Origin of the sequence: Pseudoflavonifractor sp. An85, assembly GCF_002161235.1 — a bacterium.
Classification (GTDB): Bacteria; Bacillota; Clostridia; order Oscillospirales; family Oscillospiraceae; genus Enterenecus.
Genome location: NZ_NFHE01000002.1, coordinates 1 through 57133, shown reverse-complemented (window position 1 = coordinate 57133; position 57133 = coordinate 1). Strand labels below are relative to the sequence as shown.

The following is a 57133-nucleotide window of genomic DNA, read 5'->3' as shown; positions in this document are numbered from 1 at the left end:
AAGACCCCACCAAGGTAGACCGTTCCGCCGCCTACGCCGCCCGCTGGGTGGCCAAGAACGTGGTGGCCGCCGGTCTGGCCGACCGCTGCCAGGTGCAGCTGGCCTACGCCATCGGCGTGGCCCATCCCGTGTCCGTGCTGGTGGACACCTTCGGCACCGGCACCGTGTCCGACGAGGTGCTGGAGCAGGCCGTGACCCAGGTCTTTGACCTGCGCCCCACCGCCATCATCAACCGCCTGGATCTGCGCCGTCCCATCTACCGCCAGACCGCCGCCTACGGCCACTTCGGCCGTCCCGAGCTGGATCTGCCCTGGGAGAAAACCGACATGACCCAGGCTCTGCTGGACGCCTGCAAGGGTTAACGAGATAGGAAATGGCCGAGGGCCGGAAGTGTGAACTTCCGGCCCTCGGCTGTTTTTTCTTCCTCATGGAAGCATAAATACCCCCACCAAGATGAGTATCGCAAGGATAATCATAAACCACTTCCAAAATCCAAACCAAATGCGTTGCCCCAATGAGGGTTTGGGCTCCCACCGCTCATCCCGGGCGGGTCTGGATTCCCCCGGTATGTCATACTTTTTGATGTAGTAGGCTTTCAGCAGCCCGGTAATGCCCACCTCCATGAATTGTCCCATCATGAAGGTCATAAGTACCATGGTCATGGGGGCTCCGGCTCTCCCCAGTCTTGGATAGATGAGCTTGGCAAACGCCACCCAAAACAAGATGAACAGGACCACAATGGCCAACAAAAGCCAGGATCCCCATTTCCGCTGCTCATAGGTGAACTCTTTTATTAGAAATCCATATTTATCGAACTTACGAGGGGTTAATTTCCCCCGATGCACACGCCACAAGGCCGGGCAGAAGTGGAGAAACGTACAAATCCCCCAGGCCACCAACACCCCCACATAATACCCCGGGCCCAGCCTGGCTATTTCCACATACACCAGTCCCACACAGGTGGTATAAAGGGAGAGCAGCACCGAACCCAGACCGCCAAACAAAGCGCCCTGGAAATGGCTCACCTGGGTCATCCGACGCCGCATCACCGTGGTAGCCAGCCAGTACAAGGGGATGAAAGCCGTTAGAATGGAGGCCCAGACATAGCTGTGCCCAATCCGCCCCATAATTACCGAAATGTAGGCTAAAAATCCATACAAGTACAAGTGTCCCCGGAGATCATCCACGTTTCTAAACCAGAAGTTGTACTGCGTCACATAAAGTTCCACCTGTGTTCTCTCTGAATCCATGCCATATCCTCCTCACAGTATGGCCTCCATTGTACCCCATTTCTCCCTTCCGTGCAATCGCTCACCTTTAAGGGCCCGCCACACTGTGGCAGGCCCTTATTTCATACTCCCAACAGACTCCCCAAAGCATTGACCAGGATGCACAGCCCCACCCCCAGCAGGGTAGGCACCACCACCGCCACCAGGGTCCACTTGAGGCTCTTGCTCTCCCGGTAGATGGTCAAGCATGTGGTGGAACAGGGCCAGTGGAAGAGGGCGAAGAGAAGGGTACACACCGCCGTAGTCATGGTCCACCCCTGGGCCTCCAGCAGGGAGGCCACCCCGGTGAGCTGGTCCATATCCACCAGGCGCCCATGAGCCAGGTAGGCCATGAGCATCACCGGCATAACGATCTCATTGGCGGGCCAGCCCAGAAGGAAGGCGGTGAGAATCACCCCGTCCAGCCCCATGAGCTGCCCCAGGGGCTCCAGAAACCCGGTGATATGGGCCAGAATGGTAGCGTTCCCCACGGTAATGTTGGCCAGCAGCCAGATGACACCTCCGGCAGGAGCGGCCACCACCACCGCCCGGGCCAGCACAAACACCGTGCGGTCCAGCAGGGAGCGCACCACCACCTGCCCCACCCTGGGCCGCCGAAAGGGAGGCAGTTCCAGCGCAAAGGCGGAGGGTGTCCCTTTCAGCACCGTGGCGGTGAGCAGCCGGGTACAGCCCAAGGTAGCCGCCACACCCAGCAGCAGTACCCCCAGCAAAGCCGCCGCTCCCGTAAGGCTCCCCCCTTCTCCCACTAGAAACAGGGTGATGAGGGCCAACAGGGTGGGAAATTTTCCGTTGCAGGGCACCAGAGAGGCGGTGAGCATGGCAGCCAGCCGCTCCCGGGGGCTGTCGATGATGCGGCAGCCCGTCACCCCGCAGGCAGTGCAGCCTAAACTCATGCACATGGTCAGGGAAACTTAGGGTGTTGTTTCCTCTGTGTCTAAATTTCCAACAAATCTAAAGTATATTCTCACATTTTGCTCTTTATGTTTCTTTCCGTCTTCTCCAACAACAAATCTTCCCTGTTCCACTTCTATGCGCTCAATCAATTTCCTCAGCAGTGGCTTTGTCAACACCTTCACATCTGTTACCTCCTCCAAAAGCTGAAAGAACTTACGATATGATTCACTTTTTGTTGGAGCTTCCGCACTCTCTTCCAGACTGCTTTTGGACTTCTCCAGGCTCTCCAAGTCCATTGTGTATTCCTCAGACAACTTTGTATATACAGTCTTTGAAATTTCACCGCAGGAATACTGTTCATGTAGTTTCTTCAATGACTGAACAACCCTTGTCATGCGCTCTTCCAAACTTGCATAGGCCTGTTCTCTGCTGGCATACATGATTTGGCTGCGTTCGGCTTCTTCTCGTTCTAGCTCTTTGAGAATTTGGGCTTTTTCATCTTCGTTCAGCGCAACAAGTTTGCGTATCTCATGCAGCACCGCATTGTACAGCAGGTTGTAGTCGATGAAGTGATTACTACACTCTCTAGCTCCGTAGGATTTGTAGCCGTTGCAGCACAGATTGTAAATGCTTCCCTTCTTTTTGGACGGGGCCAAGGTCATGTTTTTCCCACAATCAGCGCATTTTGCAATGCCCGAAAACACACTTTCAAATCCTTTCGTTGGTGGATTACGTCTGGCAACGCTGCGACTGCGTACCATACGGAATGTTTCCTCCGTGATGATTGGCTCGTGCGTTCCCTCTACCACAATCCATTCACTCCGTGGAATCGGCTGTGATACCTTACTTTTGAACGAGAGTTTTCTTGTCTTTCCTTGCGCAGTTTTTCCTAAGTACACTTCATTTCTCAACATCTTGCAGATAATTTGGGATGTCCACTCTTTTCTCCGTGTGTAGTCCTCCACTCTCAGGTACGGCCTTTTCTTGCATCTGTACATAGCTGGTGTAGCTACTCCATTACTGTTTAAGTATTCTGCAATCTTTCCAGGACGTTGCCCCTCCGCAGCCATTTGGAATATGAGCTGAACTACGGGTGCAACCTCACGATCCACAACGAGTCGATTTTTATTCCCATGCTCCACATCTTTTTTGTACCCATATGGTGGAAAGCTGGCAATATACTCCCCTTGTTCCATCTTTGCTTGAAAGGAACTTTTGATCTTTGCACTCGTATCTCTTGCGTATAGTTCATGTACCACAGCCATCATGGTTGCGCTCATAGATACTCCGCTGGAAAGGTTGTAGGAATCATATCCATCAATGACAGATATATACCGCACCTTGCGTTCTGGAAAATACTCATCCAACAAACTAGTTATTACTGCACTGTTTCTTCCAAGTCTGGATAAGTCTTTTGTCATGACACAGTTGATTCTTCCTGCTTCAATGTCTGCTCTCATGCGCCGAAAGCCGGGACGATCAAAATTTGTTCCCGAATAGCCATCATCCACATATTCCTGTAAAACCACAAAACCATGTACTCTTGCGTACTCCTGCAATATGCTTCTCTGGTTTGTTATGCTGGAACTTTCTCCCGCTCCCTCATCATCCTTGGATAAGCGCAAATAAATAGCAGTACGAAATTCCCTGTTCTCTTGTTGTGTCCTCATCTTCACATCCCATTTCCCGAGGCCACAACAGTCGCTTTGCCAGTTTCATTGTACTGTGTAGGCGTGTCTTTCTCAACTTCAATTTCTGCGATATAGCGTTCCTGGACATACTGTTTGAGTATGTCTTTTATTGATTTATCTCCAAAATAACTACTCACCTGAATTATTTGGTCATCCATGCTGTATTGTGACGGGCTTACACTCTTGTCCATATCTGGATTCCCGTCCCCGTTATATGAGAATGAGCCAAAGTTTATGATTTCCACCACAGGCGACATGTTTCCTATAACAGTGCTTCTCATTGATACTCCTTTCAAAATAGCACTGTTACTCTCCCGCCTCCGACTAGGATTTGAAACACTGCACTACTTATCGGAACTTTTATGTCGTATGCAGTGTTTGATATGTCCAAAGTAACAATATGGGCTGTAATGTCCCGTTTTACAGCATTTCATCATAACAAGGTATATATTTCCGATATTTTGCCTCATTATGCTCTCTTTTTTTCAGCATTTTATCATAACAAGGCGTATATCTCTGGTCTTTTTGCATCACTTTGTTCTCTTTTTTTGTGCGTTTATTATTCATTTTGCACATATTCTATTATCACATTTTGTGCAATATGTCAATACGGTTACAAAAAAAGTTGTTACGTTTTCCCTTCACAGCTCATTTTGAATTGTGAACCTGTCAAACATATGTAGCGGCTCTTTTGCCAAACACTCTTGTGCCTGCATGGAAGTCAAAACATCATCCAGAAAGCAACTCTCACTTGTTTTTCTCCATCCTCTGCCTGTCCTCTGTCTCTGAACTACCTCTATTCCAGCATATCGTATGTTCCTATCAGCAATGTGGTTTAGCAATGCAAAGAAGTCGTATTCGTTATCGCAGTATAGATTTTGTACCAGTGTACTCTCTGGATTGCCTAATATGCACCCTTTCCCTTTTTGAAACAAAAAACGGTTTACCGCTGCAATCAGCACATCCATGTGTGTTGTCACCTGAAAACGCACACGATAGATTCCATCGACATAACACGGAACCACGATAAACGGCCTGCGAAACCTAGATACAATCCTCCCTTTTTGATTGTTTGCCTCTCTAGTCATCAGCGAAATATTATATTTGGTATTATTGCTCTCGTTTCCATCCGCATGATCTACAACAAGGTCTCTATCGATCTTGTGTTTTCGATATTCAAACATATCCTCCAAAAACGTATCTTCTTTGACAACTCCCATATAGCATGCCATTGCTACATCATACAACAGAAAATTTTCATCCCTCCCATTGTTATAAACTTTTACCCTAGACCTTCCATCTTTGCCACAGTATGGTTTCAAGATATTTGAACAAAGAACTCTATACAGGATTTCATCATAACTAAAATAGTCTTTCGTTCCACTCGCTTTAATCGTGTACTCTATCCTTCCCTCCCTTACATCAACAATTCTTGTTCTAGATTCATTTGGTTGTAATTCTGTCATTTTTGGCACTCCTTTCAGTTATACACATGAAAAATGAATGTTTTTGTTCATGCAAGCTATGTTACCACCTCCTGTCGACTGGTCTGGATAGACGTATAGGCTAGTCCCTCCTACCGACTGGATTGGGTAGACGCAGAAGACCAGTTCCTGTCACTGAGAAAGTCGGGTTTGTACCTTGAAAAGTTCATAATTTTAATCAAAAATTTTCCCGTGACACAGAGTGTGTACAGTATGTGTGAAGTAATAGCATGGAAAACCCATGACCCACAAGGGTTTTCTGGACATGGTCCTAAAAGAGAAAGAGAGATAAGAGATATATAACAATATAGTTATTAAACTAAGACAAGAGAGCTATGAAGACAACACGATAGTGCATATGAGCAATGGGGGACATGCCCCCGCGAAAATGTGTCCAAAATTCTTTTATAAACTAAAGATTCTCCTAAATAATGGTTATTACGGCCAGATATTGGACAATTTTCTTTATTGCAATCGTTAAAACTCACTTTCCAAGGGCGTAATATACGGATGTCCCCTCAGTTTCCCGTACAGATTATCAAAACACCTCCCACACAAGGGGATTTTCACCCGCTCCCCATCATAAATAGAGCCATAATTGACCTGGAGAGTTACGGTGGAGGCTATGGTATCCGGCCTGCCGCAACAAGCGCATATAAAATCTAAATTTGCTGTTATATCATCCTTCAAAAATCTTCACCTCCTTTCTCTTTTGGACAACTGCCCTTTCCTAACCGCTAACCTACCACCCCCCAATCTTTTGTCCTGGTATTTAATTTGGAGCCAACCTCCCAACATAACCGCAAGGGTGCAACCCCCTGGTCTGGGTGCTGGGGTCTGGTGTCCCAGATTATACCGCCAGGGAGTGACCCTCCACGTCCCTAACCGCAAAGTGGCTACCCCCGCCACCGCTTGGGGCTCCGCATACATAACCGCAAACCCACAGCCCCCATTACCCCCACCCGCAAACTGCGAACCCCACACCCATAACCACAAACCGGGGACCCTACTTTTAACCGTAAACTGACTACCCCCTCTATTACCGCAAACCTGCAACCCCCGTCCAAACCGTTGAGATATACCCCAACTTATTACCTGCCCTCCATGTCAAATAGGTTTCTATCACATACTCACATCGTACAAACTACGTCATGCCATCTATTTGGCTCTCAGAGCCTCTACACGGTCAATCTATGCACAGACGTACACAGGACACCAAAACACGTCAGAAACATCTCCAGCGGCCTCTCACAGGCCTTTACGGCCATTGTATATCTCCGTCACTGTCCATGCGCATCAAAACACCTTCTATTTCGCTCTCAGAGGCTCCACACGCATCACGAGCGTTATTCTGGTGAACTACACTCATAGTCCTCAAATCGTATTCTGTGGCCTCTCAGATGCTTTATAGTGTCCCCCAAAAAAGAAAAGCCACGATCACCGAGAAGGAATACCATCCCTCACCAGTGACCGCAGCTTATTTTTACAAGGCTGTAAATACGATGAACCGACAACCTCAATTTTTCTCTGGATTCTCAGCCGAAAAACCAAAACCACCCCCCACCTGTGCTTGCTCACGCTCCATCCGCTCTGCAATCGCTTTCTTTATATATGCATTGATTTTTTCCCCTGCCGCATTTGCCGCAGCTTGCAATTTTTCATAATCCGACTTTTGCATATCCAGCGGTACACGCTTAATCTTATTTTTTGCATATTCAATGTCATATTTGGCCTTTGCGCTTGTTTCTTTCATTGTATATCACCTCTGACCCAGTATACCACTTGCATCATACTGCGTACATAGTTATTTTCACCAATAACTACGTACGCATTTTGTTTTTTCTGTCAATTTACAAATCACTACGTACGTAGTATCATGTAATCACAGCAAGGGAACACCGGACGGGCCAAGGTAGTCACTCGAAAGCAATCGCAAGTAGATAAGAATGCAAGGCAAGAATGGTACAGGATGCACAGGAACCTGCAAATGGCAGTCACAGATGCAATGCCCACCATCGCCCGTTCACCCCAAGACAGAAAGGAAGATGTATATGTCAACAATGGAACTCACCTCTCGAATCACGGAACTGGAGGAGTTGGAGGAACTCATGGAAGAGCTGAAAGCAGAGATTGAAGGTATCAAAGATGAACTCAAACGCCACATGGACAGCATGGGCCTTGAAGAGTTGGCCGTAGGTACTCACATCATACGATACACAAGCGTACTAACCCCGCGTTTTGATACCACTGCCTTCAAAAAAGCTCTTCCCCAGGTCTACACGGCGTACATCAAGCAGACCCAGAGCAAACGCTTTTCCATCAGCAAATAAAAGAAGCCTGCTACCCCAACCGACCAAAGTTTAGATAGCAGACCTCTACACCACTCACCCAATCACGGGAGCGGGTGCCATTAGTATAACCGCCCGCTCCCATTGAATCAACTACAATTTTTTGAAAGGGAGCGTACACCATGCCGAAACAAGTAACTTCCATGTCCCGCCTCACCAACCAAATCGAGCGGATGTTCCGGGCAATCAACCACGACTTTTTTGATGATGAACTGGAGATGCCAACCATCACCGTTGTTCCCACTGCGAGGGCATATGCCCATGTCTCCGTGGAACCCATTTGGGAATGTGGAAAGGATGTAAAGCGCCGGGAGCTGAACATCTCTTCCAGCTATCTCAGCCGCCCTCTGGAGCTGATAGTATCCAGCCTCATCCATGAGAGCTGTCACCTTTTGAATCTGCAACATAACATCTTCGATACCTCCAGGGGTGGAACATATCATTCCAAGGTGTTCAGAGCAACCGCAGAGGCCCACGGCCTGATCTGTACCAGAACCGAAAAATATGGGTGGTCTGATACTTCCAGCGTCCTATCTGATAGGCTTCTGGACTGGGTTTTGCTCCACGATGAGTTTCGTGAAATCGAGCTGTGCCGCAACGTCCCCGGTTTATCCGCTATTCCAACCGGAAACCGTGCAGCAGAGGGTGGAACTCCTGTATCTGCTCCACGTCCCAACCACAACCACCGCTATGTTTGCCCCCGGTGCGGCAACATTGCAAGAAGCGGCAAGGCAATCAACCTGATCTGTGGTGATTGCATGGTAAAAATGGTGGAGGGGTAACACATGGGGCGTAGAACACTACGCCGCCTGTACATCCAGCAAAGAGCAATGGGGCTGTGTCTCCTAGCAATCAGCAGCCTCATGCTCTGGCTGGCCTCCAGCGGCACAACACCAGAACAAAGAGATGCTACAGCCCTCCTATTTACCATACCGCTAGGGTTGTACCTGCTGACCACAAAACATCATGTCATACTTTGAAAGGGTGTAACTTATGGGAAAATTGTTAAAAGCGTTACTTTTGGCTTGTCTTCTGGGAATTTCTCCTCTTCTGGCTCTCCTTGGGTTGATCTTTCTAAAGCTGGGCGACATATAAAGGCAAATGGTGGGGTGTAATGGCCCCACCATTGTTTTTTTGAAATTTATCCTTCAACTTTGTGTCAACTTGTAGAACGTGCTTTTCTTCATGCCTGTTTGCCGCATGGCCTCCACCGCTGTGATCTCTCCGGCCCTCCACCGCTCTATGACAGTATTCCAGTTGTCCGGTTTCTGTGCTGGGGGCCTACCGAACCGCTTCCCCTTCTCCCTCGCTGCCACAATTCCCTCCGCTTGTCTCTGGCGAATCGTCTCCCGCTCCTGCTGGGCAATGGAGGCAAGTACTTCCACCAAAATGTTGTTTATCATATCCAGCACCCATTCCTGCCCTGTTGGGTAGTCTATGAGCGTTGTGGGCAAATCCAGAACCTTTAACCGTATGCCGTTCTCTTTGAAATGCTGCAACTCCAGCTTAATATCATTCTTGTTTCGGCTCAGTCTATCCAATGACTTTACAACAAGGGTATCTCCACGGCGTAGCATGGCATTTTTCAACGCCTGGTAGCCCGACCTCTGCAAATCCTTCCCACTTTCCTTGTCGGTGATAATGTCCCGGTCTGATGCCCCCATGGCCTTAAACGCCGCAATCTGCCGATCTAGATTCTGCGACTGGCTTGAAACTCTGGCATAGTAGTATGTACGGCTCTCCATAAAAGAAACACGCCCCTTTCCTGTCTCTGATACCAGAATAACAGGTGGGGCGTATTTCGCACACTTCAATTCTCCGTAAATACCCTTCAATTTTCGGACATATCCAGAAAAACAAATAGGAACATTATAGCCACTTTACTAAACCATATTTCTGCCGTCCATAATTGTAGAGCATTATGCACCCTGTGTGTACTCAGCAATGGCTTCGTTAATCAAATCATAGTTATAATCTTCATTGCCCGGCATCTCTACATGGTTGAATATTGGCTCCTCAATTGTGCCATCCGGCTTCAAATCATAATCTTGTTCTGAATACCCACCCATTTGATTGTGCGCCCGCACTGTAATATTCCATGTTCCATTGGCAGACAGATATGCATACACAATAGAGACTGAACTTGGGTCATAAAATACATTGATATTTGCCAGCAATGCATCAACTAACTCTTGCTCCTTGTCGTCCAGTCGTTCATACGCAGATTTTTCCTTTACGGTCACAGCACATGTAGCAAAAACATCATCCCCACAAGAAGCAATGATATTTGTCTCTCCCACCGCTACACCTGTAACAACCCCAGAATCATCAACTATGGCAATCGTCTCATCTGTGGACTTCCATTCTACCGTCTGTTTCTCGCTGTTTTCCGGCATAAGTACATATGTAATTTCTACGGATTCCTCAACTGAAACTTCCACCGCATTGGTTGACAAAACAATGGAGAGATTGTTTTCATCCTTTTTCTCAGAACCAGTAGCACATCCACACGTTCCAACAATAAACAATACTGCCAGAATACCAGCTAATCCTTTTTGTCTCATTCTTACACCCCTATATATTCTATTTTCAATATCTAATTTTGAATATATTCCATATTATCAGAATAGACTACAATAATCAACATAAGGCGGTGAAATAATTGGAAAAATTTATAGCACGCAAACCAGAGAAAGAAGTTATCTCTCTTCGCATTCCCACAAATATCCTCCAGATTGTTGACGCTAAAGCCGCCGCCATTGAAATCAGTAGAAACGAGTTAATCAATCAAATGATCTCTTATGCACTGGCAAACATGGAAGATTCCCCAACGGATAAGTAAAGCCGCCCTGTCATAGTACAAGGCGGCTATTTTTGTATTGTTGCTCTACACGCCCATTCTAGCGATAGTTTTCCATATGCCATCCTCTGTGATAGCCATATCTCTCGACAACTTTGTAATGTCTCCATCAGCCTCTAGCATAGTCAACACGGCGGCTTGTCTGACGGTGGTATTCTCGTTATGCTCCAGGCACAACCGTGTCAGTCTCTGGCTGGTGTACTCAATTTCACGCCCCAGTGTACCATCGTCGTTGCGGTTATAAAGTTGAACTCTCTTTGTAGTGCTGGCCTCAAAGACAATATATCCCGGCTCTATTGGGTGTATCATGTCCCCTGTGAGCCTCTTTACATACTCCACACTCACCATGTGCATTCCTGTGTCCCTATCCAGATAGGGAAAGCAGATGATATGCGGATTGTCTTCACTGGCAATAACCGCCCTCTGGTCAAATGTGTGTTCCTCAACAGAACCATTGTTTTTAGTCAGCTTCAACGTATAGACCATATTCAACCCCTCTTTTTCAATCCTAGCGCAGAGTTAGGGCGGCTTTCGCCGCCCTTCTCTATGTTTTTTGGTTTTTGCCCATTCGTCCTTTCACTACTACTATATATACGCCTATGTAGTTTGTACACTTCAAAACCATAACGATTCAATTTTACGAGCTATGTTCACCATACCAATGTTTTGAATACAGTCAACACAACACGCACAAATGGCAAAGCGGCTGTTGTGGCCATGTAATTATGTACACCCTAAATATCCCCATGCACATAGTCAGGGCCTGTTTCCCACAGGCCCGAGCCTTTTGAAAGGCGTGGTCCAGCACAAAAGCCACCCGGGGCAGGTAGCCCAAATCCTCCAACAGGGTGAACAGGGGGAAGAAAATGGCCATGGGTGGCAGCATCACCGACACCACCCAGGTAGTGACCCCATACACCCCGTCCAGCAAGAAGGCCTTCAAGTGGGGATTCCAGTCCTGCATCCACACACGCAGCTGTTCCCCCAACCAGTCAAAGCCCTGGGAAAGCAGCGCCGAGGGCAGGTTTGCCCCCGCCACCGTCAGCCACATCACTCCAGCCAGCAGCACCAGCATCAGGGGGATGGCGGTACCCCGGCTGGTCAGCCACTTGTTCCACTTCTCCTGGCGGCGGGCCTGGGGGGTGGGCGCGGAGGCCACCGCCTGCTGAGCGTAGTTCTGGGCGGTGTGTACCCGCTCCATGGGCGGGATGGCGGGGCGGGCCTTTCCCGTCAGCTCACCCTGGACCAGAGCCGCCATGCGCTCTTTCAGTGTCTCCATGCCTACTCCCGGACCGGCGGAAACGCCCACCACCGGCACCCCCAGGTTTTGCTCCAGAGCATTCAAATCCACCCGCACCCCCAGCCGTGCCGCCTCGTCCATGAGGTTGACACACACCAGCACATGTCCTGTCACCTCCAGCACTTGGAGGGCTAAAATGAGGTTGCGCTCCAGACAGGTGGCGTCGCACACCACCACCACACCCTGGGCCTCACCGTGAAGCAGATAATCCAGGGCAATGTCCTCCTCCGGCGAGGAGGTTTGCAGGGAGTAGGTGCCGGGTAAATCTACCACTTCCACCGTCTCCCCCTGCCACGTAAAGGCCCCCTTGGCCACATCCACCGTCTTGCCCGCCCAGTTGCCGGTGTGCTGATGCAGGCCGGTGAGGGCGTTGAACACGGTGGACTTGCCCACATTGGGGTTGCCCACCAGGGCCACACACAGGCCCATGGTTTACCCCCTCCATTCCTGGGCTGGGCGCAGGGCAATCTCCCGGGCATCAGCCTGACGCAGGGCAATGAGGGCGCCTCGAATCAAATATGCACAGGGGTCCCCCGCCGGACTACGGGCCATACAGGTAACCCGTGTCCCTGGAATGAGCCCCAAATCTTCCAAGCGGTGCTTGAGGGCGGGGTGGGTGGATACGGATATCACATATCCGCTCTCCCCCTCCCCCAACGCCGCCAAATTCCATGGTTGAACCATAGGATGTCACTCCTTTCCCGGCCCCACGTGTGGGAATCCGGCACTTCATCCTATGGGTTGCCCCCTGCCCCGGTGCTCGAAGAAAGCCCCGGGACCAGAGGTTGTCTCTGATCCCGGGGCCTTGGTTTTTCATCTTTCTTTTGTCATGGCTGCAGCTTCTTACTGGAATGGCGGAGAATGGATTTTCTCACCAGCCAAACCACCAGCACCACCAGGAGGATGACCATCACCGCAACAATCATGGCCACATAGGTGGGCAGGCCCGCATGTTTGAGCAAGCTCACCGGGTTCCAACTGGAGTACACCTGTTTGCGTCCATCGGTCTGCCCGTACATGGGTGCCATCTCGCCACCCATGGACTGCAAGTAGCTGGCCACCGCATACCACTCTTTCACCTCTTTGCCCTGCTCATCCAAAAGGATGTGCTCTTCCAGCTGCTGGGTGGAGATGGGGTTCCCCTGAGCGTCTCGCGGTGTGACGGAGAGAATGCCAAAGGAGGAGTCCTCCACCGCCCCCAGCATCTGCCCCAAGTACAGCCCCGTCACCACATGATAAAGTTGGTCGTCCACAATGGGCTCGGTGACGCCGTCCGGGCGCACCAGCACCGCCTCGTCCACCTTGTCAAAGATCATGCGGTTGGTGTTGAAGGAGTACTGCACCCCGGAACAAAACAGCTGGGCTGCCGTCATCAGCGGGGTCACGGAGGCATCCACCTCCAGGGTATTTTTCAAATCTTTGCCCGTCAGGTATACAGAAATCAGCGGATATCCCGGCACACCATCGGCTCCAATGCCCAGAGATGCCACATTGAACACCTGGGCCACGGTGATCTCCCCTTTGGGAAAGGTATCTCGAATGACCCCCGAGGCGGTGAGAGCCACATCCACCGGGTCGCTGCTTTCCTTCATGCCCGCCCAGTAATAGGCATCCGCCAGGAGATTGCCCAGGGTGGACTCGTGCTGGGTGGCATACACCTCGTCCACCGAGTCAAAGTCGTAGGAGTTGTTCACCAGGACCTGGTCGAACTCCATGCCAAACTGGGCCAAATATTCCTGCTCCACCTGGTCCTTGGCCTGCTCCAGCCACTGGACCATCTCCGGGTCCTCTTGAATCCCCTCGGTGACGGGAATCAGCTGGCTGTCCTTCAGCTCCACCCCGTCCTGGGTGCGGGTCAAGGTGAGCACTCCCAGATTCTGTCCATTTTCTCCAGCGGAGACGATGTAGGTGTCGTTGACCTCAATGGGCTGGTTCAAAGTGGTGTGGGTGTGGCCGGAAACGATCACGTCGATGCCGTCCACCTCTTTGGCCAGCTCATAGTCCTCCCCTTTTCCATCCACCGTTCCCGAGTGGGACAGGCAGATCACCACCGGGTCCTGTCCATAGGCGTTCTGGCACTGCTCGGTGGCCTCCTTCACCACCTTCTTGGCCGTCTCCACCGGATCGGACAGCTTCATGCCAGACATGGGGGCACAGGCGTCCGAGTCCAGCCCTGTCAGGCCAAAAATCACATAGCACATACCACCCCGTTCCAGAATGGTATAGTCCTGCACGCCATAGGAATACAGCGCATCCCAGGTCTCCTCGTCCTCCTTGGGGGGCAGGTAGTTGGCATCCACAATGGCAGGCAGGGGGTCTCCGCTGTCCTTGGCAGCGTACAGCATGGAACTCAGGCCGGACGCCCGGTAGTCAAACTCATGGTTTCCAAAGGTGGTAGCGTCATACCCCATCCGCCCCAAGGCCCGCAACTCCAAGGCAGAGCTGGCATAGGCAGTCTGGAACAGGGTCCCCATGGAAAAGTCACCTCCGTCCACCACCAGCGCGTTGGGGTGTTCCTTGCGCTGCTGGTCCAGGAGGGTTTTCAGTCGGGCATATCCCCCCACCTGGTTTCCCTCCTCATCCAACCGGGGAAGGAAGGCGGAATGCATGTCGTGGGTGTACAGGATGGTGATCTCCTCCTGGGTCTGACTAGCCAACCCCGGGGATACCGTCAGCGACAACGCCAAGGCCATGAGTACGGCCAGGCATAGCAATCGTTTCACTGTGCATCTCTCCCATTTTTTACATTTTATTTACGCAAATTATACCATCTTTTTACCCATAAGGCAAGACAAAGCCCTCAGAGCATAGCTCTGAAGGCTTTGAAGTTCAATCTTTGTGAATGTGCACGTGGTTGTTGATATGATTGGCGCAATAGCAATAGTAGCCGTCGCACTTGGAGCAGTAACGAAACTCCATATCCGGGTCGTCGGCATCGGTGATTCCGCACACGGCGCACTTGTGGTGATACCCCTTGGTCTCCTGAGCCTTTTTCTGGGCCTGCTTGAAGTGAATCACCTTGGGATCGGTCTTGTGCCGCACAATCCCCAGCTTGGTCTGCCAGAAGGGCCAGGTAAAGATGAAGAAGTTGATAAAGCTGGCCAGAGGCACCAGGGCCAACATCCAACGTCCGTACTGGAACAGGCGGACCATATCCACCACCACCAGCACCACATCAATGAGGGCCATCCACTTCATCTTCACCGGTACCACAAAGAACAACAGCACTTCCAGCTCCCCGTACAACAGAGCCAACACCAGGAAGATGGACAGGTTCAGATAGTAGCCCAAGTCAATGGGACTGGCGGTAAAGGTGGTGTACATCTGCACCATGCCCATAGCCATTCCCAACAGCACCGACAGGACCATGCCGCTGAGGTAAAAGAGGCTGAACCGGGCCGTGCCCCACTCCCGCTCCAGCATGGCGGCAATCCAGTAATAGAAGTAGCAGCTCAAAAGCAGCATAAAGGGGCTGGATGCGTAGGGCACCACCACCCAAGTCACCAGACGCCACAGCTGGCCTTGGAGAATATAGGCGGGTATAAACTCCAAAAAACTCACAAAGCTATGGCGGAACATCAGGCTGGCCAACAAATTTACAACATACACAACAATTTGCCCAAACACGATGATTTTCATCAGATTGGGAATGCCAAAGTTGGGATGTTTGGCACAAAACCGGTCAATGGGACCGTAACCACGATTTCGATAAATCAACCAAAGGCCTCCTCCCCATGGGGGGTGTTTTCTGCGGGTTCACATGTGCCCGCTCTTCCTTTCATTTTACCGGGTGATAAGAAAAATACATCAACAATTTGTAAATGTTTTCCCGTGGATTTCTGCCAGGTGCACCAGGATATCGGTCACGGCGTCCATGTCCTCCACAGCAACACACTCCAGGGGACCGTGGAAGTTATAGCCACCGGTACCCAGGTTGGGACAGGGCAGGCCCATAAAGGACAGTCGGGCGCCGTCGGTGCCGCCCCGGATGGGCTCCACCTCTGCCTTCACCCCGGCAGCCTGGGCCGCCTTCTGGGCGTTTTCAATGAGGAACATGCAGTCCTCCAGCTTCTCTTTCATGTTGTAGTAGCTGTCCTGCATGGTCAATTCCACCCGAGCAGCGGGGTACTGGCCCTGGATGGTATCCACAGCCTGACGCATCTGAGCCTTGCGCTGCTCAAACTTGGCCCGGTCATGGTCACGGATGATGTACTCCATGCGGGCAGAGGCGGTGGTGCCCTCCAACCGATCCAAGTGGAAAAATCCCTCATACCCATCGGTGTGGGCGGGGGTCTCCTGGGCGGGGAGCAGAGTATTGAGCTGCTGAGCCAGCAAAATGGCGTTGACCATCACATCCTTGGCGTAGCCGGGGTGGACCGACACGCCGGTGATGTCCACCTTGGCGGATGCGGCGTTAAAGTTCTCATACTCAATGGAACCAGCAGCCCCGCCGTCCACGGTATAGGCGTACTGGGCTCCGAAGCCTTCCACGTCAAAGTGGTTGGGCCCCTCTCCGATCTCCTCGTCGGGGGTGAAGGCCACGCAAATGGGGCCGTGGGCCACCTCTCCAGCCAGCAGCCGCTCACACAGGGTCATGATCTCCGCAATGCCCGCCTTGTCGTCGGCTCCCAGCAGGGTGGTACCGTCGGCAGTGATGAGGGTCTTGCCCTTGAGGTCTGCCAGGAAGGGGAACTCTTTGGCCCGGATCACCCGGCCCTCCTGGGGCAACACCACGTCGCCGCCGTCATAGTTTTCGTGGAGCACGGGATTGACGTTCTCCCCGGAAAAAGCGGGCGCGGTGTCCATATGGGCCAAAAAGCCCAGAGCAGGGACATGCTCCATGCCAGTGGTCGCTGGAATGTGGCCGGTGACAATGCACCACTGCTCATCCAGCTTCACATTCTGTACCCCCAGGTCGCGAAGCTCCTGCTCCAGCACACGGGCCAAATCCCACTGCACAGGGGTGGAAGGGGTCACACCGGTGTCCTCGCTGGACTGAGTATGGATTTTGGCATAGGTTAAAAAGCGTTCGTATGCACGCATCTTTCATCTTCCTTTCTGATATGATCTTCATACAACTCCACTGCAAGTTCACACTTACGTGAGGAGAAGACGGAACGGCTTCCATTTTTTCAACTGTTTGCACACCAGGCAGATGCCCAAAAACACCAAGAAGGCTCCCACCGTGCGGCTAAAAAAGCTGTTCCAAGTCACATGAAACACCTTGGTGGTCATGTTCAGCACAAACATATGAATCAAGTAGACATTAAAGGTTTCCGAGCTGACGTACTCCAGCGCACGCTTCACCTTGTTGCCCACGCGATCAAAGTTGAAGTAGCGGAAAAACAGGAAAATGGCGGTGGAATACAGAGCACCGGGCAGGTTCGTATACCCCTTAAACAAGCTCACCACTTCTCCGGCCTGATAGGAGCAGTACCACGTCCCTATGATGTGTGCCGCCAATCCCAAAACACCCAGCCCGTAAATCACCAGGCGCACCTTCCGGGCAATGGGGAAATGGTAGATATAGTACCCCACAAACAGGTATATCAGTAGGCTGCTGGTGAGGGGGAAGCTCAACTTGCTGCTGACCGGAATCACTGGGCCAAAGAGCCGATTGATGAAGGGAATCAATTCATTGAGCAGATATCCCACCACAATCACATAGAGGAAAATGCTCTGACGATTCTCCTTGGGAATTAGACTGATAACGGGAATCAGCAAATACGCCCCAAACAACGGCATGAAAAACCAGTACACATTCCAATGCTTGGAGTTGATGATGGTATCCAGCACGCCATATACCGTAGCAGGCTCTACCGTGTACCCCATAATGATAATCTTAAAAATCAGGGCCAATACGCTCCACAGCACAAAGGGGATCACCGTTTTCTTGATGCGCTTCCACGCATAGGTCTTGGTGTCATAATAATCCCGGTAATCCAGCAAAGTCGTGCCAGAAATCATAAAAAAGACGGGCACGGCGAAATAAAACACCGACTCCAGCACATTGGCCGTCAGCCATACACGTTCATAGGAAAACCGCCAGAACACTCCATTGGCATGAAGGATCACCACGGAAAGGCAGGATAGGACCGTCAGAAATGTAATGGCAAACGATCTCTCCCTTTGTTTTGTCGCCTGCTTCATGTATTATCTCTCTCCTTTTTTTGCGCTCACTTCACAATATTATACATCATTGGCACGGTTTTGCAAGATGATCGGGCTGGTGCTCCACTCCGCCCCGCAGGGAGTGATGTGCTTCCGGCACAAAGCGTAGAAATCCGTACACGCCGCCTCAAGCTCCATGAGCGGGATGCTCTTCCCGTGGGTGGGCTTGGTGATGACAGGGATGGAGCCGTCCAGATTTCGCAGCACACCCAGTCCTCGCTCATTGGCCCCCAGCACCCGCAGATAGGGCATCTGGGCGGGGCGGTCTTGTTCCCGCAGTCCCAAAGCGGCCCACAGCACCGCTCGGCGGATGCGGGCGTGGGCATAGCGTTTGGTTTTTGCCAGCTCATAGATTTCCTCCAGGCTGGTACCCTGTCGCACTGCCCGGTACAGCCGCTGGGCCAACCCCTCCCCACAGTCGGGAATCTGCTCCCAGTCCTCCGGGCCCAGGCTGCGCAGTCGGGCCAGCATGCCCCGCAGGTTGTACTCCAAAAAGGCGGGGTTGTCCATGGGAATGGCACCAGAACGAATTTCCCCTCGCACATAGGAAGCCGAAGGATAGTGCTCATGGTGGCCCCCGTCGTGGCCAGCCCCCACCCGGCGCACCGGATAGACGTGGGGCGTCCACCCCAGGCGACAGGCCGCCCGCAGGTACTCCACCCCCAGGTTGTCGTTGGCGTTGCCCAGGCAAGCGGCCCCCGCCTGCCCCAGCAGCTCCTCCACAGCCCGGTGGCGGCACTGGGCAAAGGGCAGGCCCTGGGCCAAGAAAGGCTGGAGGGCCTGGGTAAACTCCGGGGTATCCAGAACCTGGGCCACTCGCTCCAGCGCCCCCCCATCTCCCGTCTCACTGCCAAAGGAGAGAGCGGTGGCACCGGCAGCGTGGAGCACCCCTACCCCGCCTCGGGCGAAGGTCTCCGCCGAGGACACCGCCCAAACCGTAGGAATCTCCAAAATGAGGTCTGCGCCCCCTTCCAGTGCCATGCGGGCCCGGGCCCACTTATCCGTAACGGCGCACTCCCCCCGCTGGACGAAGTTTCCACTCATGGCGCACACCACTGCGCACTCCCCCACCATGGCTCTGGCGGCGGTAATCTGATGGCGATGGCCGTTGTGGAAGGGGTTATACTCTGCCACGATGCCCACAATTTCCATGCTTCATCCCTCTCCCTGGGTGTATTTTTACACATATCTTACCAAACTGTCAGAAAAGCCCTTGCTTATTCCTTTTTCCAGCATTATAATAAATGCGGTTTTTATTGTATTATACTTCCCCTCTGGACGCAAATACAATTTTATCTTACACAAGAATAAGGAGTGTCAATCATGAAAGTTCTCGTGATCAACGCTGGCAGCTCTTCCCTGAAGTATCAGCTGCTGGACACCGACAACCAGGAAGTTCTGGCCAAGGGCCTGTGCGAGCGCATCGGCATCGACGGCAAGTTCACCTACAAGGCCCCCGGTAAGGAGACCATCGACGCCGCCGACGTGGCCATGCCCACCCACTCTGAGGCCATCCAGGCTGTGCTGGGCGCCCTGGTGGACGAGAAAAATGGCGTGATCTCCTCCATGAAGGAGATCGAGGCTGTGGGCCACCGCGTGGTGCACGGCGGCGAGACCTTCGCCTGCTCCGTGAAGATCGACGAGAAGGTGATGGCCGCCCTGGAGGAGTGCATCCCTCTGGCCCCCCTGCACAACCCCGCCAACATCACTGGCATTAAGGCCTGCGAGGCTGTCATGGGCAAGGATGTGCCCCAGGTCGGCGTGTTTGACACCGCTTTCCACCAGACCATGCCCGCCAAGGCTTACACCTATGCTCTGCCCTACGAGTACTACGAGCAGGACAAGGTGCGCCGCTACGGCTTCCACGGCACCAGCCACAAGTACGTGGCCCAGCGCGCCGCCGCCATGCTGGGCAAGCCCCTGGAAGAGTTGAAGCTCATCTCCTGCCACCTGGGCAACGGCTCCTCCATCACCGCCATTGACGGCGGCAAGAGCGTGGACACCACCATGGGCTTCACCCCCCTGGCTGGCGTTCCCATGGGCACCCGTTCCGGCGATCTGGATGCCGGTATTCTGGAGTACCTGATGAACAAGCACAACATGAGCATGGCAGAGATGATGAACGTGCTCAACAAGAAGTCCGGCGTGCTGGGCGTGTCCGGCGTGTCCTCCGACTTCCGTGACCTCACTGCCGCTGCCGAGCAGGGCAATGAGCGCGCCGCTCTGGCTCTGGACATGTTCTGCTACTCCGTGAAGAAGTACATCGGCGCCTATGCCGCCGCCATGGGTGGTGTGGATGCCGTCATCTTCACCGCTGGCGTGGGTGAGAACTCCGCCGCCGAGCGTATGTCCATCGCCTCCGGCCTGGAGTTCATGGGCATTCACATGGACCCCGAGGCCAACAACGTCCGCGGCAAGGAGACTGTTGTCTCCACCCCCGACTCCCCCGTCAAGGTGCTGCTCATCCCCACCAACGAGGAGCTGATGATCGCCCTGGACACCGCCGAGCTGGCCTAAGTCCCAGAGATACAAAAATCCCGGTGCAATTCTTGCACCGGGATTTTTTATGCCTATTTATCGGGCGGCCACATCTTGGAAAGCCTGGGCTGTACGGAAGAGATACACCAGCTTGAGGATTCCGATGACCAAAAGAGCAATGATAGCTGCCAAAAACACCAAAGCGCCAATGACGATGACCGTGAAGATCACACCCACAATCATGGCAATGGTGGCGATCAGCATCCACTTCCACAGTTTTCTCCACTGGTCGCTGAGCTCGTTGTCCAACCCGGCCAGCACGTCGGCGTGGGCGTTAAACTCATTGTAGCAGCTAAAGAAGGAGAGGATGGCACTGCACAGGGAAACCGTCAGAGCCAAGGCCTCATTGCCGATGAAGATGGTTCCTCCATCCAGAAGCGCGGTAATCAAAATCAAAATCCCCGCCCAGCGATACCCCTCTGCTCTGGAGGCAATGCGCAGCAGCACCACACCGTACACCACGCCACAGGCAAAGTCCAACAGGTATCCCACCACCTGGATGCTGGGCATCCACTGGACGATGACGCTGGCAATGTTGGCAGGGATAAAGAGCCAGAACAACACCCAAATCCACTTGGCCAGGAAGCTACCCCGCTCCCGGAGCTGCTGCTGGTACTCCAATTCCGCCTTCTTTTGGGCCAGGCGATACTGAGGTGCGGTATTTCTCCCTTGATACATACCGCATTGTGTGTTGAACACGCAACTTTCGCAGGTTTCGTGTCCCTTCTGCCGACAGCACAGGGCCAGCTTACACTCCCGGCTGGCCTCCTCCCGGCTGGCCTCCTCCCGGCAGCCCCGGCAGCCGGTTTCCGCCCGATAGCCGCATTCTTGACAGCTTTTTCCACAATAGGTCTCGCTCATAACGCTCCCTCCCTTATTCAGGTTGACCACATTGTATCATGCGGCGAGCAAACAAACAAGCCCCGCCCGGTGCATGACACACCAGACGGGGCTATAAGTTCTGTTCTGAAAAAGCCTCGCAGAGTTCCGTCGCCCGCAGGCGGCGGAAATCGTTGAAATTTCGTTATTTTCACGGACATGCGCCGGGAAAATAACACTTCTCATGGTGGATGAGGTGACTTTTTCGTAAGAAATCGAGCCTCAGCCACCATGCAATTCCCTGACTTGAAAGGCACTCAGCCTTTCAAGTCAAGCTTTAGCAGATACCCTGCCACAGCATGGCGTCGGCCACTTTCAGGAATCCGGCAATGTTGGCACCAGCCTGGATGTCGCCCTTCATGCCGTACTTCTCGGCAGCGTCGGCGCAGGCCTTGTAGATGCCCTCCATGATGTTCTTCAGCTTGGCATCCACTTCCTCGAAGGTCCAGCTGATACGGCCAGAGTTCTGGCTCATCTCCAGACCGGAGGTGGCCACGCCGCCAGCGTTGGAGGCCTTGGCGGGGGAGAACATCAGGCCAGCGCCCTTGATGGCGGTGATGGCCTCGGGAGTGCAGGGCATGTTGGCGCCCTCAAACACACCGATGCAGCCATTGGCGATCAGGGCCTTGGCGCCCTCCTCGTCCAGCTCGTTCTGGGTGGCGCAGGGCAGAGCGATGTCGCAGGCCACAGTCCAGATGCCAGAGCAGCCCTCCACATACTTGGCGGTGGGAACGTAATCCAGGTAGGTCTTGATGCGGGCGCGCTTGACCTCCTTGATCTCCTGAATCACCTTGTAGTCAATGCCGTTCTCGTCCACGATGTAGCCGTTGGAGTCGGACATGGCGATGACCTTGCCGCCCAGCTGGGTGCACTTCTGGTTGGCGTAGATGGCCACGTTGCCGGAGCCGGAGATCACCACCCGCTTGCCCTCAAAGGACTGGCCGTTGTCGTGGAGCTGGGCATCGGCGAAGTAGCACAGGCCGAAGCCGGTGGCCTCGGTACGGGCCAGAGAGCCGCCGTAGGACAGGCCCTTGCCAGTGAGCACGCCGGTCCACTCATTGCGCAGCTTCTTGTACTGGCCGAACAGGTAGCCGATCTCACGGGCACCCACGCCGATGTCGCCGGCAGGCACGTCGGTGTCGGGGCCGATGTGGCGGTACAGCTCATTCATAAAGGACTGGCAGAAACGCATGATCTCGCCGTCGCTCTTGCCCTTGGGATCGAAGTCAGAGCCGCCCTTGCCGCCGCCCATGGGCAGAGTGGTCAGTGCATTCTTGAAGATCTGCTCAAAGCCCAGGAACTTGATGACAGACAGGTTGACGGTGGGGTGCAGACGCAGGCCGCCCTTGTAGGGGCCAATGGCGGAGTTGAACTGCACACGATAGCCCCGGTTGACCTGGACCACGCCGTTGTCATCCACCCAGGGCACCCGGAACAGGATGGCACGCTCGGGCTCCACGATACGGCCCACAATGTTCTGCTGCTCATAGCGGGGATCGGCTTCCACCACGGGCTCCAGGGACTCCAGAACCTCCTCCACAGCCTGGAGGAACTCCTTCTCGTGGCCGTTGCGAGCCTTCAGGCCCTCCATCACGGACTTCAAATACGCGTTCTTCAGAGACATATTTGCCAACATCCTTTCTTCTTTGAAAGTGTGTAATTTAGCTTGTTACTGTATTGTACACCTCCACCCCTATTTTTGCAATACCCAATGTTCAAACTTGCAGAAAAAACGGCATTATCGTGTATCCAGACAAAATATGAAGCTTTTGTTGCACAATTTCGTCAAAGGCATGACGGATATTATCCACTTTGTTCCATTTTACCCAGCAATTCTTGACGGATGGCAGCAGGAAGATTATACTACTATAATGAATCTGATAAGCTGGGGAGGTGTGCCATGGCGGCCCGATATCTGCGCATTCCCATTGACCAGGCGCTGCACAACCTAGAAGTGAACACCATTCTCCGGCGGCATCTGCACCTGTCTGGAACGGTTCTTCGGCGGGTAAAATGGTTGGAGGACGGCATCACCGTGGATGGGCAGCGAGTGACCGTGCGCTACCGGGTCCAGGCAGGCCAGGTTTTGTCGGTGCGGCTCACTGACCCCGCCCCCACCTCCGGGACTGTCCCCGCCCCCGGTCCTCTGGACTTGGTCTGGGAAGACGAGGATCTGGTGGTGGTCAATAAGGCTCCCGGCACCCTGGTACACCCCAGCCACGGTCATTTTTCCGATACCCTGGGCAACTTTCTCATGTATCACTACCAACAGACCGGCCAGGACTGCGACTTTCACCCCGTCCACCGGCTGGACAAGGGGACCTCAGGCCTTCTGGTGGTGGCCAAGCACCCCCACGCCCAGGAACAGCTGAAACAGCAGCTGCACACCCCCCGGTTCCGCCGGGTGTATCTGGCGGTGTGCGATGGCGTTCCCCCTGCCCCTTCCGGCACGGTGGACGCCCCCATCGGGATGGCGGAAGGCTCCTGGACCTCCCGGCAGGTCAGCCCCCAGGGGCAGAGCGCCCGCACCCACTACCAGGTGCTGCAAGCCTGGGAGGGGGGCAGTCTGGTGCAGATGGAGCTGGACACCGGACGCACCCACCAGATTCGGGTCCACATGGCCCACCTGGGCTGTCCCCTCACCGGGGATTTTCTCTATGGGATGGAGCAGCCGGACAAAATCCCCCGCCCCGCCCTCCACTCCTATCACCTATCCTTTACCCACCCCATCACCGGGGAGCCTCTGGCCTTTACCCAGCCCCTGCCCCAAGACATGGCCAAGCTCCTGCCAAAGAAAGAGTTCGAGGTACTTTTATGAAACGACCCACCTTAAAGATTTCCTACAACGCCCCGGTTACCCTCACCTTTGCCCTGCTGTCTCTGCTGGCACTCATTCTCAACGGGGTCACCGACGGGTGGACCAATGCCCACCTGTTTTCCGTCTACCACTGCTCCCTGGCCGATCCCCTGGCCTGGTTCCGCTTCTTTGGCCACACCCTGGGCCACAGCGGATACGCTCACTACATCAGCAATATGGTGCTTATTCTGGTGCTGGGCCCCAATCTGGAGGACCGCTTCGGCAGCTGGAATGTGCTGTGCGCCATTCTGGTCACCGCCGTCATCTCCGGCCTGGTTCAGTTCATCTTCTTCCCCGGCACCGCTCTGCTGGGCGCCTCGGGCATCGTGTTTATGATGATCCTCCTCTCCTCCTTCGGCGGGGTGCGCAACGGCACCATTCCCACCACCCTCATTTTGGTGGCGGTGTTCTACCTGGGAGATGAGATCTGGAACGGCATCTTTGTCCAGGACAACATCTCGCAACTGACCCACATCATCGGCGGCGTATGCGGCACCGTGTTCGGTTTTGCCCTGTCCAGCTCCAAGAAGCGATAACCAAAAGGAGGTTTTTATGCTCAAGCTGACCAACATCCGAAAAACCTACACCGTGGGCGATCTCACCGTGGATGCCCTGCGAGGAATCAGTCTGGAATTTCGGGACAATGAGTTTGTCTCCATTCTCGGCCCCTCCGGCTGCGGCAAAACCACCACGCTGAACATCATCGGCGGGCTGGATCGGTACACCAGCGGCGACCTCATCATCAACGGCCGCTCCACCAAGGAGTACACCGACAGCGATTGGGACACCTACCGCAACCACTCTGTGGGCTTTGTCTTTCAAAGCTACAACCTGATTCCCCACCAGAGCATTCTGGCTAACGTGGAACTGGCCCTCACTCTGTCCGGGGTGTCCAAGGCCGAGCGCCGCCGACGGGCTCAGGAGGCGCTGGCTCAGGTGGGCCTCACCGACCACATGCACAAGCGGCCCAACCAGCTCTCCGGCGGCCAGATGCAGCGGGTAGCCATCGCCCGGGCCCTCATCAACAACCCGGACATCCTCCTGGCTGACGAGCCCACCGGCGCTTTGGACAGCGAAACTTCGGTGCAGGTGATGGATCTGCTGCGGGAAGTGGCCAAAGACCGTCTGGTCATCATGGTCACCCACAACCCGGAGTTGGCGCAGGCCTACTCCACCCGCATCATCCAACTCAAGGATGGCGAGGTGATCGCCGACTCCGACCCCTATGAGAGCCAGTCGGACACCCCCACCCTCACTGGCAAGCAGGCCAAGGCAGGGAAAAAGACCTCCATGTCCTTCCCCACCGCCCTGTCTCTGTCCCTCAACAACCTGATGACCAAGAAGGGGCGTACCTTCCTCACCGCCTTTGCCGGGTCCATCGGCATCATCGGCATCGCCCTCATTCTCTCTCTGTCCTCGGGTATCAACACCTATATCACCAAGGTGCAGCAGGACACCCTCACCAGCTACCCCATCACCATTGAGGCGGAGAGTGTGGACATGACCTCTATGCTCACCTCTTTCATGGGTATGGACGCCTCAGAAGAGGCCGGCGAGCCCCGGGAGGACGACCGGGTGTATGTCTCCAACGTCATGTACGACATGATGGACTCCATGATGAACGCCGAGACGGTGACCAACAACCTGAAGGCCTTCAAAGAGTACCTGGAAGAAGGGGGCGGCGGCATCACCGACCTGGCTCAGGTGTACTACGGCTATGACTTCCAGTTTGACATCTACAACAAGGACCCAGACGGCAAAGTGGTAAAAAGCGACGTGATGTCCGCCATGGAGACCGCCATGGGCTCGTTGTACGGCGGCGACTACACTGCTTACTTTGACTCCATGGGCTCCATGTATGAGAGCTTTGACGTGTGGCAGGAGCTGCTGCCCGGGGAGGATGGCGAACTTATCGCCCCCCAGGTGAAAGACCAGTATGAGCTGCTCTACGGCCAGTGGCCTCAGAAGGAAAACGAGGTCATCCTCTTTGTGGACGGCAACAACCAGATCTCCGACCTGATGCTCTATGCCCTAGGCCTGGTGTCCGTGGACGAGATGAACGAGACCTTGGCCGCCATCCAGGACGGCGAGAGTGTGGAGGTGGAGGACCAGAGCTGGAGCTACGAGGATCTGTGCAAGACCCAGTTCAAGCTGCTGCTCCCCTACGAGCGCTACCAGTACGACGCCAACACCGACACCTACACCGACCTGTCCGCCACCCAGACCGGCCTGGATATGCTCTACAACAGCAGTCAGACCGGCATTGAGCTCAACGTGGTGGGCGTGGCCCGCTCGGACAGCAGCGGCATGATGTCCGGCTCTCTGGGCTACACCCACGCCCTCACCGAGTACGCCATTGAGGCCACGTCCCAGTCCGATCTGGTGAAGGATCAGCTGGCCAACCCGGACACCGACGTCATTTCCAACCTGCCCTTCCGCCAGGAGGGGGATGTGGAACCCACCGACGAGGAAAAGGCCCAGGCCATTGGGGAATACCTGCTCACCTTGGATCCGCAGGCCCAGGCCGAGGCTTACGTGGACGGCGTGAGCCAGCCCAGCCAGCAGTACGTGGACGACACCGTGTCCGCCCAGATGGCCAACATCACCCGGGAGGACATTGAGAAAATGATCTCCCAGGAGTACGCCGCCCAGATGGGGGTAGATGCCGCCACCCTGGACGAGTATATCGCAGGCATGAGCGACGAGGAGCTGTTTGCCCAGGTGGAGGAGGCCATGGCCCAGCAGATCCGGGAGCAGTACACCGCCGGGGTCAAGGCGCAGCTGTCCGCCTTGCCTGCCGCGCAGCTCTCTGCGATGCTCACCCAGGCGGTAAACCAGGGCCCCAGCGACCAAGGTCTGACCCTGGAGCAGTTCGTCTACCTGTACGACCACTACATGCCCCCCACCCACTCCGATTCCACCTACCAGGAGAATCTGGACTTGATGGGGTATGTGGACCTGGACTCCCCCTCCTCCATCAGCATTTACGCCGACACTTTCAAGGAGAAGGATGAGATCGCCGACCTCATCACCGCCTACAACCAGCAGGTGGCGGAAGAGGACCAGATCAACTACACCGACTACGTGGCCCTGCTCATGAGCTCCATCACCGACATCATCAGCGGTGTGAGCTACCTGCTCATCGGCTTCGTGTCCATCTCTCTGGTGGTGTCCTCCATCATGATCGGCATCATCACCTATATCTCGGTGCTGGAGCGCACCAAGGAGATCGGCATTCTCCGCGCCGTGGGCGCCTCCAAAAAGGACGTGTCCCGAGTGTTCAACGCCGAGACCCTCATTGTGGGTCTGGGGGCGGGTGTGCTGGGCATCGTAGTGACGGTGCTGTTGAACATCCCCATCAACGCCGCCATCCACGCCGCTACCGGCCTTGTGGACCTCACCGCCGCCCTGCCCCCGGTGGGTGGCGCTATTCTGGTGGCCATCAGCGCCATCCTCACCATCCTGGCCGGCCTCATTCCCGCGCGTCTAGCCGCCAAGAAGGACCCGGTGGAGGCCCTGAGAAGCGAATAATATCCCATAAGAAAAGCCGCAGAAACTTGTTGTTTCTGCGGCTTTTTTCTTACATTCCTTCTTTGAGAACGCCGTGGTCTCGCAAGACCTTTTCGATGACCGTCCCCTTTACCGCCTTGAGCAGCGGCTTTTTCAGCAGGTTCACTGGGCCGGGCAGTTCCACTTCCAGAGGAGACTTGCCGTCCATCAGACGCACAGAGCTCTCCAGCAGCTCCCGCACGTCGTACACGCTGCCCCACACTTCGGGCACACCACGGTCCACCCCCAGCAGGCCATACACGGCCTCCATGGCGGTGCGCACGGAATACTCGGTGGTGAATACGGTATCCCGGGGGGTCTGGGCAAACTGGCCCAGGAAGGCGAAATTGACGCAGCCGTCGGGGATGACGTCGGGGCGATCCCCTTCGGCCCGAGGCATGAAGAAGGCGGTGATATAGGGCATCATGGTGGGCACACACACAGCGCTATTCCGGGCCAGATCTTCAATCTGCTCCACCGGTACCCCCAGGTGGTACAGCCACTCCTGAGTGATCTCCTGGCCGGTGCACTCCTTCATGGGCTTTTTCACATAGTCGCCGGGCACGTCGGTGAACAGGCCGTACACCCACACGCACACCTTTTCCGGCTCCTGCTCCCGGAACTGACCCTGGCGGTTGATGGTCCAGCTCAGCAGCCACTTGGAGTCCTGGCAGCTGACGATGCCGCCGGTGACCACCTTTCCCGTACGGGGGTCCCGCTTGCAGATATTGGTGATATAGGGAATGATCTTGTCATCCAGAGTGGTGATGGTGGCAGACTCCCAGTTGGTCTTGGACACGTCAGAGCAGAATTTCTCGGGACGGCCAAAGGCGGGGTCCTGCCGGGCGATATTCTTCCACAGGTTCCAGCAGCCGCTGGTGCGCACCAGGGCGTCCCCATTGGGGGCATGGTCCTGATCGCCGTAGATGGTCCCCTCGGTGCAGGAGCCGTTGGTAACAAACACCAGATCCTGCTCGGTGAGCACAATGCCCTTCTCCACTCCCTTGACCTTGCACTCGATGGCGGTGGCCACCTTGCGGCCGTTGTGGATATCAAAGAGGACGTTGGTCACTTCGGTGCCAAACTGGAAGTCCACCCCCGCATCCTCCAGGTATTTCTGCATGGGAAGAATGAGGGATTCGTACTGATTGTAGCGAGTGAACTTCAAGGCGCTGAAATCAGGCAGACCGGCGATGTGGTGGATGAACCGCTGGAAGTACAGCTTCATCTCCAAAGCGCTGTGCCAATTTTCAAAGGCGAACATGGTGCGCCAGTACAGCCAGAAGGTGGACTCAAACACCTCGTCGTCAAACACATCCTCGATGGTCTTGTCGTACAAGTCCTCGTCGGGGGTCAAAAACAGCTTGACGATCTCCATGCACCCCTCCTGGCTGAGCCGGAACTGCCCATCCGTGTGGGCGTCCTGGCCCCGGTTGACGGTGGCACGACACAGGGAGTAGTTGGGGTCGTGCTTGTTGAGCCAGTAGAACTCGTCCAGCACCGAGGCCCCGGGTATTTCCAGAGAGGGAATGGAGCGGAACAGATCCCACAGGCACTCAAAGTGGTCCTCCATCTCCCGGCCGCCTCGCATAATATAGCCGCGGCTGGGTTCCAAAATGCCGTCGCAGGCGCCACCCGCCACGTCCATGGCCTCCAGAATGTGGATATGGTCCCCCTTCATCTGACCGTCCCGCACCAGGAAGCAGGCGGCAGCCAGAGAGGCCAGTCCGCTGCCCACCAGATAGGCGTGCTTGTCGTCCACACCCTGGGGCTTTTCCGGGCGGGCAAAGGCCTCATAGTTGCCCTTGGTGTAGTAGATGCCCTTGCTGTTTTTCTGTTGCTTCCCCAGCTCGGTGTTCCGGTATTCCGGCTGGGTCTGGGCTTGGGCCTGCTTGGCCTCCTGCTTCTTCTTGGTGAAAAATACCGCCGCGCCCGTTCCAGCCAGACCAGCTGCAGCAGCAGTGAGGGCTGCAATTTGCTTTCGATCCATAGAGGATAACCACCTTTCTATCGGTACCGCTCCCGCGGCAGATCTTGTTGATGGTCTTATCCTACCCCCGCTCCGCAGAAAAAAACATGAACAGATGAGGGGGAATGATAAAAATTTTATCATTCCCCCTCATCTGTCAAGCGGTTTGGGTTATTTGTGTAGGGCCGCAAAATTGGCGATGGAATGGCCCACATTGCCCTGCACGGTGGTGCTGATGCGCTCCACCAGCCCATGGTAGTCCTCTCCCATGCCCTTTTTGATCCAGTCCAGCATGAGGCCCACAAAGCTGTACTTATAAAAGTCGGCAATGAAGTTCTTATCCTCTTCGGAAATGTCCACGCCCTGGCTTTTTTCCTCCACCACACCCCGGATCAGGCCATAGGTGAGCTGGAACAGATAGCTCTCCATGCGCTCCCGGCTGATGCAGCGGTAGGCGTTGAGCACAAAAGGACGGTTCTCCAACACCGCCTCAAAGATCTGGGTCAGCCCCTCCTGCCAGGTGTCATAGGTCTTTTTCCCCTGCAACGCCTGGGTAGCGTCCTCCACACAGGTCCACTCCACCAGATCGTAGATGTCCTTAAAGTGGTAGTAAAAGGCCATGCGGCTCATGCCGCAATCGCTGGTCAGGTCCTGAATGGTGATCTTGTCCAGTGGCTTTTTCAGCATCCACCGTTTCAGCGATGCCGATAGGGCCGGTTTGGTGGCATTCATGGCGCATCCCCCTTTGCTTTACAAAAAGCACACCGCCTGTGCCCCTCGGGACACAGGCGGTGGCTGTACGCAGCCCTCATGGGCCTTTGTTCTTGTTCAAATGGACGTTTCCGCCAACCACTTACTCGTGGTCGTGGTCGCAACCGCAGTCACAGCCGCAGCCGCACTCGTCGTCCTCGCCGCCGAAGTCCAGAGCGAACTTCTGGCCGCACTTGGGGCAGTCGATGACACCGGCCTCCAGCACCTCGTCGTCGATGACCAGACCCTCCCCGCAGTTGGGGCAGTCCACTTCGAAGAAGTCCTCTTCCTCGTCGTCGCAGCAGCAGTCATCGTCGTCACAGCAGCAATCGTCCTCGTCATCCTCGTTGACAATAGCCTCCACATCGGCCAGATCGTCGGAAATGGCGTCGATCTCCTCACCAAACTCGTCCAAAGTGGCGTCCACAGTGTCCAGCTGATCGCCGATCTCCTTGAGGACATCCAGCATTTCGGCCAGAACCTTGGCCTCGCCGCTCTCAGACTTGTCCAGGCCCATGCCATCAAACATACCCTGGATATATGCAACCTTCTCAGAAATGGTCATGATGATATCTCCCTTCCAGTGTGCAAAATGAGTGGATTGGAATGGAACCGATTCAATTCACTTACCGTGAATTAGCCCTTGCAGCGCTCCATATACTCGCCGGTACGAGTAGCCCCAGCAAACCTCGGTTTGCCGGGGACCCCGTGATTTCAAATCCTCGGGCGAAGTCAATTCGCCCTGCGGCAAGATTTTGGTCGAGGCCCAAAATGCTTGTACGCACTTCGTGCGCCCCGCTTTGCGGGGTAATCGATACCCGCAAGGAAGTCTCGGCTGTTTGAGTTGCTTTACAGCGAATTAGCCCTTGCAGCGCTCCATATACTCGCCGGTGCGGGTATCGATGCGGATGCGGTCGCCGGGGTTGATGAACAGGGGCACCTTGATCTCAGCGCCGGTCTCCAGAGTGGCGGGCTTAGTCACGTTGGTGGCAGTGTCGCCCTTGAAGCCGGGATCGGTCTCGGTGACCTCCAGGTCCACGAAGTTGGGGGGCTCCACGCCGAACACGCTGCCCTTGTAGGACATGATCTTGCAGGACATGTTCTCCTTGACGAACTTGAAGTTGTCGCCCAGCACGTCCTTGTTGATGGGCATCATGTCATAGGTCTCCATGTCCATGAAGTAGTACAGATCGCCGTCGTTGTAGCTGTACTCCATCTCCTTACGGTCCACGAAAGCCTGCTCGAACTTGGCGGTGGGGTTGAAAGAAGTCTCGGTGACAGCGCCGGTGATGACGTTCTTCATCTTGGTACGCACGAAAGCGGCGCCCTTGCCGGGCTTAACGTGCTGGAACTCCACAACCTGCATCACCTTGCCATCCATCTCAAAGGTCACGCCATTGCGGAAATCGCCTGCGGTAATCATTGCCATTGGTCTCGTCCTCCAATATCATAAAGTTTGGGAATCCAAAGTATAAGTCACTGTATTATACCCCATCTCCCCTTTTTTTGCAAGGGGGTGGGCCACAATTCTGGCCGGAAAATGGGGAATCTCCCTTGTGCCAGTTGCCCAGTTTACAGGATAATCAGCTCCTTGGGGGAAGCGGTGATGTCCACGCAGCCCTCGTCAGTCAGCCACAGCACGTCCTCAATGCGCACGCCGAACTTACCGGGCAGGTAGATGCCGGGCTCGGCGGACAGGGTGGCGCCGGAGGGAATGGTCTGGGGCCAGAAGGGAGAGAAGCGGGGATTTTCGTGGATTTCAATGCCCAGGGAGTGGCCAAAGCCATGACCAAAGTATTCCCCATAACCGGCGTCGGCAATCACCTTGGCAGCGGCGTTGTGCACCTCGCTGCCGGTGACACCGCCGTGGGCGGCGGCAATGCCCGCCAGCTGGGCCTTCAATACGGTGTCATACACCAGGCGCATCTCGTCGGTGGGCTCGCCCACGGCCACGGTACGGGTCATGTCGGAGCAGTAGCCGCCCACCACACAGCCGAAGTCCATGGTGACAAACTGGCCCTTCTCAATCACCGACAGGCCGGGCACGGCATGGGGCTTGGAGCCATTGGCGCCGCAGGCCACGATGGGGTCAAAGGAGTTGCGCTGCGCGCCCTTGCTGGCCATGATGTAGGTCAGGCGGGCGGCAATCTCACTCTCGGTAACACCGGGCTTGACGTAGTTCAAAATCTCAGTAAAGGCCTCGTCGGTAATGCGCTGAGCCTCCCGCATGACCGCCAGCTCCTCCTCGTCCTTGACCATGCGCAGACGGGTGAGCATGTCGGAAGCAGCCACCAGCTCCACGCCGGACAGGGTCTCCTGCCACAGCTTGTACTGGGCCACATTCATACCCTCGTCCTCAAAGCCCAATTTTTTGACGTTGTTGGCAACCACCAGGGCCAGCACCAGCTCCCGGTAGGTCTGGCCGGAGCGCAGCACGTCCACATGGGCGCCGGTGATCTCCTGGTTGGCCGCCTCAATGTACCGGGAATCGGTGTAGTACCAGCACTCCTGGGCGGTGATGAAAGCCACGCCCTCCCCATGGAAGCCCATGGCGTAAAACTCGCCGGACTCGGAGGTCACCAGCATGGCGTCCAGCCCCAGGTGGGGCAGTTCCTTGGCAATATTCTTGATGTGATTCATCTCAAAGACTCCTCTCTTACAAATAACTTTGGTAAATGCGTTTCATGGTCACGGCGTCCTCCGCCTGGGTGCCTGCACTCTCACAGATGAAGGTGGGGCTCCACCCCCGCGCTGCCACGGCTTTGGCCAGCGGCTCCCAGTCGGGGCCGTAACCCCCGTCGTCCTCAAAGGTGCGGTGGCACTTCTCCCCTCCGTTGGGGGTGAACTCGATGTGGGAGAAGTGGCTGTGGAACCGGCTGGCTCGGTCTGCTCCTAACTCCGCTTCCATGCGGCCCAGCATCCGCTCCACCGCCTCGGCCCCCTGATCTGCGCCCAGAGAGCGGGCGTACAGGTGGCCGAAGTCCACACAGGGGATGAGGCTCTCGTGCACCTGGCACAGGCGCAGCACCTCATCCAGATCACCCAGCTGATTGATCTTTCCCATGGTTTCCGGACACAGGGCGATGTGGCCAAAGCCCTGATCCTCACACACCGCCACGATTCTCTTTAAAAAGGGCAGAGCAATGGCCATGGCCTCCTCCCGGGTGCGCTTCATCAGCGCCCCGGAGTGGATGACCACCCGGGTGGCACCCATCTGGCTGGCCACGCCGCAGGCGGCGGTGATGTAGCCGATGGTTTTCTCCTGGGACTCCGGGTCCGGGTTTGCCAGGTTGATGAAGTAGGGGGCGTGGAGGGACAGGGCGATACCCCGCTCCTGGGCCTGTCGACCCAGGGCCACGGCGGTCTCCTCCTTCACCCGCACCCCCTTGCCGCACTGGTATTCGTAGCAGTCCAACCCCAGCTCCTGAAGCCACCGGGGCGCATCCACGGAGGACTTATAGGGGAAGCTCTCCGCATTTCCCGCAGGTCCGAATTTGGCGCTCATACCTTCTCACCTCCTGCGGACAACAGCCGGAAGGGCACCTCAATGGCGTAACGCACATAGCGGCCCGGGTTGCCCGCCAGACGAATGGGCTTGACCAAAATGGTGGTCACCCCCGCCCGATTGCCCCCCAGCACGTCGGTGAACACCTGATCCCCCACAATAGCGGTCTCTTGGGGTGTCACCCCCATCTGCTCCATGGCTTTGAAGAAAGACGGTGTCTTTGGCTTTCCGGCGTGGCCGATGTAGGGTACCTCCAGCCCCTGGGCAAAGGTGCGGGGGCGTGGCTCGTGGCGGTTGTTGGACAGGACAAACAGGGCCACTCCGTGGGCGGCCAGATCGTCCCGCCATGCCTTTAACTTCTCATCGGGCAAAGGCACCCCGTAAGGTACCAGGGTATTGTCCAGGTCTGCCAGCAGCAGCCGGATGCCACGACGCTGTAAAGCTTCTCCGGTCAATTCATATATGTTGTCAGCCACATGGGTGGCTCGAAATAAGGGCATAGCTCACCTTCTATTCTGCTCACAAAGAGCATAGGATTTCACTAGGACATGTTATCACAAAACCACTTCACTCACAAGGGGGAACCTATCATGACCCAAGTGCTCCTGGCGGTGCATCCCTCCGCCAGCCTCTCCCATCCCCAGGCCACGCCCGCCCACATGGCCTATCGCATTGGCCCTGGCCCTAAGCTGCTGGGGATTCGTCTGCCGCCCCAGCTGCGGGGCGGAGTGATGCTGCTGGAGGCCCGGGACTGGGACGGCAGCGGCGACGTCATCCCCTGCTGCCGCCAAATTCTGTGGGAATGCCGCCACCGGGGGTATTCCGGCATTGTCTGCGACTTTGACGGGGCTCCGGTGGGCAACTTCAGCCGCCTGGTCCACATCCTAGACCGAAACTGTCAGGCCCAGGGATGGACCTTGGACCTCCCCGCCCAGTTCTCCTCCTTCGCCCCAGGCGGACGGGTACTGGTGTCCTCGGTGGTCACGTCGTGCAGCCTGCGCCGCCGGGTGCAAGAGGCGGTGGAGAAGTACGGCGCGCCCCGCACCACCCTGGCAGTGGAATGGGTGCGGGAGGACTTCCCCCTCCCCGCCCAGCATCGGGGCACCCCCATTTCGCCCCAACACCTGGAGGGACAAATGAAGCGATTGGAACCTGCGGTGTTCTATGATCGAGGTATGTGTGAACACTACTATACGTATATGGCCGCCGGAGGACAGGCCCACTTTGTCCTCTACGACACCTCCCATTCCATCCGCGCCAAGGTGCAGCTGGCCCGGGACATGCACCTGGGGGCGGTGCTGCTGCCAGGTCCCGAGGTGGAGGGCTGTCTGGACCAAGTCCTGACAAATTAGAAAAAGACCGTTGCAGAATATCTGCAACGGTCTTTTAGCTCATCAATAGAACTTCTTGCGGTTCTTACGAGCGGCCTCGCTCTTCTTGCGGCGCTTGACGCTGGGGCTGTCATAGAACTCGCGCTTACGCACCTCGGCCAGCACGCCGGACTTGGCGCAGCTACGCTTAAAGCGCTTCAGAGCGTTCTCCAGAGACTCGCCCTCACGGACATGAATTTCGGACATCTATATTTCCCTCCCTCCGAGGCATCCGGCTATATCCAGGATGCTTTAAGGGCCATTCGATATGGCTTTAACAGTGGTATTATATGAAATTTTTACGCGCTTGTCAACACCAATTTATCGTCAACCGCAAAAACCCTTTCGGTTACTGGGATAGGATGGAAACTCAGGGCTTGACAATCAGGTTGACCAGACGGCCGGGCACCACGATGGTCTTCACCAGGTTCATGCCCTGGGTGAACTTCTGCACCTTCTCGTCGGCCTGGGCAGCGGCCACAATGGCGTCGTTGTCGGCATCGGCGGGCACCTGGATGTTGGCGCGCACCTTGCCGTTGACCTGTACCACCAGGTTCAGCACAGAGGCCACGGTCTTGCTCTCGTCGTACTCGGGCCAGGGCTGCTGGCAGACAAAGCCCAGCTGCGCGTTGTAACCCAGCATCTCCCACAGCTCCTCGGCAATGTGGGGCGCGAAGGGGGACAGCATGGTAATGAGGGCCTTCATGTCGCCCTTGGTGCAGCCGTTCTGGCCAAACTCGTTGACCAGGCTCATCATGGCGGCAATGGCGGTGTTGAACTTCATGCCCTCGATGTCGTCGGCCACCTTCTTGATGCACTTGTGCAGGGAAGCGGCGTTGGCCTCGGACTGGTTCTCGTCATCCTTGCAGCTCTCGGCCAGGTTCCACACCTTGTCCAGGAAGCGCTTACAGCCCTTCACGGCGTTGTCCGACCACACAGCGGCCTGCTCGAAGTCGCCAATGAACATGATATACAGGCGCAAGGTATCGGCGCCGTACTGGGCCACGATGTCGTTGGGGTTGACCACGTTGCCCCGGGACTTGGACATCTTCTCGCCGCCCTCGCCCAGGATCATGCCATGGCTGGTGCGCTTCTGATAGGGCTCCTTGGTGGGCACCACGCCGATGTCGTAGAGGAACTTGTGCCAGAAGCGGGAGTAGAGCAGGTGCAAAGTGGTGTGCTCCATACCGCCGTTATACCAGTCCACGGGAGACCAGTAGTTCAGAGCCTCCTTGGAGGCCAGAGCCTTGTCGTTGTGGGGGTCCATATAGCGCAGGTAGTACCAGCTGGAACCGGCCCACTGGGGCATGGTGTCGGTTTCCCGACGGGCGGGACCGCCGCACTTGGGGCAGGTGGTGTTGACCCAGTCGGTCATCTTGGACAGGGGGGATTCGCCGTCATCGGTGGGCTCGTAGCTGTCCACGTCAGGCAGCAGCAGGGGCAGCTGATCCTCGGGCAGAGGCTCCCAGCCGCACTTGTCACACCACACCATGGGGATGGGCTCACCCCAGTAACGCTGACGGGAGAACACCCAGTCGCGCAGCTTGTAGTTGACCTTGGCCACGCCGATGCCCTTCTCCTCCAGCCACTTGGTGATGGCCGGGATAGCGTCCTTCACGGTCAGGCCGTTGAGGAAGTCGGAGTTGACCATGATGCCGGTCTCATCCTTGGCGGTGAAGGCGGCCTTCTGCACGTCCTCGCCGCCGGAGACCACCTCGATGATCTCACAGCCGAACTTCTTAGCAAAAGCCCAGTCGCGGTCGTCGTGGGCAGGCACGGCCATGATGGCGCCGGTGCCGTAGGTAGACAGAACGTAATCGGAGATGAAGATGGGGATCTCCTTGCCGTTAACGGGGTTGATGCCAGCCACGCCGTCCAGCTTCACGCCGGTCTTTTCCTTGCTCAGCTCGGCGCGCTCCAGGTCGGACTTGGCAGCGGCGGCCCGCTGATAGGCCTCCACGTCCTCCACGTTCTTCAAAAGGCCCTTCTCCTTCCACTCTGCCACCAGGGCGTGCTCAGGAGCCAGCACCATGTAGGTGGCGCCGAACAGGGTGTCGGGACGGGTGGTAAACACCACGATGGGGTCGCCGTTGGTAGAGTAGAAGGTCACCTCGGCGCCGGTGGAGCGGCCAATCCAGTTGCGCTGCTGGGTCTTCACCCGCTCGATGAAGTCCACCTCGTCCAGATCGTCGATGAGGCGCTGGGCATACTCGGTGATCTTCAGCATCCACTGGCTCTTCTCCTTGCGGATGACGGGGGAGCCGCAGCGTTCGCACACACCGTCCACCACTTCCTCGTTAGCCAGTACGCACTTACAGGAGGTGCACCAGTTGACCGGCATGGTGGCCTTGTAGGCCAGACCGTGCTTGTACAGCTGGAGGAAAATCCACTGGGTCCACTTGTAGTACTTGGGATCGGTGGTATCGATGACACGATCCCAGTCAAAGCCAAAGCCCAGCATTTTCAGCTGGCTGGTGAAGTTCTGGATGTTATCGTGGGTCACCTTGGCGGGGTGAATGTGGTTTTTGATGGCGTAGTTCTCGGTGGGCAGGCCGAAGGCGTCAAAGCCCATGGGGAACAGGACATTGTAACCATCCATGCGCTTTTTGCGGCAGACGATGTCCATGGCGGTATAGGGCCGGGGATGGCCCACGTGCAGGCCCTGGCCGGAGGGGTAGGGGAACTCCACCAGGCCGTAAAATTTCTTCTTTTCGCTGTTGTCGTGGGCGGCGTAGACCTTAGCGTCCTCCCACTTCTTCTGCCACTTGGGCTCCAAATTGGCAAAATCGTACTTCAACTTCCACACTTCCAATCAAACAGGAGCATTGCTCCCAAAAGTAGTATCTGACCTCCCCAAAGGGGGAGAAGTTTCACAGTCCTTTGATTATACCGTATTTTCCAGCTGTTTTCAACTGCCACTTCTCCCAATTAAATGTGTAAATCCTTGCGGGTGAACACCGCCACCGCAGCCCCGTACAGGACAAGCCCCAAGGCCAGCAGCACTAAGGCCCCCGCCACCGCGCCGCTCTCCCCGGCAGCCAGCTCCTCGGGCTGGAAGAGGGTGAACACCGTGAAATACTTGGCCGTCTCCGCCTTGCCCCCCATGTTGGCCATCATCTGGAAGACATACATCAAAATGGGCAGGCCAGCCCCCACCCCCAGGCTGTATTTGGTCTCAGAAAACAGGCAGGAGGCCAGAAAACAGATACCGCCCAGGCACAGGTGCAGGCAAAAGAGCCCCGCGTTAACCCGCAACAGCTGCTCCAACTCCAGCTGGCCAGGAAAATAGTATTCCCCGCTGAACCACTCCAGTGCTGTGATGTACACCGACAAAATGAGGGTCCCACTCACCAGCACCGCCCCCTGGGTCAGGGCGATGGTGCTGCGCCGTACGGGGGCGGACAGTAAGGAGGCCATGGAACTATCGTCCACATACTTGGCCACCAGTCCATTACCCCGGAGGATGCAAAAGAGCATGGGGAAAATGAGCAGAATGAAGCCATACAGATAGGAGCACAGAAATCCCATCAGGCTGGTAGCTCCTCCGGTCATGCCCACCGCTGCCATCAGTTCCGGCATCAGCTCCACATAGCTGTCCAACAGCTGGGCCATTTCCGGCTCATACATACTGACGATGATGACCACATACATGGCCAGCACCGCCGCCAAAATGAGCAGCAACTTGACACTGCCCTTCATGCCTCGGCGAAACAATACCCCGTTCAACATGCCCCATCACCTCCGTAATAGTTCATGAAAATCTCCTCCAGGCTGTGCCGGGTGGTCACGGTTACTCGGCACCCATCCTGGGTTCCATGGAAGTCCCGGGCAAAGGCAGCGGCCAGCTCCTCACTGTCCAGGGTGACGGTATAGGGCCGCACATGGCGCTCCCGCAACTGCTCCACCCCGTCCACCGCCACCATCTTGCCGCCCCGGATGATTCCAATGCGGTCGCAGGTGCGCTCCACCTCTTCAAACATGTGGCTGGAGAGAAGAATGGTTTTGCCCTTCTTCTTTTCCGCCGCCACCAGGTCCACAAACCGGCTCTGCATCAGGGGGTCCAGGCCGCTGGTGGGCTCGTCGAAAATTAAAATCTCCGGGTCGTGCATCAGGGCAGCCACCAGGCCCAGCTTCTGCTTCATGCCCTTGCTCATCTTCTTGATCTTCCCCTTGGGGTCCATCTGAAAATAGTCCAGCAATTCCTGCTTCCGATGTTCCCCCCGTAGGTTCCGGTACCGCTCCAGAAATTTCAGGTAGTCCCCACCGGTCATATCGTCAAAAAAGCTGATCTCTCCAGGGACATAACCCAGCTGGGCCTGGATGCGGGCCCGGTCCTTCCAGCAGTCCAGCCCAGCGATGGTGCAGCGCCCCTGCTGAGCCCGCAAAAATCCCATCAGGTGCCGGATGGTGGTGGTCTTTCCCGCCCCATTTGGGCCTAAAAAGCCAAAGACTTCCCCCTGGGAGACCTGGAAGTTGGCGTCAAACACGCCCTTGCCGCCTCCATAGTCCCGGGTCAGGTGTTCCACACAGATGACATTCATAAATATTCCTCCCGGTATGTGCTGTTTTTCAGTATCGTGATCCACTGGATGAATTCATTCTGCATCTTCTCCACATCCAAGGGTGCTCCCTGCATTCTCCAAGCGTGCAGATAGCCGTCCATCATCCAAATCAGCATGTTATAGATCCGACGCGGGTCCACCTCCTCTTTGAATTTGGTGAAATCCACTCCAGAAAAGTAGGTCTCAAAGATATCATCCACCCCCTGGACATTCACCTGCTTGAGGCCTTCGGACACATCCTCTTTTTCGGAGAAATAGGAACGAATGCTGAAATCCATAATATAAGGGTGTTTGCCCAGCACCTCCATCTTTTTCACAGCGGAATCGTGGAGCAGCTCATAGAAATCTGTGATGTTCCACAGCTTCTCATCCACCACCGCCCGGGTCACTGTCTCCAAGGCATAGTGATACACGGCAAAATACAGCTCCTTTTTGTTGTGGAAGTAGTAAAACAGCAGTCCCTTGGACACCCCCGCCTTGGCAGCGATGAGGATGGCCAGTTGTTTCTCCTCCGGTAATTCTCGAAAACGTGGATTCATAGGCGTTCTCCTTGACCTATTGGGTTTGACCGAATCGGTTCAATGCCAATATACCCCATTGACTCAAATTTTCAAGCCCCTTTTCCACGGGGGACAAACGGCCACATCACAAACGACCCGGCAAGGCTGAGCGGTGGTCACCGCTCAGCCTTGCCGGGTCGTCTTTCCTCCATCATTCTGACTGCTGCATGTACCGATTGATACGGGCAATGCGTCGTTTCATGCGGCTAAACTGGAACACCCACACCCCTGCATAAACGGCCAGGAAAATGGCGAAGTAGCTCACCACTCCCATCACATTCCGGTCCATCCAGCGCATCAGATAGGCCACCGGGAAGGTAGCCAAGGAGCAAATCACCAAATGGGTGAGAGTCTGGCGCGTGAGGCCCCAGTCCTCTCTCTCCCAAATCACGGAGGCCCCTCCCCAGGCAGCGCCGTACAAAACCGACACCACAGTTTGAAGCACCACGGCGGTCAACTCCGACCCTGCATCCTGGATCAGCTGGGGATGGACGGCATAATAGTTTCCATCCCCCAACATAGCCGACACCACAATGGCGATCACTGTGCTGATGCTAATTCCCAATCCCGCCCCCAAGAGGCAGCGAATCCATACCATTCGTTTCATGTTCATCCCTCACAATCCCAATACTTCTTTGATTTTCGCCACATTTCTTCTGGACACATAGGAGGTGCTCCCATCCAGGAAACAGACGCATATGGTACCGGTATAGCTCAGGTCAAATTTTTTCACATGCTTGAGATTGATAATCTCCGAGTGGGAGATGCGCACAAAGTTTCGTTTGTCCAGCCGTTTCTCCACCTCGTACAGTCGCATTTTCAACAGGTATTCTCCTCCGGTAGTCACCGCCATCACCTTCCCATCCGAGGCGTACACCCGGAGAAGCTGGGACGGGTCCAAAATCTCCGCCTCCTCTCCGCGAAAGCCAGACAAAATGGTAGGCGACTGCTGGGACAGCTGTTGCACCAAATCATAGATCTGCTCATCCACCTGGGCTGTGACCACCACAATGCGGGTCTGTTCACAGTTGGGGTCCAGTTTGATTTCCACTTGCATGCTCTATCACCTCCCTGGTTGAGGCTAGTATAAAGAATCTCTGAGGGCATTTCCACTGTTTTTCTACCATCGGTCGGTTTTGCCCCATAGGCGGTCGGTCATCCCCCTGGTTACTCTCACCCCTTTCCCAAGTTTGGCATAGGTTGAGTTGTAATTTCTTTGCCGAGGAGGCCTGACCGATGCCAAATATTCAATATTTTCTGGGTGGCAACACCCCTTTGGGCTTTTATTCCCTGTACCATCAGCTGTCCGACCCCACCAAACACCAAGCTGTGTACATCTTAAAGGGCGGGGCCGGGTGCGGAAAATCCTCCCTTATGCGCCGAGTGGGCCAGAAGGCTCAACAAGCTGGGTATGAAGTGGTGGAAGTTCCCTGCTCCGGAGACCCGGGTTCTCTGGATGCGGTGATACTTCCACAGTTGGGTGCAGCTGTTGTGGATGGAACCGCCCCCCACGTAGTGGAGCCCGCCTGCGCCGGCGTGGTAGAGCGGTACGTGGATTTAAGCCACTTTTACAACTGGAAAGAACTCCAGCCCCTAAAGGACTCCATTCTCGCCGCCACCCACCAGTGCTCCGCCTGTTACAAGCGGGTGTACCGCTGCCTGGGGGCCGCGGGGGAGCTGCTGGGAGACGTGCGGGACCGGGTGAGCTCGGATTGGCTGACCCAAAAGCTGGCCCGTCGAGCCCGGGGCATCATTGCCCGGGAGCTCAAGCCCGTAGCCGCCACCCCCGGGGAGGAGACCCAGGGCTTTCTCTCCGCGGTGACCCACCAGGGCAGTCTCACCCTGTGGGAGACGGTGGAAGGGCAGGCAGACCGGGTCTATGAGCTGTGGGACAGCTACGGTCTGGCCCATGACCTGCTGGCCCCCATCCTCTCCGCCGCGCTGGCCACCGGACACCGTGTGCTGGCCTGCCCTGACCCCATGGCCCCGGATCGACTGGCCCACCTCATCTTCCCCGACCTGTCCCTGGCCTTTGTCACCTCCAATTCCCACACCCCCTGGCCCCATCACCCCTTCCGCCGCCTGCGGCTGGATGCCATGGTGGACCGGGAGGTGTACCGGGCCAGCCGCCCCCGGCTGCGTTTTGCCCAAAAGGTGGCCCAGGCCTTGGTGGATCAGGCCATCGACGGCCTGCGTCAGGCCAAAGAGGCCCACGACGTACTGGAGGGCTACTACAATCCCCATGTGGACTTTGACGGGGTGTATCAGGTGGCCGACCAAGTGGCTCAAGACATTCTATCACTACCCCAATAAGCAAAAAATCGCGCCCTTATGGGCGCGATTTTTCCTTTTATCAGAGCCAATCCTGTATCACATCCACCAGGGTGCAAGGCGTCACCTGATGGTCAATTAACGTGCGGGCCAGCTGGTAAATCACCGAGGAGTAGGTGGTCACATGAGGCACCACAGCGATCTGCCCCGTCTCCTTCTCCTCGATTTTCACTCCGTAACTCTCTCCTGAGTAGCCCTCCAGTTCCAGCTGCTCCATAACGATAAAATAGTGGAAGCAATGCTCCACGCCTGCCTCGTCTTGCAGGTTTAGTGTTTCCAAACAAATCTCGCGGGTGTCCAAAGTTTCCTCTCCTTTCCTCTCTCTAAAATGACAGTATAAGGGAGAAAGAATCAAATGCAAGAAAAATCGTTCGTGAATTTCGACAGCATTCGACAATTCCACAAGATATAGGGGAAACAAATGTTCCCAGCGGTCTAAACTCGGGGCGCACCAAAAAAACAGAGAAATATTTCTACAATTTGCACAAGGATTGTGGAAGTCTCAGCGATCCTTGGAAATGTCCAGACTGGCCTTGGCGTTTAAGTCCCACCCGACGGTGTTGTACTCCCACGGAGCACAGCTCCGTGGGAACCCTGTATGATTTCAATGCTCGGGGGAAGTGAATTCCCCCTGCGCCGAGATTTTCCCCATGGGAAAATACTCGTACGGCGCATCTGCGCCGCCCCGCCCTGCGGGGTCCCCGGGCAACACCGCCAGTGGGACTGTTATCCTTTGGAAATGTCCAGACTGGCCTTGGCGTTTAAGTCCCACCCGGCGGTGTTGCCAGCCAAGTATTCATAGTAGCCCTGGCATCCAATCATCGCCGCATTATCTCCACACAAGGACAGGGGCGGCAGCCACAGCTTGGCCCCCACTTTCTCGCACTCCCGCTGCAAATCTGCCCGGATGCGGCTGTTGGCGGCTACGCCGCCGGCCACGGCGATCTTGTTGTAACCCAACATCCGGTTGGCCTCCATGGTGCGGGGCACCAAGGTGTCGGACACGGCAGCGGCAAAGGAGGCGGCCAGGTCGTGGAGATTCAGCTCCTCCCCCTTCTGTTGGGCGTTGTGAACGGTGTTGAGTACGGCAGTTTTCAGCCCCGAGAAGGACATGTCCAGGGGATGATCTGCCACATGCGCCCGGGGGAAGGTGTAGGCTTTGTCATTGCCCCCCTGGGCCATTTTGTCCATGGGGCCTCCGCCGGGATAGCCCAGGCCCAACACCCGGGCAATTTTGTCAAAGCACTCGCCTGCGGCATCGTCCCGGGTGCCACCCAGCACCTCAAAGTGGGTGTAGTCCTTCACATCCACCAGGGCAGTGGTGCCGCCGGAGACGCACAGGCACAAAAAGGGCGGCTCCAGGTCGGCGTGGGCGATGTAGTTGGCGGCAATGTGGCCCCGCACGTGGTGTACGGGGATGAGGGGCACACCCAAGCCGTAAGCCACCGATTTGGCAAAGGACACCCCCACCAGCAAAGCACCAATGAGGCCCGGGGCGTGGGTCACCGCCACAGCGTCAATGTCCGACTTATCCACACCCGCCTGACGCAGGGCCTCGTCGGCCAGGCCGGAAATGGCCTCCACGTGCTTGCGGGAGGCAATCTCCGGCACCACGCCGCCGTAAATGGCGTGCATATCCGCCGAAGAGGCAATCACCGAGGACAATATGGTGCGGCCATCCTCCATCACCGCAGCGGCGGTCTCGTCGCAGGAGGATTCAAAGGCTAGAATCTTCATACAATCACCTTTCTCTCGTATTCCAAGGGGTCATACTCCTCGGTCCAGGCGGGGGCGGGATGAATGTCCTCCCCCTCTTTCAGAGGCAGTTGAATATACCGTTGCATGTGCTGGGGGGTGAAATAATCGGCGTAGACGCTGCGGTGGAGCTGCTCTACCGCCCGGTCATCCCGCTGGGGCCCGCAGTACAGGCAGTTAAAATGCACGCCGAACAGGGCGCACTCATAGTCCAGCACCCGGAAGCCGTTGCGCTGATAAAATCCAATGCGACGGCGGCGCAGGTCGTTTTCTTCCTCGTTGTCGCTGGTGGGGGCCTCCGCCTCTCCAAACAGCTGTCCATATCGCTCCTGCAACAGGGACAAAATCTGGGAGCCCAGCCCTGAGCTGCGCTTGCCCCGCAATACCCCCAGGTACTCCAGCAACCCGCCTTGGCGGGACTTGGGTAGCCACATCATGGCGTAGCCCACCGCTTCCCCGTTCTCAGTCACCAACAGGGGATCGTATTGGCCCAGCTCCATCAGGCGCAGCATGGCACCCAGGGGCTTGAGCTCACTTTTGGGAAAGTCATATTCCATTTCGTCCCGGTACAGGGCGGTCAGTTCCTTTTCATTCAGCGTTTTGAGTTCCATGGTCAAACTCCAGTGTCATCAAAATGGCATCCTCTTTGGGGTCGTCGTAGTAGTCTCTCCGCCGTCCCACCTGGGCAAAGCCGTGCTTCATGTACAGGGCAATGGCGGGAGCATTGGAGGCCCGTACCTCCAGGGTCAAAAAGGACAGCTTGGCCTGTCCAAAGCGGACAAAGGCGGCAATCAGCTCGTCGGCAATGCCCTGGCGGCGGACGTTGGCGGCCACCGCCACATTATTAACATATCCCTCGTCCAGCACCGTCTGCAATCCGGCGTAGCCCAGCACCACGCCGTCCTCCCGCACGGCCACAACAATGACGGCGGCCTCGTTCCACAGCTCCTGTTGGAGCATGCTCTCCGTCCAGGGGTGGGAGAAGCAGGCCCGCTCCAGAGCTGCAATCTGGGGGATGTGCTCGGCGGTCATGGGAGTGAGTGTATACTTCACAGATTTCTACCTCCTGTTTAGTGGGCCTGGGCCCAGGTCTGGCCCACCTTGGCCTCGGCGGTGAGGGGCACGGCCAGCTGGGCCACCCCCTCCATCTCCTGGGTGAGAAGCTTTGCCACGGTGTCCGCCTCCTCCTGGGGGCACTCCACAATGAGTTCGTCGTGGACTTGCAGCACCAGCTGGGCCTGGAGCCCCTCTTGCTTCAGGCGGTTCTCCACCCGGATCATGGCCAGCTTGATGATGTCAGCGGCGGTGCCCTGGATGGGCATATTCAGGGCCACCCGCTCGCCAAAGCTACGGGTGTTGAAGTTGGAGCTTTTCAGCTCGGGCAGCCAGCGGCGGCGGCCATACAGGGTGGAGACGTAGCCCTGGCTCTTGCCCTGCTCCACTACCCCGTCCATATAGGCCCGCACTCCGGCGTAATGGGCGAAATACTTCTCCATATAGTTTTTCGCCTGGGCCACAGACACGTGGATATCCTGGGACAGGGAGAAGGGGGAAATGCCGTAGACGATGCCAAAGTTCACCGCCTTGGCCGCCCGACGCATGTCGCTGGTGACCCGGTCCGGGGACACCCCAAAGACCTGGGAGGCGGTGACGGTGTGGATGTCCACTCCATCCTGGAAGGCACGAATCATTTCCTCGTCCCCGGACATGTGGGCCAGCAGCCGCAGCTCAATTTGAGAATAGTCCGCATCCACCAGCACCCAGCCCGGTCGAGAGACAAACATGGTGCGCATTTCCGCGCCCAAAGCGGTGCGCACGGGGATGTTCTGCAAGTTGGGCTCGGTGGAGGACAGCCGCCCGGTGGCGGTGACGGTATTCTGGAAGCTGGTGTGGATGCGCCCATCGGGGGCAATGACCTTGCTCAGCCCCTCCACATAGGTGGAGTTGAGCTTGGTCAGCTGTCGGTACTCCAGCACCAGGGAGACGATGGGGTGCTGATATTGCAGCTTCTCCAACACCTCGGCGTTGGTGGAGTAGCCAGTCTTGGTCTTTTTGATGGGGGGCAGTCCCAGTTTTTCAAACAGAATGTGGCCCAGCTGCTTGGGAGAGAGGATGTTGAACTCCTCCCCAGCCTGGTCATAAATTTCCTTCTGGATGTCCGCAATGCGCCCGGTGAGCATCTCGCCAAACCGTGACAGGGCGCCCCGGTCCACCAGGACCCCCCGCCGCTCCATGTTGGCCAACACGGAACACAGAGGAATCTCCATCTCCTGGAGCAACTTGGTCAGCCCCAGCTCGTCCAGCTGGGGGGCCAGCTTCTCGTAGAGGGCCTCAATGAAGGCGTTGTCTTCATACCATTTGGTCTGGGCCTTCACCTGGTCAGGCAGGGCCTCGAAGGCCTCCTCATCCCGCCAGGCCCTGGCCTCCTCCAGCTCCTTTTTAAAATACTGCATGGACAGCTTGGACAACTCATAGCTGCCCGCCGTGGGATCCAGCAGATAGGCGGCCAACTGGGTGTCAAAGACAAAGCCTTCGCCTTGAATGCCCTCTTCCAGCAGCTTCTCGCACAGTTCTTTCACTCCATGGGCCACTTTTTTCACCTTTGGGCCAAAGAGTTGGGTCAACAGGGCCTGGTAGTCCCCTTGGTAGCGGCTGCTGCGCACGTCATACAGCCAGTCCTTGTTCCCCTCAGTGAGGCCCACCGTCACCCCGTCCAGATTGGGCATGGGGAGCACCGCTACGAAGTCTGCCTTCTCCCACTTTGGCAGCACCTGGGCCAGCTGCTCCTCGTCCGTGAGGTCCACCCCCTCCACCCGAATTTCGTGGGTTTCTTCCACAGCTTCGGCCACCGGTGTGGAAGTGGGACGCACCCCCAACTTGTCGATGAACTTGGAGAACTCCAACTCCAGCAGCAGCTGGTACAGCTCGTCGTTGTGGAAGGGCTGGCGCAGGGTGTCCTGGGGGTGGAAGTCCATGGGTGCCTCACAGCGGATGGTGGCCAGGTCGTAGCTCATCCGGGCGTCCCCCTCCCCCTCCACCAACTTCTTGCGGGCGGCGGGCTTGACCTCCACCGTATCCAGGTGGGCGTACAGCTCGTCAATGGAGGGGTACTGGGCCAGCAGGGCCATGGCGGTTTTCTCTCCGATGCCCTTGACCCCGGGGATGTTGTCGGACGTATCCCCCATGAGGGCCTTCAAGTCGATGATGTGGATGGGGTCGAAACCATACTCCTCCCGGAACACTTCGGGGGTCATGTTGCGGGTGGTGGTGCGGCCCATACGGGTGGACACCAGCTTGACGGTGGTGGAGTCAGTAATGAGCTGGAGAGAGTCCTTGTCTCCCGTAACCACCACGGTCTGGCCGCCCTCCTCCCCGTTTACCCGGGCCATGGTGCCCAGCAGGTCGTCGGCCTCCCAGCCCTCCAATTCATAGCGGCGGATGTTCATGGCGTCCAGCAGCCGCTTCAAAACCGGCATCTGCACCGCCAATTCCTCCGGCATCCCCTTGCGCTGGGCCTTGTACCCTTCATACGCCAGATGGCGGAAGGTGGGAGCCTTCAAATCAAAGGCCACCGCTAACCCCTCCGGCTTCTCCTCGTCCAGCAGCTTTAAGAGGATGTTGACAAAGCCGAAAATGGCGTTGGTGGGCAGGCCCTCCCGGGTGGACAGATTCTGGCTGACCCCGTAAAAGGCCCGGTTGACGATGGAGTTTCCGTCGATGACCATGAGCTTCATAGTGTGGCTCTCCTTCCCCATTTGGGATTCATACTAGCGTTTCATTATATCATTCTTCCCCACCCAAGGCAATCCCCAGCCCTTTCCCACGCAAAAAACGGCGGGGATGATCCCCGCCGTTTTTTCATCAGCCCCCCGCGATTTGCCTGACCGATGTTTCTTTTTATGGTAGTTCTATCTCCTTCCCCAGCGCATAGAATGCAGTAGCAAGAAAGGAGGGACGAGCATGGGAAGATATCACAGACCAAAACGGCAGCCAATCCTCCCAAGATTGGCCCGCAGATCTGCCAACTCTGACCCTAGTTCCATAAGCTCCATAGGCATACGATATGTCATGCAGACCTTTCGTTTGCCTCACAACACACAACGCATGTCGGCGTCACCACCATTTGTATTGACACCGCCAAATATATCCGGGCATAATACATTATATCCTGGACATGCTGAGTTTCCATGCCTGGGCATCGCCACGGATAGCGACAGCGCCACGCCAAACAGCACTTACGAGAGGCATATCAACGCTTGGGGCTTCCCTTTCGTTGCCACACCTGTGGGGTTAGGCTGGATGGAGGGCGGTGGGTAAATGGGCATTTCTTGGAGACGAGTTGGATCGGCGATCACCACCCCCCCACATCTGCATGGTGGTGGCCGCAAAAAATGCAGTATATCCAGTCTATCACCCCCTTCGTTTATGTGGTAGAAAGTCAAGATCTGATGTATCAAACCCGCTATCCGGTCCGCTACCCACTGCATGGCCTATTTCAATATTGCCATTCCCACCGATATCCTTTGTATGTCAACGTCTCTGGGCAAATGCGCCCTCAACGTTACATATATCCCCAGTGCGAAGCATGCAGCCGTCGCCAAAGTCACAGTCTATGAAAATGGAGGACCATCCCATGGATGTAAACAGCTTTCTCAACCATGACGAGTATTTTATCTCCGATCTGGGTCCCCTTGTCCCGGATCCCAACTCCCCGGTGCATACCCAGCGATTTGCCGTGTGGAGAAATGCCGCCGCCCAGAAGCAGCTGCAATTAGTGGAAGTGGGGTCCTCGTTATCCGACCTCCAGGAAAAGTATCACGTCCCTCAGGAGCGCGTGGCAGTTGTGGGGGTATAACATGGCCTTTACACTGGAAGAACTGATGACATCGGTGGGCCATTCCGTACAAACTGCCTGCCATGCCGTGGACCTCCAAGCCGCCCTGCTGTTTTACCAGGGGTTCACAACGTCGGACCATGGACAGGATGGGGTACGCAAACCGGTCACCTGGGACTTGGTGCTCCCCACCAGCTCTGTACCAGAAGGCCCAGAAAAACGGGTTCGGGTTCCCGTTGCCGCCTTGATGAGCCATCGTCCCCTTCTGCTCCACAGCGTGGATGTCCGCATTCCCTTAGTCCCCTGCGAAAACGACGGCACTCCTACCTACGAACTGGCGGGAGAAAACACCAGTGCACATGCCGGGGAGCTGTCCCTCCACTTTGTGCAGGGAGAAACCCCAGAGGGCATGGCTCGTGCCGTGCAAACCACAACCCAAATCTTATAATCCGGAGGTAATGGAACATGACCAAACAGGAAAATCAGGATATGGAAATGCTTCGGGACGATGCATCCAAGCAGTTTGCCGGTCTTCCCATGGGCCTGTTGATCAGTCAGCCCATTTTGGAAGCGGCCAAAGGTCAGGCAGCGCTGTGCCAGGTCTACCTTCAGACCATCTACCAGTTGGCCTTTGTGGACGGAGACCCGGAAAAGGGTACCAAAACCGTAAATTTTTCCTTTAAACGCCTGATTATGGACCCAAAAACCGGTCAGGAGAGCACCAAGGACATGTCCATTGAAGTTCCTCTCATCTCCCTGGTCCCCCTGCCCGCCTTTACCATGGATGAGGCCACCGTGGATTTCTCCATGGAGATCCACGAACAGGCGGTGGATTCCAGCAACAACACCGAAAGTGTGACCAACACAGACAGCCTCAACTTCTGGGGGTGCAATGCCAGCATCACGGGTACTGTGTCGGCCACCACGTCCCACACTCGAACCACAGACAACACCTCCAAATACATCATTCACGCCAGAGCGGTGCAGCAGCCCCCCTCCGAAGGTATGGCCAAACTGACCAGCTTGTTCGCGGCCAGCATGGAGCCCATGGAGAAAAAAACTTAAACGAGAGCACGAGGCCCCCGTGGGTGCAATGCACACCCACGGGGGCCTTTCAGTTTCTTTTATTCTTCTTCCTGGTCGCTCTCCTCTGGTTCCTTCTGGAACAAGCTCGCGTCGGGGCTTTCCTGCTGTGTGGCGGCTGTTTTGGCAGTCTTGACCCCCATGAGGGCCAACATTACCACCGATACCACCGACAGTGCGCCGCCAGAAACGGTAGCCACCGTGCTCTCCGATACTCCCAGAGCCACGGCAATTCCCGCCACCAGGCCCACCAGTGCCACCCAAAATTTTTTGTCGCTGAGTACGGCTTTGAGTCCTTTCATGGCAGTTCCTCCTTTCCACAATGGGGAGTGCAGGGCTTTCCCCACGTCCCCTAGGACACTGGTATGCGTCTTGGATGGCTCTTGCCCCATTTGCCGCCCCTCCGGGCCACTTTCTCTGTTGCCCTTTTCCCTCTTTGGTGGTATAATCACACCATTATCATACACAATGGGGCGGTTTTGCCTGACTTCCCCAATTTCATCATATGGAGGTTGTTTCCTTGTCACTGTACGAAGCTGAAATCAACCGGCGACGCACGTTCGCCATCATCAGTCACCCGGACGCCGGTAAAACCACCCTCACCGAAAAGTTCCTCCTCTACGGAGGCGCCATTGCCCAGGCCGGCGTGGTCAAGGGCAAGAAAAATGCCCGTGCCGCCACCTCCGACTGGATGGAGATCGAGAAGCAGCGCGGTATTTCCGTCACCTCTTCCGTGATGCAGTTCCAGTACAACGGGTTCTGCATCAACATTCTGGACACCCCGGGCCACCAGGACTTCTCCGAGGACACCTACCGCACCCTCATGGCCGCCGACTCCGCCGTGATGGTCATTGACGCCGCCAAGGGCGTGGAGGCTCAGACCCGGAAGCTGTTCAAAGTCTGCGCCATGCGGGATATTCCCATTTTCACCTTCATCAACAAGATGGACCGGGAGGCTCAGGACCCCTTTGAGCTGTGCCAGGAACTGGAGAAGGAGCTGGGCATCGACACCTATGCCGTCAACTGGCCCATCGGCTGCGGCAAGGAATTTAAGGGTGTGTACGACCGCCAGCGCAAGAAGATCATCCACTTCACCTCCAACACCAACGCCAAGGCCGCTATCGCTACCGAGGTGGATCTCAACGACCCCGAGCTGGCCGGTCTCATTGGCGAGAAGTTCCACTCCCAGCTGGTGGACGAGATCGAGCTGCTGGACGGGGCCTCCTGCGAGTTTGACATGGAGCGGGTGCGCCACGGCAAGCTCTCCCCCGTGTTCTTCGGCTCCGCTCTGACCAACTTCGGTGTGGAGCCCTTCCTGGAGGACTTCTTGCGCATGACCACCGCCCCCCTGCCCCGCATGGCGGGAGACGAGCTCATTGACTCCTTTGACGACGACTTCTCCGCCTTTGTCTTTAAGATTCAGGCCAACATGAACAAGGCACACCGGGACCGCATCGCCTTTATGCGCATCGTCTCCGGCAAGTTCCAGGCTGACAAGGAAGTGTACCACGTCCAGGGCGGCAAGAAGATCAAGCTCTCCCGGCCCCAGCAGCTCATGGCCGCCGAGCGCGAGATCATCGAGGAGGCCTACGCCGGCGACATCATCGGCGTGTTTGACCCCGGCATTTTCTCCATTGGCGATACCCTGTGCACCGCCTCCCACAAGTTCCAGTTCAACCCCATCCCCACCTTTGCCCCCGAGCACTTCAAGCGGGTGCGCCCCATGGATACCATGAAGCGCAAGCAGTTCCTCAAGGGCATGGAGCAGATCGCCCAGGAGGGCGCCATCCAGATCTTCAAGACCCCCTACTCCGGCATGGAGGAGGTCATTGTGGGCGTGGTGGGTACCCTGCAATTTGACGTGCTGGAGTACCGCCTGCGCAGCGAATACGGCGTGGACCTGTACGTGGAGGGCCTGCCCTACCAGTTCCTGCGCTGGATTGAGCACGACGGAGACCAGCCTCTCCGCTCCGACGACCTGGTGCTGCCCAACGACGCCATGCTGGTGGAGGACTACAAGGGCAACCAGCTGCTCCTCTTTGCCTCCGGCTGGTCCATCAACTGGACCGCTGACCGTAACAAGCAGCTGACCTTGTTGGAGTTTGGAGGCGCCAGCTTCTAAGCAAGTAGGTATTATCTGTGGATCTATGGGACACCCCCCTGCGGAATCTTCTCACCGCCTACCTCTCCCCGGAACTGAACACCGTTTTGGACTGACCCCCTGAAAGGAGCATACCATGTCCGGCATGTATGAAAACGTGGTCCCCCGCAACCAGCGCCAGCCCCACAGCAAGCGAGGTTGGCTGGTAGCCATTGTGGTGGTAGCCGTGGTGGTATTGGCCGCCTGCGTCTACCCCGTGGCCCGCACCCTTCTGCACCAATATCAGTACAAGCAGTATCTCTCTGCCCTCTCCTCCCAGACCACTCAGGTCTATACCAAGAACAATTTGCGGGCCGAAGTGGACGGTGCCTCCCTGCGCATTACCCCCGACAATGCTTACGCCATCTACAACACCATGGTGGCCCTGGGCGCTGGGTCGGTGGCGGGACAGGCCCCGGAGGAGGCACCCGAGGCCACCTTGTACTACGGCGACCAGGCGGTGATGCAGCTGTGGGATGTGTCCACTGACAACACCTCCCGGGTATATGTCTCCTTTGACGGCCCAGATCGGGACTTCTCCTATATCATCGGTGAAAAGGGGATGGAATACCTGATGAAGCCCCTCTCTCCGGACCAGAATCCCGCTTGGGAGTAATCGAACGCAAAATGAACCCCCGGTGCTGATGCACCGGGGGTTCTCTCTTGGTTTAGGTTTCTTCCGGGTCAATCCAGGCACAGCTGCGGCCTACGGCCTTGTGCCAGCCCCGCAACAGCTTTTGCCGTCTCTCATCGTCCATGTCGGGGGTGTACAGGTGATCCAAGGTCCACTGGGCCTTGATTTCCTCCAGGTCCTTCCAAAATCCGGTGGCCAGTCCCGCCAGATAGGCAGCCCCCAGGGCGGTGGTCTCCCGAATCATGGGGCGGCGCACCTGCTTGCCCAGAATGTCCGCCTGGAACTGCATGAGGAACCGGTCTCGGGAGGCCCCGCCGTCCACACACAACTCGGTAAGGCGGATGCCGGTGTCCTTCTCCATGGCCTCCACCAAATCATAGCTCTGGTAGGCAATGGACTCCTGCGCCGCCCGTATGATGTGCTCCCGGGTGGTGCCCCGGGTGATGCCAATGAGGCAGCCCCGGGCGTACATGTCCCAGTGGGGCGCGCCCAGGCCGGTGAAGGCGGGCACCAGGTACACCCCACCGGTGTCGGGCACCTTCTGGGCGTAATACTCCGCGTCCCGGGACTCGTTGAAAAAGCGCAGCTCGTCCCGCACCCACTGGATGACCGCCCCGCCCACAAACACGCTGCCCTCCAGGGCGTACTGCACTTTGCCGTTTAAGCCGATGGCGATGGTGCTGATGAGGCCGTTTTGGCTGCGGTAGAGCTGATCGCCCGTGTTCATCAGTAGGAAACAGCCGGTGCCATAGGTGTTTTTGGCCTTGCCCGGCTCAAAGCAGGTCTGGCCAAACAGGGCCGCCTGTTGGTCTCCGGCGATGCCCGCAATGGGTACTTCCACCCCTTGCAGGTTCACATAGCCATAGATTTCGCTGGAGTTGCACACCTTTGGCAGCATGCTCATGGGAATACCCAGCCGGGCGCAGATGGCCTCGTCCCAGCACAGGTCCCGGATGTTGTAGAGCATGGTGCGGCTGGCGTTGGTGTAGTCGGTGACGTGGACCTTGCCGCCCGTGAGCTTCCACAGCAGCCAGGTATCCACGGTGCCGAAGAGCAGCTTGCCCTGCTGGGCCTTTTCCCTCGCTCCCTCCACGTGGTCCAAAATCCACTGAATCTTGGTGCCTGAGAAATAGGCGTCAATGAGCAGTCCGGTGTGTTCCTTGACATATTCCGTAAACTCCGCGTCCTGTTTGAGCTCCTCGCACAACTTGGCGGTGCGGCGGCACTGCCACACAATGGCGTTGTACACCGGTCGTCCGGTGTCCTTGTCCCACACAATGGCGGTCTCCCGCTGGTTGGTAATGCCGATGGCGGCGATGTCGGCGGGGTCAATGCTGTTGCCCACCAGGGCCTCCACAAGCACCCCGTACTGGCTGGAGTAGATCTCCATGGGGTCGTGCTCCACCCAACCGGGCTGGGGGTAGTGCTGGGCAAACTCCCGCTGCTCCAGGGCCACAATGTTCTGCTGCCGGTCAAAGACAATGCAGCGGCTGCTGGTGGTGCCTTGGTCCAGGGCGATCACATACTGTTTCATTTCCACACGCCTCCTGTGTTTTGTGGTGTTCCATGCGTTACATATCCCATACAGCCTGACAGGTGGTGGACACCGCCAGAGCTCCCGCCTTGATGGCATCCAACACCTCCTCTTTGTGTTTAATAAGCCCCCCGGCAATGAGGGGGATTTGGGTCTGCGAAGTAATTTCCGAGATGACCCGGGGCATAATTCCCGGCAAAATCTCAATAAAATCCGGTTTCCCCACGGAAATCTGCCCGTGGAGGCTGGTGATGGACATGGAGTCCAAAATAAAGGCCCGCTGCACCGTCACAAGCCCCAAATGCCTTGCCCGGCGCACCTGGGTGGGCCGGGTGCTGATGATGCCGTGGGGGTGGCAGAGCTGGGCCAGAGCGTCCACGGCAATCTCCCGGTTGCTCAGCCCTTCCACCAGGTCCATGTGCACCAACACGGTCTTGCCCGCTTGTTTCACCCGCTCCACCTGCTGGGCCACGTTGAGCACGGTACTGGAGAGGAGGAATACCACCTCGCAGTCCGACTGCAAGGCTCCCTCCAGGGCCCGTTCCTCCTTCACCGCTGCAATTACGGGATTTTCCATCAACTGTTCTTTGATCTGGTGCATGTCGCTTTTCTCCTCTTTCCACAAAGGCAAATAAAAAAGAGCACAACAAGCGAACCTATATCGCCCGTCCTGCTCTTCCTCTCATCTGGACACGCCCCATTATGACAGATTGCACAGCTGTTGTAAAGATTGTCCTGTGTATTTTTGCTTTTTTCGTCAAATTGACCGATTTTCTCTTCCAGTTTTCTGCATTATGCACATTTTTCCATTTCCGTATTGACAACTTCCTGTGTAAAGTGTTACTGTTGTCCCAGCAACGGGGTGCTGAGAGCATGGAGTAGAAAGCACACAGGCAAGGATGTCTGTGTGCTTTTTTTACGCCAAAATCCCCATATTTCGGTCTTTTTTGAGAGGAGGATTTATCCATGAAGAAAACCGTCCGACGTACCGCCGTGTTCTGGCTGTGTCTATCCCTGATCCTTTGCCTCATCAGCGCAGCCGGGGCCAGCTTCGTGCAGAGTAATTTCGGCCGTGTTACCGTCAAAGATCTCCGATTTGAGACGGTGAGTGGCCACCAGATGAGCGCATTGCTCTTCATTCCGGAAAATGCCACTGCGGATACCCCTGCTCCAGCCATTGTGTGCAGCCACGGCTGGTATAACAACCGCGAAATGCAGGATTTGAACTACGTGGAATACGCCCGACGTGGTTTTGTGGTACTCTCCATCGACATGTATGGCCACGGAAATTCGGACAACCTTCCCAGCGGCGACTGGTGGAAACCGGAGAACAATGCTCATGTACGGTAAGGAAGCAAGCAACCGAAAACAAGAGATAGACCGCCAGCACTACACTATTCCGAACCAAAGACCAAAAGATAAGCATTGTGGGAAAATCTAAACTTTTGGATTTTCCTACAATGCCAACTACGGCGGAATCCCTCCCACTCCTTATATCTTTCTGTATACATTGAATTTGTATTTAGTAAAATGCAGACAACACCACGGATCGGCTTTTGGTTGGACAATTCCAACCAAACACCACAGCAGACAGCAGAAAACATTCTGAACGCTAGGAAGCCGGTATGATTGTTACATATAAGGGGAAGAAAAATTTCTTTTAGGTACTTGCTTTCCTAAAGCTGATGTGATATAATAGTTTCATTCCAGAAAAGGAGTAAAAAAATATGCGGCAAGGTATTCTTAAATAAAACTATAATCAAATAGTGGGAACAAAGAATTATGATAGTCCCTTTCACGGGGGCTTGGTTTTTGTACCCAATTTAAGAATACTTTTGCCTTATCAATTTTGACATATCCCAAAAAACAGCAATCACAAATAGGTGTATGCTGTATATGTGTATGTCCGCAAATTATAATCCCCAGTGGTAAAAGTATTTTACTGCTGGGGATTTTTATGCCCTTTGGGGCTGTAAAGGGAGGACAATCACATGAAAATAATAAATATTGGCATCCTTGCCCATGTAGACGCAGGAAAAACAACATTGACGGAAAGCCTGCTATATGCCAGCGGAGCCATTTCAGAACCGGGGAGCGTCGAAAAAGGGACAACGAGGACGGACACCATGTTTTTGGAGCGGCAGCGTGGGATTACCATTCAAGCGGCAGTCACTTCCTTCCAGTGGCACAGATGTAAAGTTAACATTGTGGATACGCCCGGCCACATGGATTTTTTGGCGGAGGTG

General features: G+C 56.0%; 57 protein-coding genes (1 of these 57 cut by a window edge). 17 read left to right on the top strand and 40 right to left on the bottom strand.

Annotated elements, in window-relative coordinates; genetic code table 11:
- Positions 1-362, top strand: partial view of a methionine adenosyltransferase gene (metK, locus tag B5G37_RS01690; RefSeq protein WP_087253144.1) — the 3' portion only. Its footprint begins 826 nt before the window's first position; only the last 362 of its 1188 coding nucleotides appear in the window; its start codon lies off the left edge, out of view; the stop codon is at positions 360-362.
- Positions 363-425: 63 nt separating this feature from the next.
- Here the strand turns inward: metK and B5G37_RS01685 are convergent, their stop codons facing one another.
- The 6 genes from B5G37_RS01685 to B5G37_RS01660 all read right to left on the bottom strand — a co-directional run bounded on the left by B5G37_RS01685 (position 426) and on the right by B5G37_RS01660 (position 7111).
- A complete protein-coding gene (locus tag B5G37_RS01685) occupies positions 426-1250 on the bottom strand; it encodes a hypothetical protein (RefSeq protein ID WP_087253141.1) in 825 nt (274 codons plus the stop codon).
- A 101-nt stretch (positions 1251-1351) separates the two neighbouring features.
- Complete coding sequence (locus tag B5G37_RS01680) at positions 1352-2188, bottom strand: nucleoside recognition domain-containing protein (protein WP_087253139.1); 837 nt, start codon at positions 2186-2188, stop codon at positions 1352-1354.
- A gap of 12 nt (positions 2189-2200) precedes the next feature.
- Complete coding sequence (locus B5G37_RS01675) at positions 2201-3853, bottom strand: recombinase family protein (RefSeq protein ID WP_087253137.1); 1653 nt, start codon at positions 3851-3853, stop codon at positions 2201-2203.
- Between the two features lie 2 nt (positions 3854-3855).
- Positions 3856-4155, bottom strand: coding sequence for a hypothetical protein (locus B5G37_RS01670; protein ID WP_087253135.1), 300 nt, complete (start codon positions 4153-4155; stop codon positions 3856-3858).
- Positions 4156-4515: 360 nt separating this feature from the next.
- Positions 4516-5340, bottom strand: a complete 825-nt coding sequence (locus B5G37_RS01665; protein WP_087253133.1) for a hypothetical protein — start codon at positions 5338-5340, stop codon at positions 4516-4518.
- A gap of 1534 nt (positions 5341-6874) precedes the next feature.
- Complete coding sequence (locus tag B5G37_RS01660; protein ID WP_087253131.1) at positions 6875-7111, bottom strand: hypothetical protein; 237 nt, start codon at positions 7109-7111, stop codon at positions 6875-6877.
- Positions 7112-7409: 298 nt separating this feature from the next.
- On the opposite strand from B5G37_RS01660, the gene B5G37_RS01655 reads away from it, so the two are divergent.
- The gene (locus tag B5G37_RS01655) at positions 7410-7688 is read left to right on the top strand and encodes a hypothetical protein (protein ID WP_143482851.1); all 279 of its coding nucleotides are present in this window, start codon (positions 7410-7412) and stop codon (positions 7686-7688) included.
- Positions 7689-7828: 140 nt separating this feature from the next.
- Positions 7829-8488, top strand: coding sequence for a SprT-like family protein (locus B5G37_RS01650; RefSeq protein WP_143482850.1), 660 nt, complete (start codon positions 7829-7831; stop codon positions 8486-8488).
- Positions 8489-8854: 366 nt separating this feature from the next.
- On the opposite strand, the gene B5G37_RS01640 is transcribed toward B5G37_RS01650, so the two are convergent.
- Positions 8855-9541 (bottom strand): recombinase family protein, encoded by a 687-nt coding sequence (locus B5G37_RS01640; protein WP_343229676.1) that lies wholly within the window; start codon positions 9539-9541, stop codon positions 8855-8857.
- Positions 9542-9625: 84 nt separating this feature from the next.
- Entirely contained in the window at positions 9626-10270 is a 645-nt protein-coding gene (locus B5G37_RS01635; RefSeq protein WP_087253123.1) for an Ig-like domain-containing protein, read from the bottom strand.
- 98 nt (positions 10271-10368) lie between these two features.
- On the opposite strand from B5G37_RS01635, the gene B5G37_RS01630 reads away from it, so the two are divergent.
- Positions 10369-10548: a hypothetical protein gene (locus tag B5G37_RS01630; protein WP_087253121.1), complete on the top strand. Its 180-nt coding sequence runs from the start codon at positions 10369-10371 to the stop codon at positions 10546-10548.
- Between the two features lie 45 nt (positions 10549-10593).
- Here B5G37_RS01630 and B5G37_RS01625 read toward each other — a convergent pair whose 3' ends face one another.
- The 8 genes from B5G37_RS01625 to B5G37_RS01590 form a co-directional block, all read right to left on the bottom strand.
- Positions 10594-11052: a hypothetical protein gene (locus B5G37_RS01625; protein WP_087253119.1), complete on the bottom strand. Its 459-nt coding sequence runs from the start codon at positions 11050-11052 to the stop codon at positions 10594-10596.
- Between the two features lie 190 nt (positions 11053-11242).
- On the bottom strand, positions 11243-12295 hold the full coding sequence (locus B5G37_RS01620; protein ID WP_087253117.1) for a FeoB small GTPase domain-containing protein: 1053 nt from the start codon (positions 12293-12295) through the stop codon (positions 11243-11245).
- Positions 12296-12298: 3 nt separating this feature from the next.
- Positions 12299-12550 carry a FeoA family protein gene (locus B5G37_RS01615; RefSeq protein WP_087253115.1) on the bottom strand — a complete coding sequence of 84 codons (252 nt, stop codon included), beginning with the start codon at positions 12548-12550 and terminating at the stop codon, positions 12299-12301.
- A 143-nt stretch (positions 12551-12693) separates the two neighbouring features.
- Positions 12694-14589 carry a bifunctional UDP-sugar hydrolase/5'-nucleotidase gene (locus tag B5G37_RS01610; RefSeq protein ID WP_087253113.1) on the bottom strand — a complete coding sequence of 632 codons (1896 nt, stop codon included), beginning with the start codon at positions 14587-14589 and terminating at the stop codon, positions 12694-12696.
- A gap of 106 nt (positions 14590-14695) precedes the next feature.
- Complete coding sequence (locus B5G37_RS01605) at positions 14696-15583, bottom strand: rhomboid family intramembrane serine protease (protein WP_242962733.1); 888 nt, start codon at positions 15581-15583, stop codon at positions 14696-14698.
- 90 nt (positions 15584-15673) lie between these two features.
- Positions 15674-16909, bottom strand: a complete 1236-nt coding sequence (gene pepT, locus B5G37_RS01600) for a peptidase T (RefSeq protein WP_087253111.1) — start codon at positions 16907-16909, stop codon at positions 15674-15676.
- Between the two features lie 54 nt (positions 16910-16963).
- Positions 16964-18016, bottom strand: a complete 1053-nt coding sequence (locus B5G37_RS01595) for an acyltransferase family protein (protein WP_087253109.1) — start codon at positions 18014-18016, stop codon at positions 16964-16966.
- A 39-nt stretch (positions 18017-18055) separates the two neighbouring features.
- On the bottom strand, positions 18056-19189 hold the full coding sequence (locus tag B5G37_RS01590) for a nucleotidyltransferase family protein (RefSeq protein ID WP_087253107.1): 1134 nt from the start codon (positions 19187-19189) through the stop codon (positions 18056-18058).
- Between the two features lie 171 nt (positions 19190-19360).
- Between B5G37_RS01590 and B5G37_RS01585 the strand changes: the two genes are divergently transcribed.
- Positions 19361-20554 (top strand): acetate kinase, encoded by a 1194-nt coding sequence (locus tag B5G37_RS01585; protein WP_087253105.1) that lies wholly within the window; start codon positions 19361-19363, stop codon positions 20552-20554.
- A gap of 57 nt (positions 20555-20611) precedes the next feature.
- Here the strand turns inward: B5G37_RS01585 and B5G37_RS01580 are convergent, their stop codons facing one another.
- A complete protein-coding gene (locus tag B5G37_RS01580) occupies positions 20612-21436 on the bottom strand; it encodes a DUF3795 domain-containing protein (RefSeq protein ID WP_087253103.1) in 825 nt (274 codons plus the stop codon).
- Between the two features lie 295 nt (positions 21437-21731).
- Complete coding sequence (gdhA, locus tag B5G37_RS01575) at positions 21732-23078, bottom strand: NADP-specific glutamate dehydrogenase (protein WP_087253101.1); 1347 nt, start codon at positions 23076-23078, stop codon at positions 21732-21734.
- Between the two features lie 276 nt (positions 23079-23354).
- Between gdhA and B5G37_RS01570 the strand changes: the two genes are divergently transcribed.
- The 3 genes from B5G37_RS01570 to B5G37_RS01560 are packed head-to-tail and all read left to right on the top strand — an operon-like array spanning position 23355 to position 27842.
- A complete protein-coding gene (locus B5G37_RS01570) occupies positions 23355-24272 on the top strand; it encodes an RluA family pseudouridine synthase (protein WP_087253099.1) in 918 nt (305 codons plus the stop codon).
- Complete coding sequence (locus tag B5G37_RS01565) at positions 24269-24847, top strand: rhomboid family intramembrane serine protease (protein ID WP_087253097.1); 579 nt, start codon at positions 24269-24271, stop codon at positions 24845-24847. Before B5G37_RS01570 ends, B5G37_RS01565 begins: the two co-directional genes overlap by 4 nt.
- 16 nt (positions 24848-24863) lie before the next feature.
- On the top strand, positions 24864-27842 hold the full coding sequence (locus B5G37_RS01560) for an ATP-binding cassette domain-containing protein (RefSeq protein WP_087253095.1): 2979 nt from the start codon (positions 24864-24866) through the stop codon (positions 27840-27842).
- Between the two features lie 49 nt (positions 27843-27891).
- On the opposite strand, the gene B5G37_RS01555 is transcribed toward B5G37_RS01560, so the two are convergent.
- The 7 genes from B5G37_RS01555 to B5G37_RS01525 form a co-directional block, all read right to left on the bottom strand.
- Positions 27892-29850: an oleate hydratase gene (locus tag B5G37_RS01555; protein ID WP_087253093.1), complete on the bottom strand. Its 1959-nt coding sequence runs from the start codon at positions 29848-29850 to the stop codon at positions 27892-27894.
- Between the two features lie 150 nt (positions 29851-30000).
- Positions 30001-30561 carry a TetR-like C-terminal domain-containing protein gene (locus B5G37_RS01550; protein WP_087253091.1) on the bottom strand — a complete coding sequence of 187 codons (561 nt, stop codon included), beginning with the start codon at positions 30559-30561 and terminating at the stop codon, positions 30001-30003.
- Positions 30562-30682: 121 nt separating this feature from the next.
- Positions 30683-31144 (bottom strand): CD1247 N-terminal domain-containing protein, encoded by a 462-nt coding sequence (locus tag B5G37_RS01545; protein WP_087253090.1) that lies wholly within the window; start codon positions 31142-31144, stop codon positions 30683-30685.
- Between the two features lie 294 nt (positions 31145-31438).
- Positions 31439-32002 (bottom strand): elongation factor P, encoded by a 564-nt coding sequence (gene efp / locus B5G37_RS01540; protein ID WP_087253368.1) that lies wholly within the window; start codon positions 32000-32002, stop codon positions 31439-31441.
- Between the two features lie 149 nt (positions 32003-32151).
- Positions 32152-33219 (bottom strand): Xaa-Pro peptidase family protein, encoded by a 1068-nt coding sequence (locus tag B5G37_RS01535; RefSeq protein WP_087253088.1) that lies wholly within the window; start codon positions 33217-33219, stop codon positions 32152-32154.
- Between the two features lie 16 nt (positions 33220-33235).
- Entirely contained in the window at positions 33236-34084 is an 849-nt protein-coding gene (locus B5G37_RS01530) for a TIM barrel protein (RefSeq protein ID WP_087253086.1), read from the bottom strand.
- Positions 34081-34584 (bottom strand): YqeG family HAD IIIA-type phosphatase, encoded by a 504-nt coding sequence (locus tag B5G37_RS01525; RefSeq protein ID WP_087253084.1) that lies wholly within the window; start codon positions 34582-34584, stop codon positions 34081-34083. Before B5G37_RS01525 ends, B5G37_RS01530 begins: the two co-directional genes overlap by 4 nt.
- Positions 34585-34674: 90 nt before the next feature.
- Between B5G37_RS01525 and B5G37_RS01520 the strand changes: the two genes are divergently transcribed.
- Positions 34675-35436 (top strand): hypothetical protein, encoded by a 762-nt coding sequence (locus tag B5G37_RS01520; protein WP_087253082.1) that lies wholly within the window; start codon positions 34675-34677, stop codon positions 35434-35436.
- Between the two features lie 42 nt (positions 35437-35478).
- Here the strand turns inward: B5G37_RS01520 and rpsU are convergent, their stop codons facing one another.
- The 7 genes from rpsU to B5G37_RS01485 all read right to left on the bottom strand — a co-directional run bounded on the left by rpsU (position 35479) and on the right by B5G37_RS01485 (position 41633).
- On the bottom strand, positions 35479-35661 hold the full coding sequence (rpsU, locus tag B5G37_RS01515; protein WP_087253080.1) for a 30S ribosomal protein S21: 183 nt from the start codon (positions 35659-35661) through the stop codon (positions 35479-35481).
- Positions 35662-35824: 163 nt separating this feature from the next.
- Entirely contained in the window at positions 35825-38251 is a 2427-nt protein-coding gene (gene leuS / locus B5G37_RS01510) for a leucine--tRNA ligase (protein ID WP_087253078.1), read from the bottom strand.
- Between the two features lie 131 nt (positions 38252-38382).
- Complete coding sequence (locus B5G37_RS01505; protein WP_087253077.1) at positions 38383-39183, bottom strand: ABC transporter permease subunit; 801 nt, start codon at positions 39181-39183, stop codon at positions 38383-38385.
- Positions 39177-39995 (bottom strand): ABC transporter ATP-binding protein, encoded by an 819-nt coding sequence (locus B5G37_RS01500; protein WP_087253074.1) that lies wholly within the window; start codon positions 39993-39995, stop codon positions 39177-39179. The genes B5G37_RS01505 and B5G37_RS01500 overlap by 7 nt, the downstream gene beginning before the upstream one ends.
- Complete coding sequence (locus B5G37_RS01495; RefSeq protein ID WP_087253072.1) at positions 39992-40555, bottom strand: TetR/AcrR family transcriptional regulator; 564 nt, start codon at positions 40553-40555, stop codon at positions 39992-39994. Before B5G37_RS01495 ends, B5G37_RS01500 begins: the two co-directional genes overlap by 4 nt.
- Before the next feature lie 172 nt (positions 40556-40727).
- Positions 40728-41183 carry a DUF3021 domain-containing protein gene (locus tag B5G37_RS01490; RefSeq protein ID WP_087253365.1) on the bottom strand — a complete coding sequence of 152 codons (456 nt, stop codon included), beginning with the start codon at positions 41181-41183 and terminating at the stop codon, positions 40728-40730.
- Positions 41184-41192: 9 nt separating this feature from the next.
- Positions 41193-41633 carry a LytTR family DNA-binding domain-containing protein gene (locus B5G37_RS01485; protein WP_087253070.1) on the bottom strand — a complete coding sequence of 147 codons (441 nt, stop codon included), beginning with the start codon at positions 41631-41633 and terminating at the stop codon, positions 41193-41195.
- A 179-nt stretch (positions 41634-41812) separates the two neighbouring features.
- On the opposite strand from B5G37_RS01485, the gene B5G37_RS01480 reads away from it, so the two are divergent.
- Positions 41813-42889: a hypothetical protein gene (locus tag B5G37_RS01480; RefSeq protein WP_242962732.1), complete on the top strand. Its 1077-nt coding sequence runs from the start codon at positions 41813-41815 to the stop codon at positions 42887-42889.
- A 40-nt stretch (positions 42890-42929) separates the two neighbouring features.
- Here B5G37_RS01480 and B5G37_RS01475 read toward each other — a convergent pair whose 3' ends face one another.
- The 5 genes from B5G37_RS01475 to polA all read right to left on the bottom strand — a co-directional run bounded on the left by B5G37_RS01475 (position 42930) and on the right by polA (position 48396).
- Positions 42930-43208 (bottom strand): DUF6514 family protein, encoded by a 279-nt coding sequence (locus B5G37_RS01475; RefSeq protein WP_087253069.1) that lies wholly within the window; start codon positions 43206-43208, stop codon positions 42930-42932.
- A gap of 425 nt (positions 43209-43633) precedes the next feature.
- Positions 43634-44644 (bottom strand): tRNA (adenosine(37)-N6)-threonylcarbamoyltransferase complex transferase subunit TsaD, encoded by a 1011-nt coding sequence (tsaD, locus tag B5G37_RS01470; RefSeq protein ID WP_087253067.1) that lies wholly within the window; start codon positions 44642-44644, stop codon positions 43634-43636.
- Positions 44641-45273 (bottom strand): GNAT family N-acetyltransferase, encoded by a 633-nt coding sequence (locus tag B5G37_RS01465; protein WP_087253066.1) that lies wholly within the window; start codon positions 45271-45273, stop codon positions 44641-44643. The genes tsaD and B5G37_RS01465 overlap by 4 nt, the downstream gene beginning before the upstream one ends.
- On the bottom strand, positions 45251-45715 hold the full coding sequence (rimI, locus tag B5G37_RS01460) for a ribosomal protein S18-alanine N-acetyltransferase (RefSeq protein WP_242962731.1): 465 nt from the start codon (positions 45713-45715) through the stop codon (positions 45251-45253). The genes B5G37_RS01465 and rimI overlap by 23 nt, the downstream gene beginning before the upstream one ends.
- A gap of 17 nt (positions 45716-45732) precedes the next feature.
- A complete protein-coding gene (gene polA / locus B5G37_RS01455) occupies positions 45733-48396 on the bottom strand; it encodes a DNA polymerase I (RefSeq protein ID WP_087253063.1) in 2664 nt (887 codons plus the stop codon).
- Positions 48397-49295: 899 nt separating this feature from the next.
- Between polA and B5G37_RS01450 the strand changes: the two genes are divergently transcribed.
- From B5G37_RS01450 to B5G37_RS01440, 3 genes are read left to right on the top strand one after another with little or no spacing between them, the layout of a single operon-like run.
- Positions 49296-49517 (top strand): hypothetical protein, encoded by a 222-nt coding sequence (locus tag B5G37_RS01450; RefSeq protein ID WP_087253061.1) that lies wholly within the window; start codon positions 49296-49298, stop codon positions 49515-49517.
- Position 49518: 1 nt separating this feature from the next.
- A complete protein-coding gene (locus B5G37_RS01445) occupies positions 49519-49944 on the top strand; it encodes a hypothetical protein (protein ID WP_087253057.1) in 426 nt (141 codons plus the stop codon).
- 17 nt (positions 49945-49961) lie between these two features.
- Positions 49962-50561 (top strand): DUF2589 domain-containing protein, encoded by a 600-nt coding sequence (locus B5G37_RS01440; protein WP_204217832.1) that lies wholly within the window; start codon positions 49962-49964, stop codon positions 50559-50561.
- Positions 50562-50620: 59 nt separating this feature from the next.
- Here B5G37_RS01440 and B5G37_RS01435 read toward each other — a convergent pair whose 3' ends face one another.
- Positions 50621-50881 (bottom strand): hypothetical protein, encoded by a 261-nt coding sequence (locus tag B5G37_RS01435; protein ID WP_087253055.1) that lies wholly within the window; start codon positions 50879-50881, stop codon positions 50621-50623.
- Between the two features lie 218 nt (positions 50882-51099).
- Between B5G37_RS01435 and B5G37_RS01430 the strand changes: the two genes are divergently transcribed.
- Positions 51100-52701: a peptide chain release factor 3 gene (locus B5G37_RS01430; protein ID WP_087253053.1), complete on the top strand. Its 1602-nt coding sequence runs from the start codon at positions 51100-51102 to the stop codon at positions 52699-52701.
- Between the two features lie 115 nt (positions 52702-52816).
- A complete protein-coding gene (locus tag B5G37_RS01425) occupies positions 52817-53335 on the top strand; it encodes a hypothetical protein (RefSeq protein WP_087253051.1) in 519 nt (172 codons plus the stop codon).
- Positions 53336-53387: 52 nt separating this feature from the next.
- On the opposite strand, the gene glpK is transcribed toward B5G37_RS01425, so the two are convergent.
- On the bottom strand, positions 53388-54887 hold the full coding sequence (gene glpK / locus B5G37_RS01420; RefSeq protein WP_087253050.1) for a glycerol kinase GlpK: 1500 nt from the start codon (positions 54885-54887) through the stop codon (positions 53388-53390).
- A gap of 37 nt (positions 54888-54924) precedes the next feature.
- Positions 54925-55488 carry a glycerol-3-phosphate responsive antiterminator gene (locus tag B5G37_RS01415; protein WP_087253048.1) on the bottom strand — a complete coding sequence of 188 codons (564 nt, stop codon included), beginning with the start codon at positions 55486-55488 and terminating at the stop codon, positions 54925-54927.
- Positions 55489-55853: 365 nt separating this feature from the next.
- On the opposite strand from B5G37_RS01415, the gene B5G37_RS01405 reads away from it, so the two are divergent.
- Both B5G37_RS01405 and B5G37_RS01390 read left to right on the top strand, forming a co-directional pair.
- The gene (locus B5G37_RS01405) at positions 55854-56237 is read left to right on the top strand and encodes an acetylxylan esterase (RefSeq protein WP_204217830.1); all 384 of its coding nucleotides are present in this window, start codon (positions 55854-55856) and stop codon (positions 56235-56237) included.
- A gap of 641 nt (positions 56238-56878) precedes the next feature.
- The coding region (locus B5G37_RS01390) for a GTP-binding protein (protein ID WP_143482849.1) at positions 56879-57133 on the top strand (255 nt) is incomplete at its 3' end.

Bases quoted from the DNA above. Each gene is read 5' to 3' on its own strand.
- B5G37_RS01685 (WP_087253141.1), bottom strand. From the start codon at position 1,250: ATGGATTCAGAGAGAACACAGGTGGAACTTTATGTGACGCAGTACAAC.
- B5G37_RS01680 (WP_087253139.1), bottom strand. From the start codon at position 2,188: ATGTGCATGAGTTTAGGCTGCACTGCCTGCGGGGTGACGGGCTGCCGC.
- B5G37_RS01675 (WP_087253137.1), bottom strand. From the start codon at position 3,853: ATGAGGACACAACAAGAGAACAGGGAATTTCGTACTGCTATTTATTTG.
- B5G37_RS01670 (WP_087253135.1), bottom strand. From the start codon at position 4,155: ATGAGAAGCACTGTTATAGGAAACATGTCGCCTGTGGTGGAAATCATA.
- B5G37_RS01665 (WP_087253133.1), bottom strand. From the start codon at position 5,340: ATGACAGAATTACAACCAAATGAATCTAGAACAAGAATTGTTGATGTA.
- B5G37_RS01660 (WP_087253131.1), bottom strand. From the start codon at position 7,111: ATGAAAGAAACAAGCGCAAAGGCCAAATATGACATTGAATATGCAAAA.
- B5G37_RS01655 (WP_143482851.1), top strand. From the start codon at position 7,410: ATGTCAACAATGGAACTCACCTCTCGAATCACGGAACTGGAGGAGTTG.
- B5G37_RS01650 (WP_143482850.1), top strand. From the start codon at position 7,829: ATGCCGAAACAAGTAACTTCCATGTCCCGCCTCACCAACCAAATCGAG.
- B5G37_RS01635 (WP_087253123.1), bottom strand. From the start codon at position 10,270: ATGAGACAAAAAGGATTAGCTGGTATTCTGGCAGTATTGTTTATTGTT.
- B5G37_RS01625 (WP_087253119.1), bottom strand. From the start codon at position 11,052: ATGGTCTATACGTTGAAGCTGACTAAAAACAATGGTTCTGTTGAGGAA.
- B5G37_RS01620 (WP_087253117.1), bottom strand. From the start codon at position 12,295: ATGGGCCTGTGTGTGGCCCTGGTGGGCAACCCCAATGTGGGCAAGTCC.
- B5G37_RS01615 (WP_087253115.1), bottom strand. From the start codon at position 12,550: ATGGTTCAACCATGGAATTTGGCGGCGTTGGGGGAGGGGGAGAGCGGA.
- pepT (WP_087253111.1), bottom strand. From the start codon at position 16,909: ATGCGTGCATACGAACGCTTTTTAACCTATGCCAAAATCCATACTCAG.
- B5G37_RS01595 (WP_087253109.1), bottom strand. From the start codon at position 18,016: ATGAAGCAGGCGACAAAACAAAGGGAGAGATCGTTTGCCATTACATTT.
- B5G37_RS01590 (WP_087253107.1), bottom strand. From the start codon at position 19,189: ATGGAAATTGTGGGCATCGTGGCAGAGTATAACCCCTTCCACAACGGC.
- B5G37_RS01585 (WP_087253105.1), top strand. From the start codon at position 19,361: ATGAAAGTTCTCGTGATCAACGCTGGCAGCTCTTCCCTGAAGTATCAG.
- B5G37_RS01580 (WP_087253103.1), bottom strand. From the start codon at position 21,436: ATGAGCGAGACCTATTGTGGAAAAAGCTGTCAAGAATGCGGCTATCGG.
- gdhA (WP_087253101.1), bottom strand. From the start codon at position 23,078: ATGTCTCTGAAGAACGCGTATTTGAAGTCCGTGATGGAGGGCCTGAAG.
- B5G37_RS01570 (WP_087253099.1), top strand. From the start codon at position 23,355: ATGGCGGCCCGATATCTGCGCATTCCCATTGACCAGGCGCTGCACAAC.
- B5G37_RS01565 (WP_087253097.1), top strand. From the start codon at position 24,269: ATGAAACGACCCACCTTAAAGATTTCCTACAACGCCCCGGTTACCCTC.
- B5G37_RS01560 (WP_087253095.1), top strand. From the start codon at position 24,864: ATGCTCAAGCTGACCAACATCCGAAAAACCTACACCGTGGGCGATCTC.
- B5G37_RS01555 (WP_087253093.1), bottom strand. From the start codon at position 29,850: ATGGATCGAAAGCAAATTGCAGCCCTCACTGCTGCTGCAGCTGGTCTG.
- B5G37_RS01550 (WP_087253091.1), bottom strand. From the start codon at position 30,561: ATGAATGCCACCAAACCGGCCCTATCGGCATCGCTGAAACGGTGGATG.
- B5G37_RS01545 (WP_087253090.1), bottom strand. From the start codon at position 31,144: ATGACCATTTCTGAGAAGGTTGCATATATCCAGGGTATGTTTGATGGC.
- efp (WP_087253368.1), bottom strand. From the start codon at position 32,002: ATGATTACCGCAGGCGATTTCCGCAATGGCGTGACCTTTGAGATGGAT.
- B5G37_RS01535 (WP_087253088.1), bottom strand. From the start codon at position 33,219: ATGAATCACATCAAGAATATTGCCAAGGAACTGCCCCACCTGGGGCTG.
- B5G37_RS01530 (WP_087253086.1), bottom strand. From the start codon at position 34,084: ATGAGCGCCAAATTCGGACCTGCGGGAAATGCGGAGAGCTTCCCCTAT.
- B5G37_RS01525 (WP_087253084.1), bottom strand. From the start codon at position 34,584: ATGCCCTTATTTCGAGCCACCCATGTGGCTGACAACATATATGAATTG.
- B5G37_RS01520 (WP_087253082.1), top strand. From the start codon at position 34,675: ATGACCCAAGTGCTCCTGGCGGTGCATCCCTCCGCCAGCCTCTCCCAT.
- rpsU (WP_087253080.1), bottom strand. From the start codon at position 35,661: ATGTCCGAAATTCATGTCCGTGAGGGCGAGTCTCTGGAGAACGCTCTG.
- B5G37_RS01505 (WP_087253077.1), bottom strand. From the start codon at position 39,183: ATGTTGAACGGGGTATTGTTTCGCCGAGGCATGAAGGGCAGTGTCAAG.
- B5G37_RS01500 (WP_087253074.1), bottom strand. From the start codon at position 39,995: ATGAATGTCATCTGTGTGGAACACCTGACCCGGGACTATGGAGGCGGC.
- B5G37_RS01495 (WP_087253072.1), bottom strand. From the start codon at position 40,555: ATGAATCCACGTTTTCGAGAATTACCGGAGGAGAAACAACTGGCCATC.
- B5G37_RS01490 (WP_087253365.1), bottom strand. From the start codon at position 41,183: ATGAAACGAATGGTATGGATTCGCTGCCTCTTGGGGGCGGGATTGGGA.
- B5G37_RS01485 (WP_087253070.1), bottom strand. From the start codon at position 41,633: ATGCAAGTGGAAATCAAACTGGACCCCAACTGTGAACAGACCCGCATT.
- B5G37_RS01480 (WP_242962732.1), top strand. From the start codon at position 41,813: ATGCCAAATATTCAATATTTTCTGGGTGGCAACACCCCTTTGGGCTTT.
- tsaD (WP_087253067.1), bottom strand. From the start codon at position 44,644: ATGAAGATTCTAGCCTTTGAATCCTCCTGCGACGAGACCGCCGCTGCG.
- B5G37_RS01465 (WP_087253066.1), bottom strand. From the start codon at position 45,273: ATGGAACTCAAAACGCTGAATGAAAAGGAACTGACCGCCCTGTACCGG.
- polA (WP_087253063.1), bottom strand. From the start codon at position 48,396: ATGAAGCTCATGGTCATCGACGGAAACTCCATCGTCAACCGGGCCTTT.
- B5G37_RS01450 (WP_087253061.1), top strand. From the start codon at position 49,296: ATGGATGTAAACAGCTTTCTCAACCATGACGAGTATTTTATCTCCGAT.
- B5G37_RS01445 (WP_087253057.1), top strand. From the start codon at position 49,519: ATGGCCTTTACACTGGAAGAACTGATGACATCGGTGGGCCATTCCGTA.
- B5G37_RS01440 (WP_204217832.1), top strand. From the start codon at position 49,962: ATGACCAAACAGGAAAATCAGGATATGGAAATGCTTCGGGACGATGCA.
- B5G37_RS01435 (WP_087253055.1), bottom strand. From the start codon at position 50,881: ATGAAAGGACTCAAAGCCGTACTCAGCGACAAAAAATTTTGGGTGGCA.
- B5G37_RS01425 (WP_087253051.1), top strand. From the start codon at position 52,817: ATGTCCGGCATGTATGAAAACGTGGTCCCCCGCAACCAGCGCCAGCCC.
- glpK (WP_087253050.1), bottom strand. From the start codon at position 54,887: ATGAAACAGTATGTGATCGCCCTGGACCAAGGCACCACCAGCAGCCGC.
- B5G37_RS01415 (WP_087253048.1), bottom strand. From the start codon at position 55,488: ATGCACCAGATCAAAGAACAGTTGATGGAAAATCCCGTAATTGCAGCG.
- B5G37_RS01405 (WP_204217830.1), top strand. From the start codon at position 55,854: ATGAAGAAAACCGTCCGACGTACCGCCGTGTTCTGGCTGTGTCTATCC.